The organism is Neisseria sp. 23W00296 (genome assembly GCF_044772855.1).
Lineage (GTDB): Bacteria > Pseudomonadota > Gammaproteobacteria > Burkholderiales > Neisseriaceae > Neisseria.
In genome coordinates, this window is record NZ_CP173024.1 from 780,946 (window position 1) to 835,682 (window position 54,737).

At 59.8% G+C, this 54,737-nt stretch carries 55 protein-coding genes, 1 tRNA gene and 1 pseudogene (1 of these 57 running past the window's edge); 21 read left to right on the forward strand and 36 right to left on the reverse strand.

Features of this window, described 5'->3' with window-relative positions; translation table 11 throughout:
- The 4 genes from ACG2K1_RS03985 to ACG2K1_RS04000 all read left to right on the forward strand — a co-directional run.
- Positions 1 to 240, forward strand: the 3' portion of a protein-coding gene (locus ACG2K1_RS03985; RefSeq protein ID WP_009425919.1) for an MliC family protein. 123 nt of this gene lie to the left of the window's left edge; the window shows 240 of its 363 coding nt (coding positions 124–363); the start codon falls outside the window, past its left edge; its stop codon occupies positions 238 to 240.
- Positions 241 to 549: 309 nt separating this feature from the next.
- Positions 550 to 1,041 carry a CoA biosynthesis protein CoaBC gene (locus ACG2K1_RS03990; RefSeq protein ID WP_395429456.1) on the forward strand — a complete coding sequence of 164 codons (492 nt, stop codon included), beginning with the start codon at positions 550 to 552 and terminating at the stop codon, positions 1,039 to 1,041.
- Between the two features lie 24 nt (positions 1,042 to 1,065).
- Complete coding sequence (locus tag ACG2K1_RS03995) at positions 1,066 to 2,280, forward strand: endoribonuclease L-PSP (RefSeq protein ID WP_395429455.1); 1,215 nt, start codon at positions 1,066 to 1,068, stop codon at positions 2,278 to 2,280.
- A 312-nt stretch (positions 2,281 to 2,592) separates the two neighbouring features.
- The gene (locus tag ACG2K1_RS04000; protein WP_395429454.1) at positions 2,593 to 3,090 is read left to right on the forward strand and encodes a hypothetical protein; all 498 of its coding nucleotides are present in this window, start codon (positions 2,593 to 2,595) and stop codon (positions 3,088 to 3,090) included.
- Between the two features lie 311 nt (positions 3,091 to 3,401).
- Here ACG2K1_RS04000 and ACG2K1_RS04005 read toward each other — a convergent pair whose 3' ends face one another.
- The 3 genes and pseudogenes from ACG2K1_RS04005 to ACG2K1_RS04015 all read right to left on the reverse strand — a co-directional run.
- The gene (locus tag ACG2K1_RS04005; protein ID WP_395429453.1) at positions 3,402 to 3,788 is read right to left on the reverse strand and encodes a hypothetical protein; all 387 of its coding nucleotides are present in this window, start codon (positions 3,786 to 3,788) and stop codon (positions 3,402 to 3,404) included.
- An 11-nt stretch (positions 3,789 to 3,799) separates the two neighbouring features.
- Positions 3,800 to 4,444, reverse strand: a complete 645-nt coding sequence (locus ACG2K1_RS04010; RefSeq protein WP_402838814.1) for an IS630 family transposase — start codon at positions 4,442 to 4,444, stop codon at positions 3,800 to 3,802.
- Positions 4,359 to 4,646 (reverse strand): annotated as a pseudogene (locus tag ACG2K1_RS04015) (IS630 transposase-related protein); the annotation flags it as partial. The gene ACG2K1_RS04010 and the pseudogene ACG2K1_RS04015, both read right to left, overlap by 86 nt.
- Positions 4,647 to 4,959: 313 nt before the next feature.
- Here ACG2K1_RS04015 and ACG2K1_RS04020 point away from each other — a divergent pair.
- The 6 genes from ACG2K1_RS04020 to ACG2K1_RS04045 all read left to right on the forward strand — a co-directional run bounded on the left by ACG2K1_RS04020 (position 4,960) and on the right by ACG2K1_RS04045 (position 12,595).
- Entirely contained in the window at positions 4,960 to 6,552 is a 1,593-nt protein-coding gene (locus tag ACG2K1_RS04020) for a peptide chain release factor 3 (RefSeq protein ID WP_395429355.1), read from the forward strand.
- Positions 6,553 to 6,678: 126 nt separating this feature from the next.
- Positions 6,679 to 7,647 carry a PhoH family protein gene (locus tag ACG2K1_RS04025; RefSeq protein WP_036495877.1) on the forward strand — a complete coding sequence of 323 codons (969 nt, stop codon included), beginning with the start codon at positions 6,679 to 6,681 and terminating at the stop codon, positions 7,645 to 7,647.
- A 69-nt stretch (positions 7,648 to 7,716) separates the two neighbouring features.
- Complete coding sequence (locus ACG2K1_RS04030) at positions 7,717 to 8,178, forward strand: macro domain-containing protein (protein ID WP_009425777.1); 462 nt, start codon at positions 7,717 to 7,719, stop codon at positions 8,176 to 8,178.
- A 248-nt stretch (positions 8,179 to 8,426) separates the two neighbouring features.
- Positions 8,427 to 9,641: a pyridoxal phosphate-dependent aminotransferase gene (locus tag ACG2K1_RS04035; protein WP_395429356.1), complete on the forward strand. Its 1,215-nt coding sequence runs from the start codon at positions 8,427 to 8,429 to the stop codon at positions 9,639 to 9,641.
- A 136-nt stretch (positions 9,642 to 9,777) separates the two neighbouring features.
- Positions 9,778 to 11,937, forward strand: a complete 2,160-nt coding sequence (locus ACG2K1_RS04040; RefSeq protein WP_395429357.1) for a heavy metal translocating P-type ATPase — start codon at positions 9,778 to 9,780, stop codon at positions 11,935 to 11,937.
- Positions 11,938 to 11,974: 37 nt separating this feature from the next.
- Positions 11,975 to 12,595, forward strand: a complete 621-nt coding sequence (locus ACG2K1_RS04045) for a DUF2238 domain-containing protein (protein WP_036495849.1) — start codon at positions 11,975 to 11,977, stop codon at positions 12,593 to 12,595.
- 110 nt (positions 12,596 to 12,705) lie between these two features.
- Here ACG2K1_RS04045 and ACG2K1_RS04050 read toward each other — a convergent pair whose 3' ends face one another.
- The 12 genes from ACG2K1_RS04050 to rbfA all read right to left on the reverse strand — a co-directional run bounded on the left by ACG2K1_RS04050 (position 12,706) and on the right by rbfA (position 20,466).
- Positions 12,706 to 13,092 carry an META domain-containing protein gene (locus ACG2K1_RS04050; protein ID WP_009425782.1) on the reverse strand — a complete coding sequence of 129 codons (387 nt, stop codon included), beginning with the start codon at positions 13,090 to 13,092 and terminating at the stop codon, positions 12,706 to 12,708.
- Between the two features lie 61 nt (positions 13,093 to 13,153).
- A complete protein-coding gene (locus ACG2K1_RS04055) occupies positions 13,154 to 13,489 on the reverse strand; it encodes a DUF4298 domain-containing protein (RefSeq protein WP_009425783.1) in 336 nt (111 codons plus the stop codon).
- 165 nt (positions 13,490 to 13,654) lie between these two features.
- Positions 13,655 to 14,830 (reverse strand): radical SAM family heme chaperone HemW, encoded by a 1,176-nt coding sequence (gene hemW, locus ACG2K1_RS04060; RefSeq protein ID WP_009425784.1) that lies wholly within the window; start codon positions 14,828 to 14,830, stop codon positions 13,655 to 13,657.
- Complete coding sequence (gene traF / locus ACG2K1_RS04065) at positions 14,827 to 15,189, reverse strand: conjugal transfer protein TraF (protein ID WP_395429358.1); 363 nt, start codon at positions 15,187 to 15,189, stop codon at positions 14,827 to 14,829. The genes hemW and traF overlap by 4 nt, the downstream gene beginning before the upstream one ends.
- Before the next feature lie 57 nt (positions 15,190 to 15,246).
- Complete coding sequence (rdgB, locus tag ACG2K1_RS04070; RefSeq protein ID WP_009425786.1) at positions 15,247 to 15,840, reverse strand: RdgB/HAM1 family non-canonical purine NTP pyrophosphatase; 594 nt, start codon at positions 15,838 to 15,840, stop codon at positions 15,247 to 15,249.
- Complete coding sequence (locus tag ACG2K1_RS04075) at positions 15,833 to 16,093, reverse strand: NGO_0222 family membrane protein (RefSeq protein WP_009425787.1); 261 nt, start codon at positions 16,091 to 16,093, stop codon at positions 15,833 to 15,835. The genes rdgB and ACG2K1_RS04075 overlap by 8 nt, the downstream gene beginning before the upstream one ends.
- A gap of 233 nt (positions 16,094 to 16,326) precedes the next feature.
- Positions 16,327 to 16,794, reverse strand: coding sequence for a low molecular weight protein-tyrosine-phosphatase (locus tag ACG2K1_RS04080; RefSeq protein ID WP_395429359.1), 468 nt, complete (start codon positions 16,792 to 16,794; stop codon positions 16,327 to 16,329).
- The gene (locus tag ACG2K1_RS04085) at positions 16,791 to 17,894 is read right to left on the reverse strand and encodes a conjugal transfer protein (RefSeq protein ID WP_395429360.1); all 1,104 of its coding nucleotides are present in this window, start codon (positions 17,892 to 17,894) and stop codon (positions 16,791 to 16,793) included. The genes ACG2K1_RS04080 and ACG2K1_RS04085 overlap by 4 nt, the downstream gene beginning before the upstream one ends.
- Positions 17,895 to 18,013: 119 nt before the next feature.
- Positions 18,014 to 18,280, reverse strand: coding sequence for a 30S ribosomal protein S15 (gene rpsO, locus ACG2K1_RS04090; protein ID WP_009425790.1), 267 nt, complete (start codon positions 18,278 to 18,280; stop codon positions 18,014 to 18,016).
- A gap of 195 nt (positions 18,281 to 18,475) precedes the next feature.
- Complete coding sequence (truB, locus tag ACG2K1_RS04095; RefSeq protein WP_009425792.1) at positions 18,476 to 19,393, reverse strand: tRNA pseudouridine(55) synthase TruB; 918 nt, start codon at positions 19,391 to 19,393, stop codon at positions 18,476 to 18,478.
- Between the two features lie 169 nt (positions 19,394 to 19,562).
- On the reverse strand, positions 19,563 to 20,093 hold the full coding sequence (locus tag ACG2K1_RS04100; protein WP_009425793.1) for a hypothetical protein: 531 nt from the start codon (positions 20,091 to 20,093) through the stop codon (positions 19,563 to 19,565).
- A 1-nt stretch (position 20,094) separates the two neighbouring features.
- Positions 20,095 to 20,466 carry a 30S ribosome-binding factor RbfA gene (gene rbfA / locus ACG2K1_RS04105; RefSeq protein ID WP_009425794.1) on the reverse strand — a complete coding sequence of 124 codons (372 nt, stop codon included), beginning with the start codon at positions 20,464 to 20,466 and terminating at the stop codon, positions 20,095 to 20,097.
- A 100-nt stretch (positions 20,467 to 20,566) separates the two neighbouring features.
- On the opposite strand from rbfA, the gene ACG2K1_RS04110 reads away from it, so the two are divergent.
- The 4 genes from ACG2K1_RS04110 (at position 20,567) to ACG2K1_RS04125 (ending at position 22,744) form a co-directional block, all read left to right on the forward strand.
- Positions 20,567 to 21,436 (forward strand): lipid A biosynthesis lauroyl acyltransferase, encoded by an 870-nt coding sequence (locus ACG2K1_RS04110; protein WP_009425795.1) that lies wholly within the window; start codon positions 20,567 to 20,569, stop codon positions 21,434 to 21,436.
- A 106-nt stretch (positions 21,437 to 21,542) separates the two neighbouring features.
- Positions 21,543 to 22,298, forward strand: a complete 756-nt coding sequence (tpiA, locus tag ACG2K1_RS04115; RefSeq protein ID WP_009425796.1) for a triose-phosphate isomerase — start codon at positions 21,543 to 21,545, stop codon at positions 22,296 to 22,298.
- Between the two features lie 4 nt (positions 22,299 to 22,302).
- Entirely contained in the window at positions 22,303 to 22,647 is a 345-nt protein-coding gene (gene secG, locus ACG2K1_RS04120; RefSeq protein ID WP_009425797.1) for a preprotein translocase subunit SecG, read from the forward strand.
- Positions 22,648 to 22,658: 11 nt separating this feature from the next.
- A tRNA-Leu gene (locus ACG2K1_RS04125) sits at positions 22,659 to 22,744 on the forward strand.
- Positions 22,745 to 22,918: 174 nt separating this feature from the next.
- On the opposite strand, the gene queC is transcribed toward ACG2K1_RS04125, so the two are convergent.
- Entirely contained in the window at positions 22,919 to 23,575 is a 657-nt protein-coding gene (queC, locus tag ACG2K1_RS04130; RefSeq protein WP_395429361.1) for a 7-cyano-7-deazaguanine synthase QueC, read from the reverse strand.
- A 109-nt stretch (positions 23,576 to 23,684) separates the two neighbouring features.
- Here queC and ACG2K1_RS04135 point away from each other — a divergent pair, with 109 nt between their 5' ends.
- The gene (locus tag ACG2K1_RS04135; RefSeq protein ID WP_009425799.1) at positions 23,685 to 23,861 is read left to right on the forward strand and encodes a hypothetical protein; all 177 of its coding nucleotides are present in this window, start codon (positions 23,685 to 23,687) and stop codon (positions 23,859 to 23,861) included.
- Positions 23,862 to 23,969: 108 nt separating this feature from the next.
- Here the strand turns inward: ACG2K1_RS04135 and ACG2K1_RS04140 are convergent, their stop codons facing one another.
- The 4 genes from ACG2K1_RS04140 to ACG2K1_RS04155 all read right to left on the reverse strand — a co-directional run bounded on the left by ACG2K1_RS04140 (position 23,970) and on the right by ACG2K1_RS04155 (position 27,546).
- Positions 23,970 to 25,418, reverse strand: coding sequence for an NAD-dependent succinate-semialdehyde dehydrogenase (locus ACG2K1_RS04140; protein WP_395429362.1), 1,449 nt, complete (start codon positions 25,416 to 25,418; stop codon positions 23,970 to 23,972).
- 48 nt (positions 25,419 to 25,466) lie between these two features.
- Positions 25,467 to 25,937, reverse strand: coding sequence for a hemerythrin domain-containing protein (locus tag ACG2K1_RS04145; RefSeq protein ID WP_395429363.1), 471 nt, complete (start codon positions 25,935 to 25,937; stop codon positions 25,467 to 25,469).
- Positions 25,938 to 26,219: 282 nt separating this feature from the next.
- The gene (xerD, locus tag ACG2K1_RS04150; protein WP_094030935.1) at positions 26,220 to 27,095 is read right to left on the reverse strand and encodes a site-specific tyrosine recombinase XerD; all 876 of its coding nucleotides are present in this window, start codon (positions 27,093 to 27,095) and stop codon (positions 26,220 to 26,222) included.
- A gap of 4 nt (positions 27,096 to 27,099) precedes the next feature.
- Positions 27,100 to 27,546: a peroxiredoxin gene (locus ACG2K1_RS04155; RefSeq protein WP_009425804.1), complete on the reverse strand. Its 447-nt coding sequence runs from the start codon at positions 27,544 to 27,546 to the stop codon at positions 27,100 to 27,102.
- Positions 27,547 to 27,883: 337 nt separating this feature from the next.
- On the opposite strand from ACG2K1_RS04155, the gene clpB reads away from it, so the two are divergent.
- Entirely contained in the window at positions 27,884 to 30,466 is a 2,583-nt protein-coding gene (clpB, locus tag ACG2K1_RS04160) for an ATP-dependent chaperone ClpB (protein ID WP_395429364.1), read from the forward strand.
- A gap of 247 nt (positions 30,467 to 30,713) precedes the next feature.
- On the opposite strand, the gene argF is transcribed toward clpB, so the two are convergent.
- The 13 genes from argF to ACG2K1_RS04225 form a co-directional block, all read right to left on the reverse strand.
- Positions 30,714 to 31,709 (reverse strand): ornithine carbamoyltransferase, encoded by a 996-nt coding sequence (argF, locus tag ACG2K1_RS04165; RefSeq protein WP_009425807.1) that lies wholly within the window; start codon positions 31,707 to 31,709, stop codon positions 30,714 to 30,716.
- Positions 31,710 to 31,939: 230 nt separating this feature from the next.
- Positions 31,940 to 33,316 (reverse strand): hypothetical protein, encoded by a 1,377-nt coding sequence (locus tag ACG2K1_RS04170; protein WP_395429365.1) that lies wholly within the window; start codon positions 33,314 to 33,316, stop codon positions 31,940 to 31,942.
- Between the two features lie 216 nt (positions 33,317 to 33,532).
- A complete protein-coding gene (locus ACG2K1_RS04175; protein ID WP_036495879.1) occupies positions 33,533 to 35,743 on the reverse strand; it encodes a TonB-dependent siderophore receptor in 2,211 nt (736 codons plus the stop codon).
- A 207-nt stretch (positions 35,744 to 35,950) separates the two neighbouring features.
- Positions 35,951 to 36,637 (reverse strand): ABC transporter ATP-binding protein, encoded by a 687-nt coding sequence (locus ACG2K1_RS04180; RefSeq protein ID WP_395429366.1) that lies wholly within the window; start codon positions 36,635 to 36,637, stop codon positions 35,951 to 35,953.
- Positions 36,630 to 37,307, reverse strand: coding sequence for a molybdate ABC transporter permease subunit (gene modB / locus ACG2K1_RS04185; protein ID WP_395429367.1), 678 nt, complete (start codon positions 37,305 to 37,307; stop codon positions 36,630 to 36,632). The genes ACG2K1_RS04180 and modB overlap by 8 nt, the downstream gene beginning before the upstream one ends.
- A gap of 236 nt (positions 37,308 to 37,543) precedes the next feature.
- Complete coding sequence (locus tag ACG2K1_RS04190; protein WP_395429391.1) at positions 37,544 to 38,608, reverse strand: hypothetical protein; 1,065 nt, start codon at positions 38,606 to 38,608, stop codon at positions 37,544 to 37,546.
- Positions 38,503 to 40,320: a M16 family metallopeptidase gene (locus ACG2K1_RS04195; RefSeq protein WP_395429368.1), complete on the reverse strand. Its 1,818-nt coding sequence runs from the start codon at positions 40,318 to 40,320 to the stop codon at positions 38,503 to 38,505. Before ACG2K1_RS04195 ends, ACG2K1_RS04190 begins: the two co-directional genes overlap by 106 nt.
- Before the next feature lie 214 nt (positions 40,321 to 40,534).
- A complete protein-coding gene (locus ACG2K1_RS04200; RefSeq protein WP_395429369.1) occupies positions 40,535 to 42,364 on the reverse strand; it encodes a hypothetical protein in 1,830 nt (609 codons plus the stop codon).
- On the reverse strand, positions 42,364 to 43,074 hold the full coding sequence (locus tag ACG2K1_RS04205; protein WP_009425816.1) for a TonB-dependent receptor plug domain-containing protein: 711 nt from the start codon (positions 43,072 to 43,074) through the stop codon (positions 42,364 to 42,366). The genes ACG2K1_RS04200 and ACG2K1_RS04205 overlap by 1 nt, the downstream gene beginning before the upstream one ends.
- A 311-nt stretch (positions 43,075 to 43,385) precedes the next feature.
- Positions 43,386 to 44,123, reverse strand: a complete 738-nt coding sequence (locus ACG2K1_RS04210; RefSeq protein ID WP_009425818.1) for a toxin-antitoxin system YwqK family antitoxin — start codon at positions 44,121 to 44,123, stop codon at positions 43,386 to 43,388.
- A 3-nt stretch (positions 44,124 to 44,126) separates the two neighbouring features.
- Positions 44,127 to 45,482, reverse strand: coding sequence for an aldehyde dehydrogenase family protein (locus ACG2K1_RS04215; protein ID WP_395429370.1), 1,356 nt, complete (start codon positions 45,480 to 45,482; stop codon positions 44,127 to 44,129).
- Between the two features lie 274 nt (positions 45,483 to 45,756).
- On the reverse strand, positions 45,757 to 46,317 hold the full coding sequence (locus tag ACG2K1_RS04220; protein WP_395429371.1) for an XAC2610-related protein: 561 nt from the start codon (positions 46,315 to 46,317) through the stop codon (positions 45,757 to 45,759).
- A 72-nt stretch (positions 46,318 to 46,389) separates the two neighbouring features.
- Positions 46,390 to 46,944 (reverse strand): XAC2610-related protein, encoded by a 555-nt coding sequence (locus ACG2K1_RS04225; RefSeq protein WP_395429372.1) that lies wholly within the window; start codon positions 46,942 to 46,944, stop codon positions 46,390 to 46,392.
- Positions 46,945 to 47,166: 222 nt separating this feature from the next.
- On the opposite strand from ACG2K1_RS04225, the gene cysT reads away from it, so the two are divergent.
- The 3 genes from cysT to ACG2K1_RS04240 are packed head-to-tail and all read left to right on the forward strand — an operon-like array spanning position 47,167 to position 49,909.
- Entirely contained in the window at positions 47,167 to 47,994 is an 828-nt protein-coding gene (gene cysT / locus ACG2K1_RS04230) for a sulfate ABC transporter permease subunit CysT (protein ID WP_395429373.1), read from the forward strand.
- Complete coding sequence (gene cysW / locus ACG2K1_RS04235; protein ID WP_395429374.1) at positions 47,991 to 48,842, forward strand: sulfate ABC transporter permease subunit CysW; 852 nt, start codon at positions 47,991 to 47,993, stop codon at positions 48,840 to 48,842. The genes cysT and cysW overlap by 4 nt, the downstream gene beginning before the upstream one ends.
- Positions 48,839 to 49,909 carry a sulfate/molybdate ABC transporter ATP-binding protein gene (locus tag ACG2K1_RS04240; protein ID WP_395429375.1) on the forward strand — a complete coding sequence of 357 codons (1,071 nt, stop codon included), beginning with the start codon at positions 48,839 to 48,841 and terminating at the stop codon, positions 49,907 to 49,909. The genes cysW and ACG2K1_RS04240 overlap by 4 nt, the downstream gene beginning before the upstream one ends.
- A gap of 356 nt (positions 49,910 to 50,265) precedes the next feature.
- On the opposite strand, the gene ACG2K1_RS04245 is transcribed toward ACG2K1_RS04240, so the two are convergent.
- The gene (locus ACG2K1_RS04245; RefSeq protein WP_395429376.1) at positions 50,266 to 51,222 is read right to left on the reverse strand and encodes a hypothetical protein; all 957 of its coding nucleotides are present in this window, start codon (positions 51,220 to 51,222) and stop codon (positions 50,266 to 50,268) included.
- Positions 51,223 to 51,388: 166 nt separating this feature from the next.
- Between ACG2K1_RS04245 and ACG2K1_RS04250 the strand changes: the two genes are divergently transcribed.
- Both ACG2K1_RS04250 and ACG2K1_RS04255 read left to right on the forward strand, forming a co-directional pair.
- Positions 51,389 to 52,696 carry a peptidoglycan DD-metalloendopeptidase family protein gene (locus ACG2K1_RS04250; protein ID WP_395429377.1) on the forward strand — a complete coding sequence of 436 codons (1,308 nt, stop codon included), beginning with the start codon at positions 51,389 to 51,391 and terminating at the stop codon, positions 52,694 to 52,696.
- A 25-nt stretch (positions 52,697 to 52,721) separates the two neighbouring features.
- A complete protein-coding gene (locus tag ACG2K1_RS04255) occupies positions 52,722 to 53,174 on the forward strand; it encodes a hypothetical protein (RefSeq protein WP_094030939.1) in 453 nt (150 codons plus the stop codon).
- Here ACG2K1_RS04255 and murA read toward each other — a convergent pair.
- Positions 53,171 to 54,424, reverse strand: a complete 1,254-nt coding sequence (gene murA, locus ACG2K1_RS04260) for a UDP-N-acetylglucosamine 1-carboxyvinyltransferase (protein ID WP_395429378.1) — start codon at positions 54,422 to 54,424, stop codon at positions 53,171 to 53,173. The two genes, ACG2K1_RS04255 and murA, sit on opposite strands and share 4 nt — an antisense overlap.
- A gap of 55 nt (positions 54,425 to 54,479) precedes the next feature.
- Positions 54,480 to 54,728, reverse strand: coding sequence for a BolA family protein (locus ACG2K1_RS04265; protein WP_009425831.1), 249 nt, complete (start codon positions 54,726 to 54,728; stop codon positions 54,480 to 54,482).
- Positions 54,729 to 54,737 lie beyond the last annotated feature (9 nt).

Here is a 54,737-nt window from a genome sequence, read left to right on the forward strand (position 1 = left end):
TTCAGCTGCGAAAACGGCCTCTCCGTACAGGTACGCAGCCTGAGCAACAGCCAAATCGAATTGCGCCTCGACGACAAACAGGCCGTCCTTAATTCCGCCGTCGCCGCCTCGGGCGAACGCTACACCGCCACCGAAGGTCTGTTCGGCAAAGGCGCGGAATGGCATCAGAAAGGCGGCGAAGCCTACTTCGAATTCACCGATCCCTACGGCAACAAAGTCAACACCACCTGCCGCTCGTAACGGCACATTTTCAGACGGCCTGACAGACAAAAAGGCAGTCTGAAAACAAACAAAAGCCCGGTTTTGCAGAAAACCGGGCTTTTTTTATTGCGGCAGAAAAAGGCCGTCTGAAAGCACGGTTTCGGCGTGGTTAAACCACCGTCTGCCCGTTTTATTTCGTTGAAACCATGCTTTCAGACGGCCTTATTCCTTTTTGCCGATTGCTTATGCCTTTCAAAAGAAAAAGAATATTCCGAAAAATTCTTAGCCGCCCGTTTGGCAGGGAACTATGATGGCCGCCGTTGCAAACCAAAAAAAGGAAGAAACCCCATGCCCCACGCCACAAACATCCTCTTCACCGTATCCGACAGCACGCCGCTCTCAGAACTTTACCGCCGCCTGAGCCAAGGCATCGACATTATCGAAGCGCATACCGCCTTTGCCCACAAGCGGGCTCTGCCGACAGTGCGCCAGGCCATCAGCCATCTGCGCCGTTTCGTTGCCGGCGAATTGGGCACCGACGAAGGCGCGAAGCTGTGGTTTAAAAAACTCACCAAGCTCGCCGAAGAAGTGGGCGACATGACGCCCGCGCAGTCTGCCTACATCCTCGCCGCCGCCGAAGTGGCGCACGCCGCCTCGCATATGGGGCATGTGAACATGGCGCTCAGCCGCGGCGGCCGCACCCGCGCCGATGCCGAATATGTGAAGCTGCAAACCGCCTACGTTAATTTTGCCTTCAAGGGCGTCGATGAATTTCTGGTGCTGGCCGACAGCAGCCTGAAACCGAATTTTGCTTTTAACGATGAAGCCGTGGCAGCCTGAACGCCGCCGCACAAGGAGAATCCCATGAGTGCCTTACCGCTGGAAACCCCCTTTGAAGCCGAAACCGAGCGCTTCACCCCTTATTCCTATGCCGCCATCGTGCCGCAACGGGGCGAAACTTACGCAGAGCAGGCCGCCGACATCGCCGAACAAATCCGCCGCCAGTTCAAAGGCAGCGGCCGCAAAATCGTGCGCCAAACCGTTTTTCTGCGCGATGCCGATCGTTTGGACGAAACCGCCGCGCTGTTTGCCGACGCTTTCGGCGAGAGCCTGCCGCTGACCGCCTACGTTGCCCAAGCGCCCGCCGACGGCAGCCTGCTCACCACCGAGATCGCCGCCGTTTCCGTGGCCGATGCCCAAGTGCGCCGCATCAGCCCGCAGCTCACCACCGTATCCCACAACGGCATCACCTTCGTCCACACCCACGCCGACGCCTTCCAAAACGGCCGCGCCCCGCGCGAAAATTCTTATGCCGACACCCGCGCCGTGCTCGAAGAAAACCTTGCCCTGCTCAAACAAGGCGGCGCCCGTCTCGACCAAGTATTCCGCACCTGGTTCTACATGGGCAGCATCGTCGCCCCCGACAGCCGCGCGCCCGACGGCATCCAGCGCTACAAAGAACTCAACCGCGCCCGCACCGACGTCTTCGGCGACACCCGTTTCCTTGAAAGCAGCCTGAAAATCCAACCCGCTTTCGACGTTTACCCCGCCTCCACCGGCATCGGCATGGGCGGCGAAGACATCGCCTTGGGCACCACCGCCATCCTGACCGAGCGCCGCGACGTTTACACTCTGCCGCTGGAAAACCCGCGCCAAACCCCCGCTTTCGACTACGCCCGCCACTACAGCCCCGAAAGCCCCAAATTCGCCCGCGCCATGGCCGTTATCTACGACGACACCGCCGACGTTTACATCTCCGGCACCGCCTCCATCACCGCCTCCGAAACCCAGCACATCGGCAACACCGCCAAGCAGACCGAAGAAACCCTGCTCAACATCGCCACCCTGATCAGCGCCGACAACTTCGCCGCCTCCGGCTTCCCCGGCTACGGCGCCACCTTGGGCGAACTCGCCTCCGTGCGCGCCTACGTCAAACACGCCGCCGACTATCAAACCGTCCGCGCCGTGTGCGAGCGCCAACTCCCCGGCGTACCCGTGGTTTACACCATCGGCGACGTCTGCCGCGACGATTTGCTGGTCGAACTCGAAGCCGTCGCCCACATCCGCAAGGCCGTCTGAAAAAGCAGCCTGAAAAAGCCAAAGACAGCCTGAAAAGGCTTTCAGGCTGCCTGATGGCTTAAAACAGTATCTGCCACAGGCAAAACACCGGCAGCCGTTTGCACCCTCTCCCGCTTGCGGGGGAGGGCCGGGGTGGGGGCGCTTGGCATTGCAGCCATATCTGCTACCGCATTTCTGCGAAATGCCACCCCCTCCCCAACCCTCCCCCGCGCAAGCGCAGGGGAGGGAGAAAACGGCAGCCGCTTGTCCCGCGAAACGCCGCCGACGTTTTCAGGCTGTCTTCGCCCCATTACCAAAAAAGGAACCCGAAACATGACCCGCCTTTACGACATCCCCGACTACACCCTCGACGAACTCTATGACTACTACAACCGCGTGATCGACCACGCCGAAAGTCTCAAGCCCGCCATCCACCCGCGCACCCGCTTCCAAGTCGAAAACGCCCTGGCCGACTACCGCAAATTCGGCACCGGCGAATTGGACATCGACTTGGGCACCAAACGCTGGTTCCGCGTCATGTCCCACCTGGTCGAAGAAGTCGGCGATCTCGACGAAGGCCAAACCGCCTACATCCTCGCCCTCGCCGAAATCGGCCACGCCGCCGCCCACCTCGGCCACCTCAACACCGCCCTCAGCCGCGGCGGCCGCACCGAAGCCGACGTCAAATACGAAGCCCTCAACCGCGCCTACGTCGGCTTCGGCTTCAAATGCGCCGAAACCTATCTGGATTTGGTACCGCCGCCGTCGGCCGACTCCGCCGCAGCGGCGGCAGGCAGAACATTCGGCGTAAGGGCGCTTGGGGCCGTCTGAAAGCGGGGTACGAACGAAACCGAAACCTTTTCAGACGGCCTTTTCCTGAGGTCGTCTGAAAGGCAGACTGGAAAGGGATTTGGCAGTAGGTTGGGCATTTATGCCCGACATTGCAGGCGGTGGGTTGTCGGGCATAAATGCCCGACCTACGCGGCTTCGGTTTCAGGCTGCCTTTGATGCCGTCTGAAAGAATGGAATCGGGCGTTTCAGGCTGCCTGAAACGGTGTGCGCGGCAGAGCTACACGCCCTACCTATGCGGACTACGCTCGCTTACTTTGGATTTGACAGCCCAGTCTGCATTGTTTTTCATTTTATGAATTAGGTTGAAACCTATCGCTTTCAATATATTTGCTTACAGGAATGTTGATTTTAATCCCGCAATCATCAATTAAATAACTTATTATTCCCCAAAAATTTGTTTCTTCCGCCGCTGGTTTGTCAAATAAACTTATTTTTTCAACTAATGAAGAAGATACCTCTCTGATCATTTCTAAAAAAATTTCCCTATTTGCCTTTAATAAAAATATTCCTGACATAAAAAGCGAATAAGATTTTAGAAAGTAAGGTAATGAGTTGTTTGTATATATAAAATCACTATCGGAAAAATGTTTTTCTTTATTTTGAAACAATACGACACACCCTTTTTCATCTGTCAGGAAATACCCGGCCCAACATTTTCCAAATAAAGAATAATCCAAGTTATTTATAGTCAAACAAAACAAAAAATATCCAACAAAGCCTGCTCAAAAGACAAACAGCCGGACATCACTTTTCTCAGATGCCGTTTGATATTCGCCCACACCTTTTCTATCGGGTTCAACTCAGGCGAATATGGCGGCAGCGGCAGAATGATATGTCCTGCCCTCTGCGCCATTTCACGCAGTACCGCCATCCTGTGAAAACGGGCGTTATCCATAATAATGACCGAAGGCTCTTTAAGTTCCTTCAACAGAAACTGCCCAAACCACGCTTCAAACAAGCTGCTGTCCATTGTGCCTTTGTAAACCATCGGCGCAATCAGTTTCCCATCCGCACGGGCGGCAACCAATGACATTCTTTCATAGCGCTTGCCGGAAATCCGCGCTTTGACAATCTGTCCCCTCAAGGCATAGGCATACGGGCGGTAATAGAAAGTATCAAAACCCGTTTCATCCAAGTAAACCTTTGGCATTTCCGAATATTGTTCCAGCTGTTTTCGGTAGGCGGTTACTTTTTGGAGGTCTTGTTCTTTGTAGACGGTTGTCTTTTTTACGCGTGATCTTGAGTGTTTTGAGCAGGTAGCCGACATTGGATGCGGTGCAGCCCAAGTGCTGTGCTGTTTCGTATTGATAGGCATCGGGATGTTCTGCCACATAGCGGCGCAGTTCTTCTTTGTCGATACGTTCCGAATTGCCGCCTTTGGTGCGGTGTTGCAGCGAACCTGTTTCCTTTTTGAGGGCAATCCATTGGTAAAGGGTTCGGTTGGTAATGCGGAAGGTGCGTGCGGTTTGGCTGATGTTGCCGTGCTGTTCGTAGTGGTCTAATGCTTTTTGACGGAAATCGATGGAGTAAGCCATAAAACGGGAACGGGTAAGGTGTGGAGTTAAGGGAGAGAATTATATACTTTTTGTTTTGGTTAACTATAAATCCCGTTCAAACCGCAAACCTCCACCCAGCCCTCCCGCAAGCAAAAGAGGGAACAGGTTTCAGACGGCCTCAACAGCGGCTTCAAGCCGTCAGAGGCCGTCTGAACGCCTCCGACTCTTCTCACTCCCTACACCCGCCCCGTTTTCCGTTGAAGCGCCTCTGTTTTTTCCGTACAATCCGCGCCTTTCCAACACCCCGTCAGGCCGTCTGAAAGCGGCCTGATATTTTTGATTTTAAAGAACCATGTCCGAAATCCTCGATCAAGTCCGCCGCCGCCGCACCTTTGCCATCATTTCCCACCCCGACGCGGGTAAAACCACGCTGACCGAAAAGCTCTTGCTGTTTTCGGGCGCCATCCAAAGCGCGGGCACGGTAAAAGGCAAGAAAACCGGCAAATTCGCCACGTCCGACTGGATGGAAATCGAGAAGCAGCGCGGCATTTCCGTGGCGTCGTCGGTGATGCAGTTTGACTACAAAGACCACACTGTCAACCTGTTGGACACGCCCGGCCACCAAGACTTCTCGGAAGACACCTACCGCGTGCTCACTGCCGTGGACAGCGCGCTGATGGTGATCGACGCCGCCAAAGGCGTGGAAGCGCAGACCATCAAACTGCTCAACGTCTGCCGCCTGCGCAACACGCCCATCGTTACCTTTATGAACAAATACGACCGCGAAGTGCGCGATTCGCTGGAATTGCTCGACGAAGTGGAAAACATTCTGAAAATCCGTTGTGCGCCCGTAACTTGGCCGATCGGCATGGGCAAAAACTTCAAGGGCGTGTACCACATTCTCAACGACGAAGTGTATCTGTTTGACGCGGGCGGCGAGCGTCTGCCGCACGAGTTTGACGTGATTAAAGGCATCGACAATCCCGAGCTGGCACAGCGTTTTCCGCTGGAAATCCAGCAGCTGCGCGATGAAATCGAGCTGGTGCAGGCGGCATCGAACGAGTTTGATTTGGATGAATTTTTGGCGGGCGAACTCACGCCCGTGTTCTTCGGTTCGGCGATTAACAACTTCGGTATTCAGGAAATCCTCAATTCATTGATTGACTGGGCGCCCGCGCCGAAACCGCGCGATGCGACCGTGCGCATGGTCGAGCCGGACGAGCCGAAATTTTCCGGATTTATCTTTAAAATCCAAGCCAATATGGATCCGAAACACCGCGACCGCATCGCCTTTTTGCGCGTCTGCTCGGGCAAATTCGAGCGCGGCATGAAGATGAAGCATCTGCGTATCAACCGCGACATCGCCGCCAGCAGCGTGGTAACGTTTATGTCGCACGACCGCGAGCTGGTGGAAGAAGCCTACGCGGGCGACATCATCGGTATTCCCAACCACGGCAATATCCAAATCGGCGACAGTTTTTCCGAAGGCGAAGTGCTGGCATTTACCGGCATTCCGTTTTTCGCGCCCGAACTGTTCCGCAGCGTGCGCATCAAAAACCCGCTGAAAATCAAACAACTGCAAAAAGGCTTGCAGCAGCTGGGCGAAGAAGGCGCGGTGCAGGTGTTCAAGCCGATGAGCGGCGCGGATTTGATTTTGGGCGCGGTCGGCGTGTTGCAGTTTGAAGTCGTAACCTCGCGGCTGGCGAACGAATACGGCGTGGAAGCGGTGTTTGACAACGCGTCCATCTGGTCGGCGCGCTGGGTGTCGTGCGACGACAAGAAAAAGCTCGCCGAGTTTGAAAAAGCCAACGCCGGCAACCTTGCCATCGACGCAGGCGGCAATCTTGCCTACCTCGCCCCCAACCGCGTAAACCTGAACCTAACGCAGGAACGCTGGCCGGACATCGTGTTCCACGAAACGCGCGAGCATTCGGTGAAGCTGTAAAGCGCTGCGCCGACACAGAGGCCGTCTGAAAACCCTGTTTTGACAGGTTTCAGACGGCCTTTGCTTGATTTCTGCGGCCAAACGGCCCATATTGCGCCCGTCTTTACTTTTCACGCCAAGCAAGCCATGAGCCACACCGTCCGCCTGACATTCGACGACATCGACAACACCGTCCTGCAACGCCTCGCCGGCCCCTTCGACGCCAACCTTGCCGCGCTGGGCAAGGCTTTGGACATCCAAATCACCCGCCGCTTCGCCGACTTCACCTTTATCGGCGGCCTCGCCCATGCCGGACGCCGCGCCCTCGTCGCCCTTGCCGACACCGCCGAAATCCGCGACCTCGAAGACAACGACATCAGCCTGGCCGCCGTCGAAGCCAAAACCGCCGACGCCGCCCACGAAGAAAAAAACGACGGCAAACAGTATTACCTGCAAACCAAGCGCGGCAGCATCGGCGGGCGCACGCCGCGGCAAAACGGCTACATCCGCGCCCTTCTGAACCACGACATCGTCTTCGGCCTCGGCCCGGCGGGCACGGGCAAAACCTATCTCGCCGTGGCCGCTGCCGCCGACGCGATGGAAAAACACCAAATCGAGCGCATCATCCTCGTGCGCCCCGCCGTCGAAGCGGGCGAAAAACTCGGTTTCCTGCCCGGCGACCTCACGCAGAAAGTCGACCCCTATCTGCGCCCGCTCTACGACGCCCTTTACGATTTGATGGGCTTCGACCGCGTCACCAAGCTCTTGGAAAAAGGCCTGATTGAAATCGCCCCGCTGGCCTATATGCGCGGCCGCACCCTCAACAGCGCCTACGTCATTCTCGACGAAGCGCAGAACACCACGCCCGAGCAGATGAAGATGTTCCTCACCCGCATCGGCTTCGGCACGAAAGCGGTCATCACCGGCGACACCAGTCAGATCGACCTGCCGAAAAATATCAAATCCGGCCTGAAAGACGCGCGCGAAAAACTGCGCGGCATTGAAGGGCTGTATTTCCACACCTTCACCAGCGAAGACGTTGTCCGCCACCCGCTCGTGCAGAAAATCGTCGAAGCCTACGAAGCGGCCGACGAGCGCGGACAAGAGGCCGTCTGAAAAGCCCGAAGGCCGTCTGAAAGCCTTTCAGACGGCCTCCGATGCCAAGTCTGCAAAAGGAAACCCGCCGTGAACACCATACAAGGCGATTTGATCGCCCTCGCGTTGGCCGGACGCTTCGACCTTATCGTCCACGGCTGCAACTGCCGCCACGCGATGGACGCGGGTATCGCCAAACAAATCAAGGCCGCCTTTCCCGAAGCCTACGCCGCCGACCTCGCCACGCCCAAAAGCGCGGGCAAACTCGGCACCATCAGCACCGCCGCCGTCGAACGCGGCGGCGTGCGTTTCATCATCGCCAACGCCTACACCCAAGACCACTGGCAGGGCGCGGGCGTGCTGGCCGACTATGCCGCCATCCGCGCCGCCTTCGCCGAAATCGCACGCCGCTATCCCGACAAGCGCATCGCCTACCCGAAAATCGGCGCCGGACTGGCCAAAGGCGACTGGCAGGCCATCGCCGCCATCATTGACGAAGAGTTGGCAGGCTGCGGCCACACCCTCGTCGAATATGCTCCTAGGGGCTGTTGACATTTGGTTTGCGAAGCGGATTTTGCGCCATAAAACAGCATCTGCCGCGTTGCAAATCCTCACAAGGTGTCCAACCTTGCTGCGGTTTGCGCCTTGCATCTGCCGCTTTCTGACGCAAAATCCGCTTCGCAAACCAATTGTCAACAGCCCCTAAGACCGTCTGCAACGTTTTCAGACGGCCTTTGCCCCCAAGCCGCAAACAGAGTACATTTACGCCTGTTTACCCTCTCTTAACGGAACACGCCATCATGGACAAATTCACCAAATCCGCCAAACTCGACCACGTCTGCTACGACATCCGCGGCCCCGTGCACAAAAAAGCCCTCCAACTCGAAGAAGACGGCCACCAAATCCTCAAACTCAACATCGGCAACCCCGCCCCCTTCGGCTTTGAAGCGCCCGACGAAATCCTTGTCGACGTTATCCGCAACCTGCCCACCTCGCAGGGCTATTGCGACTCCAAAGGGCTTTATTCCGCCCGCAAAGCCATCGTCCACTATTACCAGACCAAGGGCCTGCGTGACGTCACCGTCGACGACGTCTACATCGGCAACGGCGTGTCCGAACTCATCACCATGTCCATGCAGGCGCTGTTGAACGACGGCGACGAAATCCTCATCCCCGCACCCGACTATCCCTTGTGGACGGCCGCCGCCACCCTCGCCGGCGGCACCGTGCGCCATTACCTGTGCGACGAAGAGCGCGACTGGTTTCCCAACCTCGCCGACATCGAAGCCAAAATCAACGCCCGCACCAAAGCCATCGTTATCATCAACCCCAACAACCCCACCGGCGCGGTGTACAGCAAAGAAATCCTGCTCGAAATCGCCGAACTCGCCCGCCGCCACGGCCTGATTATCTTCGCCGACGAAATCTACGACAAAATCCTCTACGACGGTGCCGAACACCACCACATCGCCGCCCTGGCGCCCGATTTGCTCACCGTCACCTTCAACGGCCTCTCCAAATCCTACCGCGTGGCCGGATTCCGCCAGGGCTGGATGCTGCTCAACGGCCCCAAGCAGCACGCCAAAGGCTACATCGAAGGGCTGGACATGCTCGCCTCCATGCGCCTGTGCGCCACCACCCCCATGCAGCACGCCATTCAGACGGCCTTGGGCGGCTACCAGAGCATTAACGAGCTGATTCTGCCCGGCGGCCGCCTGCTCGAACAGCGCGACAAAGCCTGGGAAATGGTGACGCAGATACCCGGCATCAGCTGCATCAAACCGCAGGGCGCGCTGTATATGTTCCCGAAAATCGACACCGAAATGTACGGCATCACCGACGACATGAAATTCGTCTACGACTTTCTCGTGCAGGAAAAAGTGCTGCTGGTACACGGCACGGGCTTCAACTGGATCAAACCCGACCACTTCCGCATTGTCACCCTGCCGCACGTCTACCAAATCGAAGAAGCGATGGAGCGGCTGGCGCGTTTCCTGAAACACTACCGGCAGTAAACGCGCCAAACGTTCCGAGGCCGTCTGAAAGCGGCAAACGCCTTTTCAGACGGCCTCCTGCTTCTCGCTCCGCTACTCTATACAGGCCGTCTGAAAACAGGCCGTCTGAAACGCCAAAACCAAGGAAGAACCCACCATGCAACAAAAAGCCCGTTTCCAAATCGAAGGCATGAACTGCCAGGCCTGTGCTTCGCGCATTGAAAAGGTATTGAACAAAAAAGACTTTGTCGAATCGGCAGGCGTGAATTTTGCCGGCGAAGAGGCGCAGGTGGTGTTTGACGACAGCCGCGTGTCCGCCGCCGAGATTGCCGCGATTATCGATAAGGCGGGTTTCCGTGCGGTGGAAAAAACCGAGGCGGTCATGCCGCAGGATGTGCCGGTACGTATCGGCTGGCGGCTGGCTTTGCTGCTGGCGGTGAATATCCCGTTTCTCATCGGCATGGCGGGCATGATGGCGGGGCGGCATGATTGGATGCTGCCGCCTGTGTGGCAGTTTGCGCTGGCCAGCGTGGTGCAGCTTTGGCTGGCCGTGCCGTTTTACAAAAGCGCGTGGGCGAGCATACGCGGCGGGCTGGCGAATATGGATGTGTTGGTAACCATTGGCACGCTGTCGATTTACCTTTACTCGGCCTATATGCTGTTTTTCGGTGCACACGCAGCACACGGCGCGCATGTGTATTTTGAAGCGGGCGTGATGGTGGTGGGCTTTGTGTCGCTGGGCAAATTTTTGGAGCAGCGCACGAAAAAATCCAGCCTCAACAGCCTGGGTTTGCTTATCAAACTCACGCCCGCGCAGGTCAGCGTGATGCGCGGCGGCGCGTGGGTTGCGCTGCCGGCCGACCAAATCGCCGTCGGCGACCTGATACGCGCCAACCACGGCGAGCGCATCGCCGCAGACGGCATCGTCGAGAGCGGCAGCGGCTGGGCAGACGAGAGCCATCTCACCGGCGAATCGCGCCCCGAAGTCAAACAGGCGGGCAGCAAAGTGTTGGCCGGTGCGCTGATGAGCGACGGCAGCATCACCTACCGCGCCGCCAAACTCGGCAGCGCCACGCTGTTGGGCGACATGATGAACGCGCTCTCCGAAGCGCAGGGCAGCAAAGCACCAATTGCACGCGTGGCCGATAAAGCGGCGGCGGTGTTTGTGCCCGCCGTGGCGGGCGTGTCTCTGCTGACTTTTGTTTTGAACTGGGTTTTCAGCGGCGATTGGACGATTGCCCTGATGCGCGCCGTGGCCGTGCTCGTGATTGCCTGCCCGTGCGCGCTCGGCCTCGCCACGCCAGCCGCGATTATGGTGGGCATGGGCAAAGCGGCGCGGCACGGCATCTGGTTTAAAGACGCGGCCGCGATGGAAACCGCCGCCCGCGTCGATACCGTGGTGCTCGACAAAACGGGCACGCTCACCGAAGGCCGCCCGCGCGTGGCAGCCGTATGGCTGGCCGACGCAGACAGCGTTGACGAAAACGGCCTCTACCGCCTCGCCGCCGCCATCGAACAAAACGCCGCCCATCCGCTTGCCGCCGCCATCGTAGCCGCCGCACGCAAACGCGGCATCGACATTCCGCCGTCTGAAAACGCGCACACCGCCGTCGGCGCAGGCATCAGCGCGTATGTTGACGGCGCAGAAGTCAAAGCAGGCCAAGCCGGTTTTGCAGGCGTCGAACTGCCCGACTCCCTCTTTTCAGACGGCCTATGGCGCAGCGCAAGCATTGTCGCCGTATCAGTTGGCGGCAAACCCGCAGGCGCGTTTGCACTCTCCGACACGCTCAAAGCCGATGCCGCCGAAGCCGTAGGCCGTCTGAAAGCGCGCGGCATCCGCGTGCTCGTACTCAGCGGCGACAAGCAGGCCGCTGTTGACGACATCGCGGCGCAACTGGGCATCGCCGAAGCACGCGGCGGCATGACCCCGCGCGGCAAAGCCGCCGAAATCGAACGGCTCAAAGCCGAAGGCCGCACCGTGGCGATGGTGGGCGACGGCATCAACGATGCCCCCGCGCTGGCCGCCGCCCATGTCAGCTTCGCCGTGAAAGGCGGCGCGGACATCGCCGAACACAGCGCATCGGCCACGCTGATGCAGCACTCGGTCAACCGCCTCGCCGACGCGCTTTTCATCTCGCAGGCCACGCTGAAAAACATCCGGCAAAACCTGTTTTTCGCCTTTTTCTACAACACCTTGGGCATCCCGCTGGCCGCGCTGGGCTACCTCAGCCCCGTGATTGCGGGCGCAGCGATGGCCGCCAGCTCGATTTCCGTACTCGGCAACGCGCTGCGTTTGAAAAAAGTGAAGATTGGTTGAAAAGGGCATGAGGCCGTCTGAAAACAGAAAGAAACCCATGTCTAAACCGCAAAACCTGTTCCCCCTGATACTCGCTCTTGCGCTGGCCGCGCTGATGGTGTGGTCGGGCATTGCCCCGCTCGACCGCGCCGTGTGGTATGCCGAGATTATTCCTGTGTCGGCCGTGTTTTTCGCGCTGGTGCTGACGCACCGCCGCTTCCGTTTCAGCAACGCGGCGTATTTGCTGATGAGCCTGTGGCTGTTTATGCACACCGTCGGCGCGCACTATACCTTTGCCGCCGTACCCTTCGACGCCGCCAACCGCCTGCTTGCGCCGCTGTTGGGCGAGGGGCGCAACCATTTCGACCGCGTCAGCCACTACATCATCGGCTTCTACGCCTTTGCAATGGCCGAATGGCTGCTGCGCCGCCGCCTTGCGGGCTTGCCGCTGGCGTTGTTTTTCTCGCTGTTTTTTATCATGAGCATGGCGGCGGCCTATGAAATCATCGAATGGCAGTATGCCGTTATCGAAGGCGGGCAGGCGGGCATCGAAGTGCTCGGCTCGCAGGGCGATATTTGGGACGCACAAAAAGACATGCTGGCCGACACGCTCGGGGCGCTGACTTCGCTGGTGCTGTTTTTGCTGCTGCGGCCGGACAGGCGGGCAGAGGCCGTCTGAAACCGAAAACAAGGCGGCAGCGGAGTGCAACCCCGTTTCCCGCCTGCATCACAATCTACACGGAAACAAAAAAGCCTGCGGTGCTGCCGCAGGCTTTTTTTCGTTTGCGTTTATTCGCTTTCGCGTTCGGCGCGCAGCAGCACCTTGCCGCGTCTGCCCGTGAGCGTAAGCGTGTTGCCTTTGACGCGGTAGGCCGCGCCGCGTTCGAGGATTTGCGCGATGGCCGCTTCGTGTGCCATCGCGTCGCCTTCGCAGGCTTTCAGGGTGGAGGCGGCGGCTTGGGCTTTCAGACGGCCTTTTGTGACGCGGTAGGCGGCGTTGAGGGTGTTGCAGCCGGCGCTTGCGTGCAGGCGGTGTTCGGCGGCATCGAACTCGATAAAGGCGCCGTCTGTGGGTTTGCCTGCGGCTTCGAGTATCTGCCAGCGGCCGTCGGGCTGTGCGGCCGATGCGGCGGCGGCAGAGAGGGCGAGCAGGGCGGCGAGGGCGGTTTTTTTCATGATGCTTCCTTTGCAGTTGGTGGAAAAAAGGGTTTCAGACGGCCTGTGGCGTGTCGGGCATTCAGGCGCGGTTGTCGGGGTCGAGGGCGGCTGTGGCCAGGCGCAGCCACTGCCAGGCGATGCGGTAATGGTCGCCGAAGGCGTTAAAGAGCGCGTCTTCGCTCAATACGCTGTATTCGCCCTGCGTGTGCAGCGAGACGGGCAGGCCGTCTGAAACCGCGTTGCAGTAGGGCATGTATTCGGTTGCGTAAAAACGGTCGAGTTCGGCCATGATGTCTGCCGCCTGCCGCCATTGCGCCTGCGCATCTTCCAGCGCGGGCAGCAGATCGAGCCAGCGGCGGTAGAGGGCTTGGATTTCATCGATGCGCCGCTGCGCCTGTTCGGGGGTGATGTTCATGTTTTTTCCTTTCTCGTATTTTTATATAGTGAGCCAAAATAAAAAAGATACAAGGCAGCGAGCCGAAGACATTACAAGTAGTACGGCAAGGCGAGCTAACGCCGTATATTTTTTATTTGGGCTCACTATAGTGAAGCAAAATAAAAAAACTACGGCGTTGCTGCTTCACAAAAAGCATTGCAGCAAATCGTTGAGAAACAGCCTGCCTTGCGCGGTGGGACGGAACACGGTGGGGTCGTTTTCGAGCAGGCCTTTGCGGCGGGCGGTTTCGATTTGCGCCATGATGCGGGCGGAGCTGATGCCGGTGCGCTCCTGCAACAGGGCGGCGGGTACGCCTTCGGCGAGGCGCAGGGCGTTCATCATGAATTCGAAGGGCAAATCGTCGGCGGACACGGTTTTGCGTTCGATGCCGTCTGAAGGGTTGCGCTGCATGGCGGCGAGGTAGTCGTTGGGGTGGCGGCGGCGCACGGTGCGCTCGATGCGGTCGGGAAACGAGATTTTGCCGTGCGCGCCCGCACCGATGCCGATGTAGTCGCCAAACTGCCAATAGTTCAGGTTGTGGCGGCACTGCATTTGCGGGCGGGCGAAGGCGGAGGTTTCGTAGTGGAGGAAACCCGCGCCGCCGAGCGCGCCGTGTACCGCGTCTTCGATGTCGAGCGCGGCTTCGTCTTGCGGCAGGCCTCTGGGCGGCGTATGGCCGAAGGGCGTGTTCGGCTCCATCGTTAAGTGATACGCGCTGATGTGGCCTGCGCCGGTGGCGATGGCTGTGTTGACGTCGTTTAAGGCCGTCTGAACGGTTTGTCCGGGCAGGGCGTACATTAAGTCGATGTTGACTTTTTCAAACAGTTTCAAAGCGGTATCGATGGCGCGCAGGGCTTCGCCGCCGTTGTGTACGCGCCCGAGCCGCCCGAGCATGGTGTCGTTGAAACTCTGCACGCCGATGGAAAGCCGCGTGATGCCCGCGTCTTTGAAGCCTTTGAATTTTTCGATTTCAAACGTGCCCGGGTTGGCTTCGAGCGTGATTTCCGCTTCGGGCTGCAAACGAAGCAGCGAGCGCAAGCCGCTCAACAGGCGGTCGATGGAGGCCGCCTGAAACAGGCTGGGCGTGCCGCCGCCGAAAAATATGGTTTCCACCGGCCGCCCCCAGATATTGGGCAATTCGGTCTGCAAATCGGCCAAGAGCGCGTCGATATAGGCTTCTTCGGGCAGGCCGTTTTTCAGGCTGTGGGAATTGAAGTCGCAATACGGGCATTTTTTGATGCACCACGGGATATGGATGTAGAGCGACAGGGGCGGCAGGGCGGCGAGATGGCCGGGTTTTTGGAAGGTGATTTGGGTCATGACGATAAAAAATCTTCGATGTCTTGTTCGGACAATTTGGAGTTACAGACGGCCGAAACGCCGTCTGAAACGATTTTTACCAGCGCGGGTACGGTTTTGATGCCGTGTTGCGCGCGGAAAGCCGCCCATGCGGCTTTGTCGCTGCTGTCGGCGAAGCGCACGGCTGCGCCGGTTTTTTCGGCGGCGGCTTTGAGTTTCGGCGCGAAGAGGCGGCAATAGGAACAGCTTGCTTTGGCGAGGAAAACCACGGCGGTGTGTTGGTGCGCGGTGATGTGCGCCAGCTCTTCGGGCGTGACGGGGGGAAAGGCGGCGGTGTGTCCGGCAAAGGCGGCCAAGTCGGAGGCGGTGGGTTTGGGCATGGTTTTGGGGGCGCGAGGCCGTCTGAAAGTTTGTTGGGTTTCAGACGGCCTTTGGCTTTATAAAGCGGCGATTTTGGTGAGCAGTTCGCGCAATGCTTGGGCGCGGTGACTTTCGGCGTTTTTGGTTTCGGGGGCGAGTTCGGCGGCGGTGAGGCCGTGTTCGGGCAGGTGGAAATGCGGGTCGTAGCCGAAGCCGTTGCTGCCTTTGGCTTCGGTCTGCCATTGTCCGCGCCAGATGCCTTCGGCGATAACGGGCTGCGGATCATCGGGGTGGCGAACGAAAACGAGTACGCAGACGTAGTAGCAGCTTTTGTCGGCTTTGTCTGCCAGTTCGGCGGAGAGTTTGGCGTTGTTGGCGGCATCGGATTTGGGGTTTTCGCCGGCGTATCGGGCGGACTGTACGCCGGGTGCGCCGCCGAGGACGTTGGCGCAGATGCCGCTGTCGTCGGCGAGGGCAGGCAGGCCGCTGTGGCGCGAGGCGTGGCGGGCCTTGGCGAGGGCGTTTTCGACAAAGGTGTGGTAGGGCTCGGGGCATTCGGGCGTGTCAAACTGCGATTGCGGCAGGATTTGGATGTTGTGCGCGGCAAAGAGGCGGGAAAATTCTTTGAGTTTGCCGGCGTTGCCGCTGGCGAGGACGATTTTTTCAAGCATGGCGGTCTCGGTTTTCTTGGGTTTGAACGGTGTTTTCAGACGGCCTCTGCGCCGCTTGGGCGCGGGCGTGTTCGCGGATGAAGAGGGCGAGGGAAGTGATTTGGCCGAAGGCGGCGGCAAAGGCGAAGAGGAAGCAGGCGACGGCAAACTGGCGGCTGTGTTGCGACAGCAGCCAGCCGCCCGCGCCGATAAGGGCGATAAAGAAAAGGGTGAAGGAAAGGGTGAGCAGCAGGAAGGCGCGGCGTTTGGTCATGGCGTGGTCGGGTCGGCAAAAGGCGGCATTATAGCCGATGCGGCGCGGCGGGTTTGAGGCCGTCTGAAAAGCATGTTCCCTGTTTTCAGACGGCCTTATGTCTGTTCACGCTTTCCCCGTATTTCTGTTTGCGCGGCAACAGGAAAGGCCGTCTGAAAGCCTAGGTTTCGGCTTTCAGACGGCCTGAATGTTTCCGCCGCCGTGTCTGCGCGTGCGGATGCGGCGGCGCTTGTTTACAAACCTTTATCCGCTGCGATTTTGTCCAGTAGGGCGGCGCAGCCTGCTTCGGCGAGAGCGTAGGTTTCGTCGAAATCGCTGGTGTACCAGGGGTCGGGAACGTGGCTGTAACCCGATTCGGGGATGAGGTCGGTGAGTTTGAACAGTTTGTCGGGATGGCGACCGAAGAGGCGTTCGAGTTCGGCGAGGTTGGCGTCGTCCATGGCGACGATGTAGTCGTAATGCTGTTTGTCGGCGGCTTCGATTTTGCGGCTGGTAAAGCCGCCTGTGTCGATGCCGTGCCGCTGCAAAACGGTTTTTGTGCCGCGGTGCATGTCTTCGCCGTCGTGAAAACCCGACGTGCCCGCGCTGGCTGCGCGGATTTTGTCGGACAGGCCGCGTTCGGCGGCGAGGCGGCGCAAAACATATTCGGCCATCGGCGAGCGGCAGATGTTGCCCAGGCAGACGAAGAGGACGCGGGTCATGACGCGCTGCCGTCGCCGTAAAGCGGGTTGTGGCCGGAGAGGCGCAGGGCTTGGGGATAGGTGGGCAGCTCTTCGTTTTCGCCTATGGGTTCGTGCAGCAGGCGGATGTTTTCCACTTGGCATTCGGCGAGTAGGTCGAGGAAGTTTTGCTGGACGATTTCGATTTTGTCCATCGGCGAGAGCGGCCAGGAGAAGGTTTGCGGCTGGATTTCAAACTGGCTTTCGGTGGCGTTGAAGCCGAAGACGAGGCGGCCGCCTTCCTGCGCGGCCATGACGACGCCGACGCGCGGGCTCTGCATGCGGATGGAGCGGATGGAGTTGGCGGCGAACACGTCCAAGGCCATGCGCAGGCGCATATGGCTGGCGTCGGTGAGGGCGGCGGTGGGGCTGTCGGGCGAGAGGGGATTGGCGAAAAGGGTGACGCCGGGGGTTTTCAGGGCTTCGAGCCACACCTGCATCAGCGGCAGGGCGGCTTCCTGCAGGTTTTTGCCCAGCGATTCGGCCAGCTCGCGGCCGCCGTAGCCGAGGGCGAAGGCGACGCTGACGGACTGGCCTTCGGCCAGCGGCAGTTTTTCGGTTTGCGGCAGGGCGGCGGCAAATCCGGCGGCGGCTTCGGCGTTTTGCTTGGCTTTGAACCATTGTCCGGCATTGATTTCGGCCATCTGCCCGGCGGTAAGCAGGCGCGGTAGCCAGGTGGCGCGGGCGAAGGGGCGGGTGTGCGGGTAGTTGCCCAGGCAGGCGGAGAGTTCGAGCGCAGGGGCGGCGGCGGGTAGGGCAGCTTCTTTTTTGCAGCCGGCAACGAGCACGACGGGCAGGGCAAACCATTGCACTTCGTCGTCGGTTTTGGCCTGCAAGACGTCGTTGAGCGCGGCCATGATTTGGCGGTAGGCGGTTTCGCTGGGGGTCATGCTCATGGCGACGGACAGGTTGAGATAGAAGTTCTGCGAGAGCATGCCGTAAATCTGTGCGCGCAGGGCTTCGGCGGCCAGTTTCGCCTGTGCGCCGCTGCCTGCGGCCTGCACGGCGTGCATCAGTAGCTCGCGTTTGACGGCTTCGGCGGGATAGGGGCGGGTGTCGGGCAGGTAGCGGCGGTCGGTCATGGTTTTGTCCTTTGGTGTGCTGTGCAAAATGCGGCGGATTATAGCGGAATGGAAGAGCGTAGGGCGGCAGAAAGGCCGTCTGAAAGGTTTTCAGACGGCCTCTGTTTGCAAAACGCGGATTATTTGCGCAGACCCAGACGGGTAATCAGCTCGCGGTAGGTATCGGGTTTGGTGCGGCGCAGGTAGGCCAGGAGGCGGCGGCGTGCGCTGACCATTTTCAACAGGCCGCGGCGGCTGTGGTGGTCTTTCGGGTTGGCTTTGAAGTGCGGGGTGAGGTCGTTGATGCGGAAGGTCAGCAGGGCAACCTGTACTTCGGACGAACCGGTATCGCCTTCTTTGCGTTGGAAATCTTTGACGATTTGCGCTTTTTGTTCGATGGACAACATGTGGAAATACTCCAAAAAATAAAGCCTTGCGGCAGACAAGTCCTGACAGCCGAAACCGTGCGGACTCCGAAAAAACCCGCCCTGCGTCGGGCGGAGCGCGGATTATACGGCAACCGCAGGCCGCCTGCACGTTTTTTTGTCCGTTTGTCAGAGGCCGTCTGAAAGACGGGTTTCAGACGGCCTCCCGCATTCGGCTTACTCTGTCTGCGCCGTATTCATCAGCCGCAGGGCTTTCAGACGGCCTATGTCTTTTTGGTAAACGGCCAGGCCGATGAAGCGGCTGCCCGCATCGTAAATACGGTAGGGCGGCTCGGCGGATACGTCGTCTGAAAACTGCGGACGCTGGCCGCAGCGCAGCATATTGACGGCGGTGTCGTTCAACACCAGTTCGGGCAGGTGCCGTACCAATACGTCGCAGGGCAAAAGCAGCGCGTCGCGCTCCGTTTCGTCGAGTGCGGCGATGTCGTCGAGCGTGTGGCTTTGGGCGATGGTGAAACCGGCGGTTTCAGTGCGGCGCAGGTCGGTGAGGTGGGCGAAAGTGCCGAGCTGTTTGGCGATGTCTTCGGCGAGGGTGCGGATGTAAGTGCCCTTGCTGCAACGCACGTTAATAATAGCTTCGGGTGCGGCAAACCGGGTTACGTCAATCGCGTAAACCGTGATGTCGCGGGCTTTGCGTTCGATCACGATGCCTTTGCGCGCGTATTCGTAAAGCGGTTTGCCCTCGTGTTTGAGCGCGGAAAACATCGGCGGCACTTGGCGGATATCGCCTGTCAGCGCGGCGCAGGCCGTCTGAAATTCGGCTTGGCTGATGTCGGGGCGGCCGGTGGCGACGATTTCGCCTTCGGCATCGCCCGTACTGCTGGCTTGGCCGAGTTTGAGCGTGGCGGTGTAGGCTTTGTCGGCATCGAGCAGGTATTGGGCAAACTTGGCTGCTTCGCCGAAGCACACGGGCAACAGGCCGGTGGCCAGCGGGTCGAGTACGCCGGTGTGGCCGGCTTTTTCGGCGCGGTAGAGGCGGCGGGCTTTTTGCAGCGCGGTGTTGCTGGAAAGGCCGGCGGGCTTGTCGAGCAGGAGCACGCCGTTTACGGGGCGTTTGGCGGGTTTGGTGTTCATGGTTCGAGCGATGGGGGAGGGAGGGCGGGATTCGGCGGGAGTAGTGTTTTTCAGAGGCTTGTCCGATTGGTCTTGTCGCTATGTTTGAGGCCGTCTGAAAACCGGTTTTTTGTTGAAACGGGGTGTCGGCTTCGTTGAAACTGCGCTTTTCAGACGGTCTCTGCGGTATTCAGGGCAGGCAGCGTTTGGGCTTTTTGCTGTAACACTCGGCCGAGCCTATGCCTATGCTCCAATAATTGCGGCCTTTGGGCAGCTCGTGGGCGAGCAGTTCGGCTTCGTGCGGGTATTCGGCCATCATTTGCAGGATTTCTTCTTCGTAGGTTTCGCGCCAGATGGCGGTGTTGATGGCGCAGAAACGGTAGGAGTAGGGCGCATCGCCTGTGATTTTGCCGCCGCCGTTGTGCCGTTCCAGCAGGGCGTAAAGTTCGTCTGCGTGCAGGGCGAAGGGGTCTTGCCCGTAGATTTCGACGCTGTTGCCGCTTTGCAGGAAAGGGCCTTCGGGGATGTCGAAAAAGTCGACGATGCCCTGCGGGTCGAAGTAGACGTGGCAGTCGAGCAGGTCGTAATAGAGGGCGTGGTCGTTTTGCTGGCAGGGTTCGCCGAGCAGGGAGACGGCGTCGTCTTTACGGCAGCCGAAATCGAGGCGGCCGCGTCCGACGACTTCCAGCCCTTCGAGCGGGCGCAGGATAAGGTGTGCCATGTCAGTCTTCCACGGGTTTTTCGGCGGCAACCTGTTCGATCAGGTGGGAAATGCTCATGCCGCGCTCGATGGAGTTGTCGTATTTGAAGTGCAATTCGGGGATTTTGAACAGCTTGATGCGTTTGGCCAGCTCGCTGCGCAGGTGGCCTTTGGCGTGTTCGAGAGCTTCTTCGGTGATGTCGCGGGTGCTGTCGTCAAGGACGGTGTAGTAGACGGTGGCGTGGCTGTAATCGCGGGTGACGTCTACTTCGTTGATGGTGATGAAACCGGCGCGCGGGTCTTTCAGGCCGGTGCGCACAAGTTCGGCCAGCTCGCGCATGATTTGTTCTTTGACGCGGTCTTGGCGGGCATAGCCCCTGCGGGTTTTGTTCATTCGTTTTCCTTAATCTTTCGGCGTTTTCAGGCGGGGCGCATTATAGCCCAATTGCCGTATAATGCCCGCCTTCCGTTTGTCAGGCCGTCTGAAAACCCGCATGAAAATTCTGTTTGCCCTGCTTTATCTGATCCAGCTTCTGCCCTTTGCCGCAATTCAGGCAACCGGCAGGGTTTTGGGGCGGGCGGCCTATTATTTGGTCGCGCCGCGCCGCCGTATCGGCCGCATCAACTTGGAAAAGTGTTTCCCCGAATGGGATGCGGCAAAACGCGAAGCGGTGTTGAAGGCGCATTTTGCGGAGATGGGCAAGCTGCTGGCGGAATACGGTTTGTATTGGTACGGGAATGCAGGCCGTCTGAAAAAGCTGGTGCGCTACCGCGGCAAACATTATTTGGACGACGCGCTCGCGGCGGGCGAAAAAGTGATTTTGCTTTATCCGCATTTTACGGCTTTCGAGCTGGCGGTGTACGCGCTCAATCAGGACGTGCCGCTGATCAGCATGTATTCGCACCAGAAAAACCCGACGCTCGACGCGCAAATCCTCAAAGGCCGCCACCGCTACGACAACGTGTTCCTCATCGGCCGCACCGAGGGTTTGCGCGCCATCATCAAGCAGTTGAAAAAAAGCGACGCGCCCTTTCTTTATCTGCCCGACCAGGATTTCGGCCGCAAGGATTCCGTGTTCGTCAGATTTTTCGGCATTCAGACGGCCACCATCGCCGGCCTGAGCCGCATCGCCGCGCTCACAGGCGCGAAAGTCATTCCCGCCATCCCCACGCGTCAGGCCGACGGCACGGTGGAACTGCGTTTCTACCCGGCCTGGGAAAACTTCCCGACCAACAGCCCCGAAGCTGACGCGCAGCGCATGAACGACTTTATCGAAGCACGCGTGCGCGAACAGCCCGAACAGTATTACTGGCTGCACAAGCGGTTCAAAACGCGGCCGGAAGGCGAAGCGGAGTTTTATTGAGGGAAAGGCGCAGGAATGATGTTTCTGAAAACCGTTTCAGACGGCCTCTGCCGAGTAAATAAATTCGGGTACAATCGCGCCCGCCCGAAATCAGGAGATTTGTAATATGTGGAACAAAAAATGGGTGGTCGGCAACTGGAAAATGAACGGCCGCCTGCAAAACAACGACATGCTGCTGCACGGGCTGCGCAATCTGCCGCCGCAGCAAAACGTGTGCATCGGCATCGCCCCGCCCGCCGTTTATCTGCAACAGGTTCGCCAGGCTTTGCAGTCCGTCACCAACAACTCCGTGCGCACCTGCGCCCAAGACGTCAGCCGCTTTCCCGGCAACGGCGCCTACACCGGCGAAGTGTCCGCCGAAATGCTCAAAGACATCGGCGTCAACATTGTCTTAATCGGCCACTCCGAGCGCAGCCTCTATTTCAACGAAAAAAACGACACCCAGCGCCTGAAAATCGAAAACGTCCTCGCCGCGGGGCTGACGCCGCTTTTGTGCGTCGGCGAAAGCCTCAAAGAGCGTGAAGACAGCCGCGAAAAAGAAGCCGTTATCTACCAACTTTCCGTCTTAAAAGGCCTCAACACCCGCAATTTCGCCATCGCATACGAACCCGTGTGGGCAATCGGCACGGGAAAAGTCGCGAATAAAGAACAAATTGCGCAAATGCACGCTTTTATTTACAACGAAGTGTTGTCATTGTGCGGCAGCGATGCTATAGTTCGCGTTCTTTACGGCGGCAGCGTCAACGAAAAAAACGCCGCCGAAATATTCGGCGTGCCGCATGTCGACGGCGCATTGGTAGGCGGGGCATCACTTTCCTACGAATCATTCGCCGCCATTATCCAAGCAGCCGAACAAGCCTGAAATTATGGAAGCATTCAAAACCCTGATTATGATTTTAAACGGCTTTGCCGGTCTCACTGTTATCCTGCTCGTTCTGATGCAGCATGGCAAAGGTGCAGACGCCGGAGCTTCTTTTTCGGGAGGCAGCGGCAGCGCACAAGGCGTATTCGGCTCTGCCGGCAGCAGCAACTTTCTCAGCCGAAGCACCGCCATCGCCGCAACCGTATTTTTTGCTACCTGTTTGGCAATGACTTACATATACAGTCATTCAGGTAAGCAGCAGATCGATTTCAGCAACGTGCAGCAAAGCACGCCTGCAAAAACACAACCGGCAGTACCTGCGGGTAATGCCGGCGAAACAAAAAAATAATTTTCTTTCCAGCCGACATGGTGAAATTGGTAGACACGCTATCTTGAGGGGGTAGTGATCCTAGATCGTGCGAGTTCAAGTCTCGCTGTCGGCACCAACATAAAAAACAGCCCGATTTTTCGGGCTGTTTTTTTATGTCTAACATTGTCTTTCGTGATACGTTGGTTCTTTTTTGCTTCGGTTGCGCGGCAGTTGTTTGCCTGCCGCCGCTTGCCCGCAGCCTTCAAAATCCTTTCTGTGAAGCAGTCTGTCGTTTTGGCTTTTGTCCGGTTCAGGTTTCTTTCTCTGCCAGATATTCCGCCAGCCCGCGTTCGCGCAAAACACAGCTTGGGCATTGGTGGCATCCGCCGATGATGCCGTTGTAGCAGGTGTGGGTGTGTTCGCGGATATAGTCGAGGCGGCCGAGGCGGTCGGCCAATGCCCACGTTTGCGCTTTGGTGAGGTACATCAGCGGCGTGTGGATTTGGAAGTCGTAATCCATCGCCAGATTGAGGGTGACGTTCATGGATTTGACGAATACGTCGCGGCAGTCGGGATAGCCGGAAAAATCGGTTTCGCACACGCCTGCGATGATGTGGCGTATGCCCTGCCCTTTGGCGTAAATCGCGGCGTAGAGCAGAAAGAGCGCGTTGCGGCCGTCGACGAATGTATTGGGTACGCCGCTTTCGGCCGTCTGAATTTCGGCGGTGTCGTCCATCAGCGCGTTGTGCGTAATCTGCTGCATCAGGTTCAAATCGAGTACGGTTTGTTTTACGTCCAAATCCCGCGCGATCCATTGTGCGCGTTCGAGTTCGACGGCGTGGCGCTGGCCGTATTTGAAAGTGATGGTTTCAACGTTTTCACGGCCGTAGGTGTCGATGGCTTGAAAAAGGCAGGTGGCGGAATCTTGTCCGCCGGAGAAAATCACGAGGGCTTTTTTCGGGTTCATGGAAACGGTGTCGGTGTTGGGAAGCGGCGGATTATAGCGGGTTTGGCGGCGGGAGCTTATCGGCGTAGAATGCGCGGTTGGTTTGACACACAATCAAAAGAGGAAAAATATGTTTTGGGCGATTATGTCGGCGTGCTCCATTGTGGTGGCCGTGTTGGTGGTATGGGTGAACGCGAGTGCTTTCGGCATGGAAGAGAAGGATCACAAGGAGTTGTCGGATTACGAAAAACGGCTCGGCTTGGGGCCTGCTCCGGCAGTGAAAAAAGAAGGGGAGCAGGGCGAATAGGCTTTGCACAGGTTTGAGGCCGTCTGAAAAACTGTTTTGGTAGTTTTTCAGACGGCCTCATGATTTTGGCTGCGCCGAAGCTGTGCTTTCAGACGGCCTCACAGGTTTTCAAACCGCTTCTATGCCGCCCGCAACGATGTATTTCATTTCCAGATATTCGTCCAAACCGTAGCGCGAGCCTTCGCGGCCGATGCCCGACTGTTTCACGCCGCCGAAGGGGGCGGCGGCGTTGGAGAGCATGCCGGTGTTGGCGGCGACCATGCCGTATTCGAGGGCTTCGGACACGCGCACGAGGCGGGCGGCGTCGCGGGTGTAGACATAGGCGGCCAGGCCGTATTCGGTGTCGTTGGCCAGGCGCACGGCTTCTTCTTCGTGCTCGAAACGGAACAGCGGGGCGAGGGGGCCGAAGATTTCTTCGCGCGACACGGCCATGCCGGGCGCGGCGTCGGCGATAACGGCGGGCGGGAAGAAGAGGCCGTCTGAAAGGCCGCCGCACAGGAGTTTTCCGCCTTTTGCCGTGGCGTCGTCGAGCAGGCGGCGGACATTGGCGGCGGCAGCTTCGTCGATCAGGGGGCCGATGTCGGTATCCGGCCGCATACCGTCGCCGGTTTTCAGACGGCCTGCGGCGGCGGCGAATTTGGCGGCGAACTCGTCGTAGACGCCGCTTTGGATGTAGAAGCGGTTGGCGCAGACGCAGGTTTGTCCGGCGTTGCGGAATTTGGCGGCGATTGCACCCTGCACGGCGGCGTCGATGTCGGCGTCGTCAAAGACGATGAAGGGGGCGTTGCCGCCGAGTTCGAGCGATACTTTTTTGACGGTGGCGGCGCACTGTGCCATCAGTTTGCGGCCGGTTTCGGTCGAACCGGTGAAGCTGAATTTGCGTACGCGCGCATCGCCCGTCAGCACGCCGCCGATGGCGCGGGAATCGCCGGTGATGACGTTGAACACGCCTGCGGGTATGCCCGCGCGTTGCGCCAATTCGGCCAGGGCGAGGGCGGAGAGCGGGGTTTGCGAGGCGGGGCGGACGATGAAGGTGCAGCCTGTGGCCAGGGCGGGCGCGGCTTTGCGGGCGATCATGGCGTTGGGGAAGTTCCACGGGGTAATCGCGGCACACACGCCGACGGGCTGGCGGATAACGGTGATGCGCTGGCCTGCGTTGAGGGCGGGGATGGTGTCGCCGTACACGCGCTTGGCTTCTTCGGCATACCATTCGACATAGGATGCACCGTAGGCGGTTTCGCCTTTGGCTTCGGAGAGCGGCTTGCCCTGTTCGGCGGTGAGGATGGCGGCGAGGGCGTCTTGGTGTTCGGTCATTAAGTCGAACCAGCGGCGCAGGATGCGGCTGCGTTCGGCGGCGGGGCGTGCCGCCCAGTCTTTTTGCGCGGCTTGGGCGGCGGCAACGGCCACCAGGGCTTCGGCTGCGCCCATGTCGGGCACGGCGGCGATGGTTGCGCCGTTGGCGGGGTTGGTGACGGCAATGGTGCGGCCGTTGTCGGCGTCGCGCCATTGTCCGTTTATCAGGCATTGGGTTTTCAGCAGGGCATCGGCGGCGGACATGGTTTTCCTTTCTCGTTTGGTAGGCTGCTTTCAGACGGCCTTTTGGGTTTATGCGGCGAGGGTGCGGGCGAAGAGGATGTTGTCTTCCAGTTCGATGTGGTCGGCCAAGTCGTCGGCAAACTGTTTGGCGAGGGCGAAAAGCTGCCGCCATTCTTCGGAGGCGTTTTCGGGTGGGGTGAAGTTGCCGGTGACGGCGGCGAGTTGGCCGATGGCGCCCTGGTGGTCGCCGTGTTCGTGCATCATCATGCGGATGGGCATGGCCGCACCGCTGCCCGCGCCGTTTTCGATCATGGGGAAGAGGATGCGCTCTTCTTTCATCATGTGGCTGAGCAGCTCGTTTTGGATGGCCTGCACGAGGGGGACGAAGTCTTCGGGGAAGTCGGGGTTGCTTTCGGCAAGCTGTTCGCCCTGTTCGATCATGTCGGCAAGCTGGCTGCGGTGGGTTTCGTGGTAGCGGGGGACGATGTGGGCGGTGATGTCGTTAAGCGGGGCGCTCTGCCAGGCGGTGAGGTCGGTCATGGTCGGTGTCCTTGTGGTTTTGCCGCTTGTGGCGCGGCTTGGTTGGAAAGTTGCGGATTATAGGAATGTTTGCAGACGGGGGCAAATGAGGCCGTCTGAAAAGAGGAGTATGGATTTCAGACGGCCTTTTGCTGCTTTGAGGCCGTTCCCGCCTGTTCGGGAATGACGTTTTTGAAAATGCAGTAACGGGCTTTTCAGACGGCCTTTTTGCACTTTGAGGCCGTCTGAAAAGGGAAATATGGTTTTGGCTACAACAAAGCTGCGCTTTCAGACGGCCTCTTGCTATGAAGAACGCGGGTGGTGTTCGTCGACGATGGTTTTCAGACGTTCGGCGGCGACATGGGTGTAGATTTCGGTGGTGGTGATGTCGGCGTGGCCGAGCAGCTGCTGCACGACGCGCAAATCGGCGCCGTGGTTAACGAGGTGGGTGGCGAAGGCGTGGCGCAGGCCGTGCGGGCTGAGGTGGCTGATGCCGGCGGCGGCGGCGTGTTTTTCGACGATCATCCAGGCAAGCTGGCGGCTGATGCCGACGCGTTTCTGGCTGACGAAGATTTCGTCGCGGCGGGCGTCTTTTAACAGTTGTGGGCGGGCTTCGGCCAGATAGCGTTCGAGCCAGTAAACGGCTTCTTCGCCCATGGGGACGATGCGCTGTTTGCCGCCTTTACCGAGGGTGGAGACGAGGCCGCGTTGCAGGTCGGCTTCGTTTAGCGTCAGGCGGACGGCTTCGCTGACGCGCAATCCGGTGGCGTAGATGAGTTCGAGCAGGGCTTTGTCGCGCAGGCCGTGGGGTGTGCCGGTGTCGGGGGCGGCGAGTAGGGCGTCGATTTGCGCTTCGCCGATCAGGGGCGGCAGGGTTTTTTCGCGCTTGGGTGAGGTGAGGTGTTCGCCGGGGTCGGCGTTCAGACGGCCTGTTTCGAGCAGGCGGCCGTAAAGGCGTTTGCAGGCGGACAGGGCGCGGGCTTGCGAGCGCGGGCTTTCGTCGGGATGGTAGACGGCGGCGGCAAGGTCGCTGCTTTGTGCGGAAAACCAGTCCAAGCCCTGCTCCGCCAGCCGCGCGGACACTTTGGCGAGGTCGCGGCGGTAGGCGTCGAGGGTGTTTTGGCTCAGCCGTTCTTGCAGCCAGAGGTGGTCGAGCAGCTCTTCGACGGGGTTGGCCATGGTTTCAGACGGCCTCTTTGTCTTGCAGGGCGGCGAGCACTTCGGCGGCGTGTCCTGCGGCTTTGACTTTGCGCCATTCGTGTGCGATGTCGCCGTTTTTGTCGAGTACGAAGGTGCTGCGTTCGATGCCGTAGGACTCTTTGCCGTAGAGCTTTTTCAGTTTGATCACGTCAAACAGGCGGCAGACGGTTTCGTCGGCATCGCTCAACAGCTCGAAGGCAAAGCCTTGTTTGGCGCAGAAGTTTTGGTGCGATTTGACGCCGTCGCGCGAGATGCCGGCGACGGTGTAGCCCAGCGCGGCAAATTCGCTCAGGCGGGCGTTGAATTCCAGCCCTTCGGTGGTGCAGCCGGGGGTGCTGTCTTTGGGATAGAAATAGAGGATAAGCGGCAGATGGTCGGCGGCGCGGAAGTCTTGGCCGGAGGAGGAGGGGAGGGTGAAGTCGTATTTCATGATGTCGTGTTGTCTTGCGGAAAAAGCGCGATGGTAGGCCGTCTGAAAGCGGCGGGCAAGTTTTTAGAACCTGTTCAAAGTCTCTGATACGGCCGCTGCCGGCGCATCTTGACCGCACGGCTGCGTTGCAAAACTTGACAATAGTCCCGCTATTGCCTGCGTTTTGCGCCTTGCCGTGCAGCCAATCTGCACCGACAGACGTCTCGCACAGAGATTCCGAACAGGTTCTCAGATAACCTACTTATCCACAGTTTACCTATCTTAACGCTTGACTTATCCACAGCGCGCCCTATATAGCTTGCGACGACAATATCATTCCGCATACAGGAGACCTTAAATGAGATTCGACAAATTAACCGCCAAATTCCAACAGGCTTTGCAGGAAGGCCAAAGCCTCGCACTGGCCGCCGACAGCAGCTATCTGGAAGCGGGTTTTGTGCTCAAAGCCCTGCTCGACGATGCAAACAGCGGCGCGGCCGCGCTCTTGGCGCATGCGGGCGTGAACGTGCCGCAGGTGAAACAAAAACTGGCCGCCCATCTGAACGGCCTGCCCAAAGTGTCCGGCCAGGGCGGCGACATCATGCCCAGCCGCGAGTTGCAGGCAGTGTTGAATTTAATGGACAAAGCCGCCGTCAAACGCGGCGATGCCTACATTGCCAGCGAATTATTCCTGCTCGCGCTGGTGCAGCAAAACGACGCCACCGGCAAAATCTTGAAAGAAGCCGGTGCGACCGAACAAAACATCAATGCCGCGATTGACGCGGTACGCGGAGGACAAAACGTGAACGATGCCAATGCCGAAGACCAACGCGATGCGTTGAAAAAATACACCCTCGATTTAACCCAGCGCGCCCGCGACGGCAAGCTCGACCCCGTTATCGGCCGCGACGACGAAATCCGCCGCGCGATTCAGGTCTTGCAGCGCCGCACCAAAAACAATCCCGTACTCATCGGCGAGCCGGGCGTGGGCAAAACCGCGATTGTGGAAGGCTTGGCGCAGCGCATTGTCAATGGCGAAGTGCCCGAATCGCTGCGCAACAAACGCCTCTTGGTGCTGGATTTGGCTGCGCTGATTGCCGGTGCGAAATACCGTGGCGAATTTGAAGAGCGCCTCAAAGCGGTGTTGAACGATTTGGCGAAAGACGACGGCAACACCCTGATTTTCATCGACGAAATCCATACTTTGGTCGGCGCGGGCAAAACCGACGGCGCGATGGATGCGGGCAATATGTTGAAACCGGCTTTGGCGCGCGGCGAACTGCACTGCATCGGCGCGACCACCTTGGACGAATACCGCCAATACATCGAAAAAGACGCGGCACTCGAACGCCGCTTCCAAAAAGTGTTGGTGGGCGAACCCAGCGTGGAAGACACCATCGCCATCCTGCGCGGTTTGCAGGAGCGCTACGAAATCCACCACGGCATCGACATCACCGACCCCGCCATTGTTGCCGCCGCAGAATTGAGCGACCGCTACATTACCGACCGCTTCCTGCCCGACAAAGCAATTGATCTGATTGACGAAGCCGCCAGCCGCATCAAAATGGAGCTCGATTCCAAACCCGAGCAGATGGACAAACTCGACCGCCGCATCATCCAGCTCAAAATGGAGCGGATGCACGTGGAAAAAGAAAGCGACGACGCCAGCAAAAAACGTTTGGAACTCATCGACGAAGAAATCGACGGCCTGCAAAAAGAATACGCCGATTTGGACGAAATCTGGAAAGCGGAAAAAGCCGCGTCCAGCAGCACCGCCGACATCAAAAAACAGATCGACGAAATCAAGTTCAAAATCGAGCAGGCCAAACGCCAAGGCGATTTCGCCCGTGCGTCCGAACTCGAATACGGCGAGTTGCCGAAATTGGGCGCACAGTTGCAAGCGGCGGAAAGCAACCCCGACGGCAAAAAACAAAACAAACTTTTCCGCACCGAAGTGGGCGCGGATGAAGTGGCCGAAATCGTCTCCCGCATGACCGGCATTCCCGTGGCCAAAATGATGGAAGGCGAGCGTGACAAGCTTTTGAAAATGGAAGAAGTATTGCACCGACGCGTAGTCGGTCAAGACGAAGCCGTGCGCGCCGTGTCCGATGCCATCCGCCGCAGCCGCTCCGGTTTGGCCGACCCGAACAAACCCTACGGCAGCTTCCTGTTTTTAGGCCCGACAGGCGTGGGCAAAACCGAGTTGTGCAAAGCGCTGGCAGGCTTTTTGTTCGACAGCGAAGACCATCTTATCCGCATCGATATGTCGGAATACATGGAAAAACACGCCGTCGCCCGCCTCATCGGCGCGCCGCCCGGATATGTGGGCTACGAAGAAGGCGGCTACCTCACCGAACAGGTACGCCGCAAGCCTTACAGCGTGATCCTGCTCGACGAAGTGGAAAAAGCCCATCCCGACGTGTTCAACATCCTCTTGCAGGTGCTCGACGACGGCCGCCTCACCGACGGGCAAGGCCGCACGGTGGACTTCAAAAACACCGTGATTGTGATGACTTCCAACATCGGCAGCCAGCACATCCAGCAGATGGGCACGCAGGATTACGAAGCGGTGAAAGAAGTGGTGATGGAAGACGTAAAAGAGCATTTCCGCCCCGAAATGATCAACCGCATCGACGAAGTGGTGGTCTTCCACGGCTTGAACCAGGCCAATATCCGCAGCATCGCCAAAATCCAGCTCAAAGGCTTGGAAAAACGCCTGGCCGCGCAAAACCTGCGTCTGAATGTGGACGATGCCGCGCTCGACTTAATCGCCCAAGCGGGTTTCGATCCCGTGTACGGCGCGCGCCCGCTCAAACGCGCGATTCAGTCGGAAATCGAAAACCCGCTCGCCCGCGCCCTGCTCGAAGGCCGCTATCCGCCCGAAAGCACGATTTACGTTCAGGCTGACGGCGGCGAACTGAAGTTTGCCCGCGCAAGCTGATTGGAGCTTGAACAGGCTGCATGAGCAGGTAAAAGGCCGTCTGAAAACCCGATTTGGGGTTTTCAGACGGCCTTTTTATCAGGAAACACAAAATATTACGCAAAGAATGGACACGCCCGGCCTCATATCCGATAAGGCCGTCTGAAAAGGCTGAGGCCGTCTGAAAGAGTTGAGGCCGTCTGAAAGAGTTAAGGCCGTCTGAAACCCCGAATCGGGTTTTTCAGACGGCCTTTTACCTGCCGCAGCCTTATTTGTCGAGCAGCGCCACCAGCACGGCCTTGATGGTGTGCATACGGTTTTCCGCCTGGTCGAAAACGATGCTGGCCGGGCTTTCAAACACTTCTTCCGTCACTTCCACGCCGTCGAGGCCGAAGGTTTCGTAGATCCATTCGCCGACTTTGGTGTCGCGGTTGTGGAAGGCGGGCAGGCAGTGCATGAATTTCACCTGCGGGTTGCCCGAGGCGGCCATCAGTTCGGAGGTGACGCGGTAGCCGCGCAGCAGGTCTATGCGCTCCTGCCACATTTCTTTCGGCTCGCCCATGCTCACCCACACGTCGGTGTGGACGAAATCGGTGCCGGCAACGGCTTCTTGCGGGTCTTCCGTCAGCAGCAGGCGCGCGCCGCTTTGCGCGGCCAAGTCCTGTGCGGCGGCGATGATGTTTTCAGACGGACACAGGGCTTTCGGTGCGCCGATGCGGACGTCCATGCCCATCAGCGCGCCGCAGAGCAGCAGGGAATTGCCCATGTTGTAGCGCGCGTCGCCGACATAGGCATAGGCCGTTTCCCGCAGGGGTTTGGCGGAATGTTCGCGCATGGTGAGCAGGTCGGCAAGGATTTGCGTGGGGTGGAATTCGTCGGTGAGGCCGTTGAACACGGGCACGCCCGCGTAGCGCGCCAGCTCTTCGGCGACGTTTTGGCCGTAGCCGCGGTATTCGATGCCGTCGAACATGCGGCCGAGGACGCGGGCGGTGTCGCGGATGCTTTCTTTGTGGCCGATCTGGCTGCCGCCCGGTTCGAGATAGGTGACGCCCGCGCCCTGGTCGCGTGCCGCCACTTCAAAGGCGCAGCGGGTGCGGGTGGAGGTTTTTTCAAAAATCAGGGCGATGTTTTTGCCGCGCAGCCGCTGTTCTTCGCGTCCGGCTTTTTTGGCGGCTTTCAGTTCGGCGGCCAAGTCCAGCAGGGCGTGGATTTCGTCGGCCGTGTAGTCGGTGAGTTTGAGAAAGTGCTGCTGTTGCAGTTTCATATTGTCTCCTTTTGGTGGTTTTGGCTGCGCTTTCAGACGGCCTCAGGCCATAAAAGGCCGTCTGAAAGCCCGGGGCTGTTGGCATTTGGTATTGCGGCGGCTTTTTCGCCGTAAAACGGCATCTGCCGCGTTGGAAACACTCGCCAATGGCGGTATTGGCTCGCGTTTTCGCCTTGCATCTGCCGCTTTCCGACAAAAAATCCGCTTCGCAAACCAATTGTCAACAGCCCCTATTTGATGGCAACGGGAATGTCTTCCGCCGCGATGCCGTTTGTGCGTTTCTCGTAGCGCTCGAAGCCGATGCTCTGCGTGTCTTCCTGCCAGACAAGTTTGCGCGACGGGGTGGAATGCGCGGCCAGCGTTTCGGCCAGCGCGGCGCGGCGGCGTTCGGCAGGCAGGCGGTGGAGGGCGAGGGCGGCTTGGAAGGCGCGTTGCTGCATGGCGGTGTCCTGCATGCGGCGGGCGTAGGTCGAAAAGTCGGGCGTGCCGATGTCGGCGAGGACGCAGCCCTGCGCGTCGGCCAGACACGCCCATTTTTCTTTGATGCCGCCGTGTGTCGGCGCAGGCCATGCCAATGCCCGATCCTGCGCCAAAATATCGGCGGCAGCGGGGCGGCAGGCGGGCGCGTAGTAGTCCGAGCTGCGGGCGGCGGCGTGCGCGGCGTTGAGCGTCGGCACCATCATCAGGTTTTTCAAAAAGGCGCCGTGTCCGCCGTCGTCGGCCAAATCGGTTTCAGCCAGATTGGCTGCGGCGGACAGGGAAGCCGACATCGGCGATTTTTCCATTAGGCGGTAAAGATTGGCGAGGGAGCGGAATTCGTCGCGCACGGCGGGGCAGATACTCTGCTCCTGCGCGTCGAGCACGGCGAACACGCCGCCGCATTCCTGCGGCAGACGGTTTGCCCAATCGGGCTGTTCTGCCAGCATGGCGGCAGCCAGGCCGGTGTTTTGGCGGATCAGGGCAGCGCCTATCATCGGGAACAGCAGGCCGGGGCGGCCTGTGAGCAGGGCGCGGCCGGTGCGGATGCCGCGGCAGGTTTGGGCGAGTGCTTCGCCGTTGCGGCCTTGCGTCCAGTCGAGGGCGGCGGCGGGCGCGGTGTAAAAGAGGTGCTGCATCGGCGGCAGGGGGAGTGTGCTCAAATTGTCTTCGTCGTTCGGCCAGCCGCGTTGGGCGAAAGTGTCGTAGTCGGACAGGCGGCCGATGTTGCCGATCAGGGCGGCGTATTTGCGCACGGCTTCGCGGCATTGCGCCGTGTTCTCGCGCACGGCGGCCAGGCATTCGCGGCCGCTGTTGCCGCATTTGAGTTCGCCGTTTTCGGGTTGGGGCAGGGCGCGGCCGGACAGGGCGGGGACGGCTTCGTGTTTCTGCACCGCCGCGCCGTGTTCTTTCATCAGGGCGGTGCGTTCGGCGTCGTTTTCGGTTTGGTAGGCCAGCAGCCACAGGGCGTCGATGCCGTTTTTCCCCTGCGTTTCGGGCGCTGCCGCAAGCAGAGCCAAATCCGCCTGCGCGGCGGCGGTTTCCTGTCGGATGAGGTGCTGTGGCACGGCATACAGCAGGACGGCGGCGGCAACGGTCAGAAGCAGCAGGGAAAAGAAGAGTTTTTTCATCGTCAAAGGCCGTCTGAAAACGAAAATGGACAGGCGGCATTGTAGCGCAGAACGCGGCCTTTACCGTTTTTTTCATTTCGCGGCGTGAGACCGTTCCGCCGACGCGGGAGTGGCGTTTCCGAAAGGGTTGCGGGCAGGCCGCTGTATAGGAAAAGGCCGTCTGAAAATCCGTTTTCGGGTTTTCAGACGGCCTCTTGCGCTCTGCGGACGGAGCTCTTAGAACTCCAATTCGGCTTTCAGCCAGTAGGTGCGCGGCATGCCGACGACGGCGAAGCTGCGGTCGAAGCGGCCTCGCTGGATTTGCCAGTAGTTTTTGTTGAACAGGTTTTCCACTGCCGTGCCGACGGTGAGTGTGTTGCCGCCGAATTTGGTTTTATAGCGCGCGCCGACGTCAACCAGTGTGTAGGAGGGCAGTTGGTATTTCCGTTCTGCATCCTGATACGACTTGCCGTAGTGCTGGACGTTGGCGTTGAGCGTCAGCCCCTTGGCAAACGGCGTATCCCATTCCACGCCTGCTTTGGCGATGAATTTGGGGCTGGTTACCTGATGGCCGCGCGCGACAAGCATGTCGTCCCATTTGGGAAAATCGATCAGGTCGGAGCGGATGAAGCTCATGCCGATACTCGGGCGCAGGGTTTTGTTCAGCAGATTGGCATAGGCATTCAGTTCCAAGCCGCGATAGCGTTCTTTGCCTTGTTCCTGGCCGGCCATTGCCAAGCCTGCGGCTTTGAGACGGGCATAGTCGGTGTTGCGTGTGGTGTTGCCGCGCCAGTAGCCCGGGCGGGTGATTTGGTAGATGTTCGCAGAGGTGACGATGTCGCCCCAGTTTTTGCGCACGCCCAGTTCGATTTGTTTGCTGACGCGGGGTTTGGAAGCATTGCCCTCTTCGTCCACTTCGCCGGGTTCGAGGTCTTCCATGTAGTTGCCGTACACCACGAAATCCGGCGAGGGCACCCACGAGGCGGCCAGCATCGGGCCGAAGCGTTTTTTGCTGTTTTTGTCGCCTGTGCGGTAGTCGTTCTGTTTCACCCACTGGTAGCGTCCGCCGAGGGTGAGGCGGATGGTGTTGTTGTTGAAGCCCAAAGTGTCGGAAACGGCGATACTCGGGGTGGTCTGCTTCATATCGACGGTTTGGCGGGTGGCGGATGAGATGCGCGGGGTGAGGCCGGAGAAATCGGGCGCGTAAATTGTATGGCCGCGCAATGGGTCGCCGTAGTTGAGCGGGCCGCTTTTGTGGTCGCGCGAACGGGAAACATAGTCGAACGAGGCTGCCCAGTTGTGTACGACGGGGCCGGTGTCGAATTCGCCGCGTGCTTTGAGCGTGCCGCTGGTGGTGCGCGAGCGGATGTCCCACGGTGTGGCGGCGGCTGCGGAGTATTGGCCTGTGGCCGGGTTGACCATCCGAAGCTGGGTGAAGCCGCCTTCGTATTTCGATTCCATATAGCCGATACCGCCGGAGAGCTGCATGTTCCAGTCGGTGTCGTACTCGAAGGTGGCCATGTTGGTAACGGTGCGGGTGGTCTGCTCCTGCCAGCTCGGCACCAGATTGATTTTGCCGTCGGGTGCTTTGGGGAAGGCGAAGCCGTAGTTTTGTATGTCTTGGAAGCGTGCGCGGCTGCCTTCGGTGTTGCGGTGGTTGTACATAAAGTCGTAGGCCACGCGCAGTTTTTCGCCGCGATAGTCGGCGTTCAGGCCGAATTCCTGGTTGTCTTCCTTATAGCCGTGGCGCGGGGTGTTGCCGTGGCGGTATTTGCCGGCAAAGCGTACGCCCCATTCTTTATTCGCGCCGAAACGCTGTCCGAAATCAAATGAAGCCTGCGGGCGGCTTTTGCCGAACCAGCCCAAGCCGATTTTGCGGTTGCCCTCGTCGGACGCTTTTTTGGTTTCGATGTTGACGGAAGAACCGGTCGCGCCCTCGGGATCCATGCCGGTGGTGGAGCTGGACGCGCCTTTAATCAGTTGCGCGGAGGCCACGTTGGCGGTGGGAGTATGCCAGTAGGAATAGAGGCCGGGCAGGCCGTTGATGCTGAACTGTTTGGCGTCAAGCTGCAAACCGCGCACATACAGCCCTTGCAGCGTGTTGCTTTCGCCGCCGAACTGCATCACTGATGCGTCGGTTTTGGCAATGGTGTCCACCAGCGTGCGGGAGGCATTGTTTTCCAATACTTTTTCATCGTAGTTGACAACGGTAATCGGCGCGGTAAACGCATTGGCGCGGCCGAGCAGACCCAAATTCACGCGGTCGCGCAAATCGCCGTCGCTGGCGATGGAGTAGGACTTGGCGGCACGGACTCGCTTGGCATCGGCGCGCACGGTCACTTCTTGCAAACCGCCCGATTCCTGTTCCTGCACCGCATTGTCGTCGGCACAGGCCAAAGCCGCCGCCACCATCAGCGGCAAAACGGCTAATCTCTGATTTGTTTTCATATTTTGTCTTTCTTGGTTGATACGGCAGAATAAAATGATAGCGGCGCGCATTATCTTTCAGACGGCCTTAACTTAAAACAAAGCATGGGCTTACTTACAAAGCTTAACCGGAATTGTTGCGGATTTGGTCTGGGGCTTGCCGACAGAGAATGAAAAGGCCGTCTGAAAATTTTTCAGACGGCCTTTTCGGCTTTCGGTTTCTTCAAATCATGGCAAAACCCCGTGCCGCAAATATCCGTTGTCGATAACGGCGGTTTCGTCGGCGAGAGCTTCGGCGTCTTCGGGGTCGTGGGTGATGAGCAGCAGGGGGATGCCGAGTTTGCGCTGGAGGGCGGCCATGTTGTCGCGCATTTGGGCGCGCAGGCGGGTGTCGAGGGCGGAGAAGGGTTCGTCGAGCAGGAGCCAGTCGGGGCGCACGGCGCAGGTGCGGGCGAGTGCGGTGCGCTGGCGCTGGCCGCCGGAGATTTGGCGCGGGTAGTGGTCGGCGATGGCGGCAAGTTGCATTTTTTCCAGCCACGGGGCGGCTTCGGCGCGGGCGCGGCGGCGGCTTGGGGTGCGCAGGCCGCGGTGCAGGCCGAAGGCGATGTTTTGGGCGACGGTAAGGTGCGGAAACAGGGCGTAGTCTTGAAACAACAGCCCGGCGCTGCGCTCTTGCGGCGGCAGCCACAGGTTTTGCGCGGTGTCGCCGTAGCTTTGGCCGCCGATGCGTACATGGCCGCTTTGCGGGCGCAACAGGCCGGCCAAAAGCTGGAGCGTGAGGCTTTTGCCCGAGCCGGAGGGGCCGAGGATGGCGAGGCGGCGGGCGGCGGTTTGGCAGGATACGTCGAGAGTGAAGGTGTGGCTGCCGTGGTTTAAGGTCGTCTGAAAGGCGAAATCGAAAGTGAGGTCAGCCATTTTTTTTGTCTCCGTTCAAACGGGTTACGCTCCACAATACGGCAATGCAGACGGCGGAAATCAGCAAAACAAGGCGGTTGGCCAAGTCGTCGTTGCCCGCCTGCACAGCTTCATAGACGGCGATGGACAGGGTTTGGGTTTGGCCGGGGATGCTGCCGGCAATCATCAGTGTGGCGCCAAATTCGCCCAGCGCGCGGGCAAAGGTGAGTAAGAGGCCGGAAAGGATGCCGCGCCAAGCCAGCGGCAGGGTAACGCGCATAAACACGGCGCGCTCCGACAATCCGAGCACGCGGGCGGCCTGTTCGAGCTGCAGGCTGACTTCTTCAAAAGCGGCGCGGGCGGGCTTGAGCACCAGCGGAAAGGTAACGGCCATCGCGGCGACCACTGCGCCCTGCCAGGTGAATATCAGGCTGAAGCCGAAATGCTGTTGCAGCCATTGGCCGAGCGTGCCGTTGCGGCCGAACAGCACCAGCAGGTAGTAGCCCATCACGGTGGGCGGCAGCACCATCGGCAGCGTGAGCACAGTGTCGAGAAAATTGCGGCCGATAAAGCGTTTGCGCGCGAGTATCCAGCTTACGGCGATGCCGAGCACCAGATTCAGCAGCGTGGCAAAACCGGCGACTTTGAGCGAGAGAAACAGTGCGGGGAAGGTGTCTTGGAATGAGGACATGGTTGGAGTGCGGTTAGTTTGGATTGTTCAGACTGCTTTGCAGGCCGTCTGAAACCTTATTCCCTCTCCCACTTGCGGGGAAGGGCTAGGGTGGGGGCTTGCGCCGCTGCGGCAACTTTTACAGGACTTCGGCGTAAAAGCAGTTCTGCGAACTGCCCCCCCTCCCCAACCCTCCCCCGCGCTTGAGGCGCAGGAGAGGGAGCCAAAAACGCGGCGGGGCTGCGGTTTCAGACGGCCTATCTCCCCTGCTCTTTCGGATCAACCACCAATACGCGGCAGTTTTCAGGCTGCCACATCAGGCGGGCGCTGCGGCGCAGGTTTTCGGCGGTGAAGCTGCCGGCCAGTTTGTCCATGCTGCGCAGGTAGCGGACGTCGCCGTAGTGCTGCTCGCTGAGGATGAGGCGGTTGATGTAGGTGTCGGGACTTTGCAGGCGGCGGGTTTCTTGTTCGGCAAAGCGTTGTTTGAGCGCGGCGGCCTGCGCGTCGCTGATGCTGTCGGGGAAAGCCTGCAGGGTGGTTTCGGCCAGCCGCCACAAATCGTCGGCGCGCTCGGGGCTGCTGCTGAAACGCAGTTCGCTTTCGACGCGGCCGCTGTCGCCGTTGAGCGTGGAAGTGAATTTGAGGCTGTACACGCCCAGCGCTTTGTCGCGCAACTCGGTTTTCAGACGGCCTGCGGCCAAGTCTTGCAGCATGGCAATGTGGGCGGCGGTTTCAGGCTGCCAGGTGCTTTCGGCAAACGACCAGGCGGATACGTCGCTGCGGGCTTCGCCGCCGATGGCGCGGTGTTCGGCGGCGGCGCCTGATAGCGGCTGACGGGATTGTGCGGGCGCGGCGGCGCGGCGCGGGATGTCGGCGAGATAGCGGCGCACCAGCGGCTTGAGTTCGGCGGCGGGGCGGTCGGTGAGGATATAGTGGGTGGCGGGAGCGGCGGCACTGCGCTGCCATTGGTCGAGCAACAGGTTTTCATCGACAGCTTCAAGCTCTGCCTGATTGGGCAATTCAAACGCGGCGCGGCCGTAGCGCAGGCGGGTGGCGGCTTCGGCAGCGGCGGTGCGCTCGGACGCAGCCCGCATCGGAATTTGGCGAATCATCGCCATCACCGAGTCGCGGAAATCTGCGCCCACCTGCGGCGTGGTGTGGTAGGCGCGGTAAAGCTGCAACAGACGGGCGGCTTCGCCGTGCGGCGCGCTGCCTTCTAGCGGGCAGAGGCCGTCTGAAAATTGTGGCTGAGGGCGATTTTGTGCTGCTGCTTCCAGCGGTTGAGACCCGCGTTGTCCCAGCCCTGCGGGGCAGACTGCCACACCACCTGCGCGGCCAGCTGCGCCTGCCAGGGGTTTAGGCCGCCGCTGAGATAACCGGCGCCGCTGATGCTGCGAAAATGGATTTTGCCGCCCGCCGAGGGGTGTTGCAGCACCAGCACTTTGTCGCCGTTGCCCAGCGTCCAGCGGGTGAGTTGCAAATCGGCTTCGCGGCTTTCGCGGCTTTCGCGGCTGATTTCGCCCTGCCCGCCCGCATCGGCAAACTGCCCTGTGGATGCGGCGGCTTTGGCCGCGAGTTTGGGCAGCGGCGCGGTTTTCAGACGGCCTGCTTCGGCGGCGATGTTCTCCGCAGCGGGCAGCGCCAGCGGCGTCAGGCCGGGGGCTTGCAGCTGCACCAGTTTGTCGCCGGCGTTGAGCCAGCGTTCGATGCGGCGGCTGATGTCCTGCGGCGTAAGCGTGTTCAACACGGGGGCGACGATGGCGGCGCTTTGCGCGCTCGTGCGCACGGGTTTGCCGGCAAACGCGGCTTCGCTCACGCTTTGCAGCGCATCGCCAAACGGCTCGGGCAAGGTGGTTTTGCGCCGCTGTTCGGCCAGCGTTTTTTCCAGCGTGCGGCGGTAGGCGGCAAACTCCGCCTGCGTTACCGGCTCGCGCAGGATTTGTTCGCGCAGTTTCAACAATTGGCTGATGCCCTCGGCGTGGCCGTCGGGCGCAACGGCGGCAAACAGGCCGACGGCGGTGGTGTGGCGGCCGATGTCGGCCTTGCGCAGCGACACATTCGATACGGCTTTGGGCAGGGCGCTTTGCTGGGCGCGCAGGCGGTCGGTAAGGATGCGGGCGGCAAAGCGGTCGATTAAGCGCTCGCGCGTGCCTTGCGAGCTTTGATGGTTGCGGCTGGCGGCATCGCCGAGGCGGAACACCAGCGCGGCCTGGCTGCCGCCACTGTCTTTGTCTTGCAACTGGCCCACGTGCCAGCCGCTTTGCAGCTCAGGCTCGTAATAACGGCCGCCACGGTCGGACAGCGGCGCGGCTTTCAGGCTGCCGAAATAGCGTTCGGCCAACTTGGCGGCTTCGGCCGGCTTGATGTCGCCGGAAATCATCAGCTGCATATTGTTGGGCACATACCAGCGGCGGTGGAAATCCTGCAACACCGCCACCGGCGTGTTCATGATGCTCCCGCTCGTGCCGATGATGGCGTAACGCGCCTGACGGCTGCCGCTGCGGATAAGGTCGGTGCGCTTGCGGTTCATGCGCTCGGCCACGCCCTGCCCGTTGCGCCATTCGGCCATGACGACCTGCTGCTCTTTTTGCCAGTCGGCGGCGGAAAAATCGTGCGGCGACACCATTGCCGCCAGCGCGGCCAAAGTTTCTTCCAAAGATTCGCGCCCTTTGGGCGGGCTGAACATATACAGCGTGCGCTCGTAGTTGGTTACGGCATTAAAGTGCGCGCCGCGTTTGAAACCGCGTGCGGCCAGCGTGTCGCCCACGCCGTCGGGAAAGCCGGGCGCGCTGCGGAACACCATATGTTCGACCATATGCACCACGCCGATTTCGCTGGTGCCGTTTTCATCGCTCGCTCCCGCTTCCATCTGCAAACGCACATCAATGCGGCCGGGTTCGGAGGGCACGGTTAAAACATGGTAGCGCAGGCCGTTTTTCAGGCTGCCGCTGTGGTAGGTGTTGGCGGCAAGGGCAAAGGGGGCGGCGGCAATAACGATGGCGGCCGCCAATATTCGGGGAGAAAACGGGTTCATAAGGATAAGGTTTCGTTGCGGCCGGCCTGCGGCGCGGGAAAGGTGAAAACGGATTCAGACGGCCTCGGTATTTGTTGAAGGCCGTCTGAAAAAAGGCGGATTATCGGGTTCGGTCGGACAAGCGTCAAACACACGCACATGGGTTTAACGCGCCGCGACAGGGTTTCAGACGGCCTAAGCTCAAGGCCGTCTGAAAGGGAAACGGGGTAAAGCGTTACCAGTTGTAGCTTACGCCCAGCCAGTAGTTGCGCCCCATTTTGTAGGTGCGGCTGCTGCCCCTGCTGCTGAATGTAACGCGGTCGAGCACGTTGTTGACATCGAGGGTAACTTCCAATGCCTGCGTGCCGCGAATGGGCTGTTTGTAGGCGAAACGCCAGTCGAGCACGACATCGCGCGAGATGCGGCCGTCGTCGTGCAAAACGGGGGCTTGGCCGGTGTAGCTGCCGCAAAGCGCGCGGTTGGAAGGACTCGAACAGTCGACAGAGCCGCTGGTGTAGCGGAAATTGCGGCTGCCGGTGACGCGCAACACCTGATCCCAATTCAGGCGGATTTTCGGGAAATAGGTGTTGAGCGATGCCACGGCCGACCACGGCGTGTTGAAATCAGACGGCGGCGTTTCGCCCTCGGGCAGCAGCGTACCGTTGTAAACGTAGCGTTCGGTATTCAGCTCGTCGTAGGTGTTGCCGTTGTTGGTTTTGCTTTTGGATACGTTGAAACCGATGCTCCAGTTGATTTCGGCGTAGTGGGATTTGTAGGGCTTGAGCGGGGATACGGCCAGCGTGAAGGTGTCGTTTTTGCTCCAGCCTTCGTTAGTCAGGGCGTAAGTGTTGGGCGCGACTTTGGTGCGGGTAAACTGGTCTTTGCCGTTGCGGTGTACCCATTTGAGCGTCCACAGCGAGCCGAACATTTTTTGCGAAACGCCTAAGTCGATTTCGTCGCTATATGGGGTTTTGACTTTGGCATCGGTATAGCGCACCAGCGTGCCGTATTCGTCTTTATCGCTGCTCCATGCGCCGGGCGTATTGCCGCTGAGTCTGCGCGTAGCGCCCAAACGTCCCGAAATGCCTTCGCGCAGTTTGTAGGCCAGCATCGAAGCGGAATAATAGCGGTTGGCGCCGCCGAAAATACGGGTTTGAGTATTGCCGAACACATCATACGAAGCGGCAAAACGCGGGGCAAGGTTGTTGTTTTTCAGATAGGAATTACGGTCGAAACGCAGTCCGGCGTTTACGCTCAGGCGTTTCCAGAAGATATTATCCTGAAGATACAGGCTGTAGGTGCTGTCGTTGACTTTGACATTGCGGGCGGGATAAATCTTCCGGTTGTTGGCATACTGCTCGCCGTCGATACATTCGGGATCGCCGTTGCAGGCAACGTTTGCGGCTGCGGCGTATTGGTAAACATAGGCATTTTGATCGCGCTTATATTTGGCATCGGCAAAATCTGCCTGCCAGCCAAAGCCGATACGGTGCCGCCATGCGCCGGTGAAAAACTGCTTCAGGCTGTAATCCTGTTTCAGGGTCAGGGTGCTTTTTTCGGTGGAATATTCACCGTAGCCGCCGGTATGCGCCCAAGCGTTGCCGGATGTATTGACCTTGGACGCGGAAATCCAATCTATGCTGCGGGTGGTACGGTAAGAGCGGTAAACATTCGAGCCGTATTCGATTTCGTTGGCCGTTTTGCGGTAGGCAATCTGCGATTCCATATTCAGACGGCCTAAATCCTTATCCCATGCCAAATCAAAGCGCACGCCGCCGCCGGTATTGGAATATTTGCCGTCTTTCACGCTGGGCAGCAGGAATTTGGACTTGTGCGGCGAATACATCGCCGTGGCTTTCCATGTGCTGCCGTCGTCGGCGCGGTAGCTGCCGCGCAAAAGCCAGGTTTCCGCGCTGCGCTCCTGCTTGCTGGTAAAGGGGCCGGTGATGGTGTTGGTAGCGGCATTCCAGTGGTTCAGCGTGCGGTGCATAAAGGGAATGTCGGACTCGGTGCGATTGTAGGAAAACAATACCGCCGCTTTGTCGTTTACCGGCTGGTTGAGCATCAGGCCGTATTGGCGTTTGGTGTATTTGGGCTGGGCGGTGAGCCTGCGTAAAACTCGTCTTCCTTGCCGTCTTGAATGTGAAAACGCGCCCACGAGTCGCGCGTGGTGCGGAAAAAGACTTTGCCGCTGCTTTTTTGCGTATTGGGGTCTTTGAGTCGGGCGTTCACCAGGCCGCCGGTGAAATTGCCGTATTTGGCCGAGACGTTGCTGTCGAACACTTCCAGCGTTTTCACCAGGCTGCTGTCCACCCAAAACGACTGTGTACTGCCGGCAGGCAAATCGTAAGGATTCTGGCCGCCGACTTTGGTATCGGAATCGTATTGGTTGCCCGGGTCGGTGTTGTCGTTGTTGGAAACGCCGTCGATGGTGAAATTATTGTTGTAAAACTTTTCGCCGTGGAAAGATACTTCGTCGGGACGGATTTCGCCGCCCGATGTGGAATTGCCGGAATTGTTGGAAAAACGCACGTTGGGATTGGTACGCAAAAGCTCGGTGAGGTTGCCGTTGGTGCTCGGGCGGCGGGCGATTTCACTCTCGCGGATGCGCTGCGTGCCCATGCGGTTGGCGTAGGTTTCGCCGCGTACGACGACGGTATCGAGGTTTTCCGACACTTCGGCCTGTTGCGCGGCGGGCGGGGTTTCGTCGGCGGAGAAGGCGGGCAGGGCTGTGAAGGCCGACAGTACGGCCAGCATGACGGTGTTGGGTTTCATGGTGTTTGCCTTGGTATGTTTGGAAGCGGGATTTTTTTGCAAAAACAAGGGCGGACGTCGCCGCGGAAGGCGCGATTTTACAGAAAATGAAAATTGGTATTAAAAAATTTACCGATGCGGACGTTTTTTTGCCGTTTTTTGTCGCAGGGATAAATCGTGATTGAAAAATAATCAATGAAAACAGATTATTGAAAAACAAATACCGTCTCATTTTGGCAATGGCGGATTCCGAATGCGGCTTGAAAAAGGCCGTCTGAAAGCCCGATTCGGGTTTTCAGACGGCCTTTAAACGGCTTTTTGCGGCTTGCCGCTCAATAACGGTCGGTTTCCAAGCCGTTTTCGTCCCAGGAGGTGCGGCTGACGAGTTCGTCGTCCTGATAGACGGATTCGGATTTTTTTGCGCCGTTTTCATACCATTCGAGCATGATGCCGCTGCGTTTTTTGCCGGCGAAGTTCAGTTCGGCGGTGAGGCGGCCTTTGGCGTCCCACGACACCATTTCGACGGGCTCGTCGTCTTTCATCAGCACTTCGCTTTTCGGGCTGCCGTCGGGATACCACTGCTTCCATTTGCCGTTGGCTTTGTCGGCGTGGAATTCGATTTCGCTTTCTTTGCGGCCGTTTTGGTAGTAGCGCGCGCCGACGCCTTCGGTTTTGCCGTTTTTATAGGGCATGACGGCGGATTTGCTGCCGTTGTTGTACCAGTTGGTCCATACGCCGTCGGGTTTGCCGTTTTGGTAGGGGGCGTCCATTTTTTTGCGGCCGTTGAAGTGCCAGAGGGTGAGCGCGCCGCTGTCGAGCAGGGGGACGAACTGTTTGATTTGCGACAGGGGGGCTTGGTAGGGGTCGGAATATTTTTTGCGCGAGGGATAGTAGAAATCCTGCACTTTGGCATGTTTGCCCTGCACGGTGTATTCGCGCACATAGGCGACGGCGGCGGTTTTTTCCGTGGGGCGTCCCTGCTGGTTGAAGTAGACGGTTTGCGGTGCCGCCCATGCGGGGGCGGCGGCAAGGAGGAGGGCGGCTGAGGTAAGGATGTTTTTCTTGTTCATGGTTTATTTCTGCCAGTAGGTTTTGACGTTGACAAATTCGTAGAGGCCGAACTCGGAGAGTTCGCGGCCGTAGCCTGAGGCTTTCACGCCGCCGAAGGGCAGGCGCAGGTCGCTGCTGGTGTGGCGGTTGATGTAGACGGCGCCGGTGTGCAGCGATGCGGCCAGGCGGCGGGCGGCGTCTTCGTCGGCGGTGTAGATGCTGGCGCCCAGGCCGTAGGGGCTGTTGTCGGCCAGCTCGGCGGCGTGGGCGGTGTTGCGGGCGCGGACGACGGCAACGGCGGGGCCGAACACTTCTTCCTGCCACATGCGGCTGTGCGGCGGTACATTATCGAGCACGGTGGCGGGGTAGAAAAAGCCGCTGCCTGCAGGGATGTGTCCGCCGCATAAAAGTTCCGCGCCCTGCGCCACGGTGTCCCGCACTTGGGCGTGGACTTTGTCGCGCAGGTCGCTGCGGTGCATGGGGGCGAGGGTGGTGGCGGGGTCGAGCGGATCGCCGGTTTTCAGTTTGGCGCACTCGGCAAGGAACAGGCGCAGGAAGGGTTCGGCGATTTCGTCGGCGAGGATGATGCGTTTGGCGGCGTTGCACGATTGTCCCGCGTCGCGGAAACGCGAGTAGCAGGCGTCGCGGGCGGCCTGCGCCAGGTCGGCGTCGGGCAAAACGATAAAGGCGTTGCTGCCGCCCAGTTCGAGCACGCTTTTTTTCAGACGGCCTGCGGCAATGGCGGCGAGGCGGCGGCCGGTGTCGGCCGAGCCGGTAAAGGCGAAGGCGTCGCAGGCGGCAATGGCTTGTTCTACATCGGCATGGCTGAGCCAGGCGGGCATCAGGGGGAGGCCGTCTGAAAGGCCGTCTGAAACCAAGTCGAACAGGGCGGCGCTGACGCGGGCGACGCTGGGGGCGGGTTTGACGGCGCAGGCGTTGCCGGCGCAGAGGGCGGGCACGGCAAAGCGCAGTATCTGCCAGACGGGGTAGTTCCACGGCATCACGGCAAAGACCACGCCCAGCGGCTCGAAGCGCACTTCGCTGACGGCAGCCTGCGTCGGTACGGCTTTGGCGGCGAGCAGCTCGGGGGCGGTGCGGGCGTAGTAGCGCACGAGTTCGACGGATTTGGCCAGTTCGGCTTCGCATTCGCGCAGGCAGCGGCCGACTTCTTCGCAAATCATGCGGGCGAGGCGGCCGCTTTCTGCTTCGAGCCTGCCGCCGAAGGCTTCGAGGGCGGCGGAGCGTTCGGTGGCGGAAAGGGCGGCGAAGGCGCTTTGGCGCGTTTTCAGGGCGGATAAGGCCGTCTGAAATTCTTGTGCGCTTTGCGCGGGACGCTCGTAAAGCGTTTCGCCGCTGAGGATGTGGGTGCTGCGGAACAAGGGGTTCTCCGTTGTGCGGTGGTGTGTCCGGTGTTTTTCAGACGGCCTTCGTTGTCCGGCAACAGGCCGCCTGAAAGGCGGTTTGCTTATTTGCGGCGGGCTTTGCCGTGCTAGGGTGTGTTGACATTCAGCTTGCAGGACGGTTTTTGAGTAAAAAATGCCCGAATGCAAGGAAAAAAACGCAGCAAGGTTGGACACCTTGCGAGGATTTTTGACGCGGCAGGCGGGTATTTTTTGACAAAAACACCGCCGCAAGGCTGATTGTCAACACACCCTAGTGCGCTTTGGTGTCTTTCAGGCGCAGCATTTCCCAGCCGCCGTTTTTCCAGCAGTAGTCGTCCTGGCTGTAGTCCATGATGCTGCTTTTGTATTCGACGCGCACGCAGCCTTTGCGGATAACTTTGACATCGCCGTCGTAGGCGAAGCCTTTGCCGTCGGGGACGGGTTTAAACTGCCGCGTGGCGGGGTCGAACAGATACAGCTCGTCGGCGGTGTTGCCGTAGGCGCCGCTGATCGGCACGGCGATATCGGGATGGCCGTCGCCGTTGTAGTCGGTGCTGACATCGGCCAGCTTGCCGGCTACGTCTGCCAGTTTGAGACCGCCGACGGAAGACGGAACGACGCTTTCGGAGGTGATTTGCACTTTGCCGGTTTGTTTGTCGGTGATTTTCAGCCGGTAGCCGTTTTCGGGCAGGATTTGCGCTTCGACGGTAAAGGGAAAGCTGTCCGGCGTGGCGACGGCGTGGGTTTCGACAACAGTGTCGTCGGTAGGCGCGTCGGCGGCGAAAGACGGAAGGGCGGCGGCTAAGAGCAGGGTGGGGATGAAATGTTTCATAGTGTCCTTTCGCGATGGGCTTTCAGACGGCCTTTTACCATCCGGCAACAGGCCGTCTGAAAAACGGTTGGCTTATTTATGGCGTGCTTTGGCTGCTTTGTGCGCTTTGGCGTTGTTCGGGCGCTGTAATTGCCAGCCGCCGTTTTTCCAGCAGTAGTCGTCCTGCGAGTAATCCCTGGCGCTGTTTTTGTAATCGATGCGCACGCAGCCTTTGCGGATGATTTCGACGCTGCCGGTGTGGGCAAAGTCTTTGCCCTCGGGCACGGGCTCGAACTGCCGTGTGGCGGGGTTGAAGAGGTACAGATCGTCGGCGGGCAGGGTGTAGCCGCCGATTACGCGTACAGCGATGTCGGGATGGCCGTCGCCGTTGTAGTCGCGTATGGTTGCCAGATCGCCGGCGTTGCCTTCGATAAAGCCGGAAAAGACGGTGATGTCTTCGATGGTTTGCACTTTGCCGGTTTTTTTATCGGTGATTTTTACCTGATAGCTGTCTTCGGAAAGGATTTGGGTTTCAACGGCGAAAGGAAAGCCTTTGGGTGCGGGGACGGCGCGGGTTTGGACGGCGGGTGCGGCGGCGAAAGATTGCGCGGCGGCGGCCAAGAGCAGGGCGGGGATGAGGCGTTTCATGCTTGTTCTTTCGGAAAAATATAGGCAGGGCGCTTTTCAGACGGCCGTCTGAAAGCACGGCTGCAGTCAAACGGAAAAACGCGATGATACGCGCTTTGTCCTTTGTCATGAAGCGCGGCGGAATATAACCTTTGCGTCTTAGCATACAACCAGCCGTTCCTTGGTTTTTCAGACGGCCTCCGATAGAGTGCGCGGCTGTTTTTGCCTGTCGGGAGCGCCTGTATGCGCCTGCTCAAATCTCCTTCCGTTTTGCCGGGCTTTTCCGTCAGCCTGGGCATCACCGTGCTGTGCCTGTCGCTGCTGGTGGTGCTGCCCTTTGCCATGATGGCGGCGGTGTCGGCGCAGACGGGCTGGCGCGGGCTGTGGCAGACGGTGTCCGAGCCGCGCGTGCTCGCGGCGGTGTGGCTGACGCTGAAAATGTCGTTTCTCGCCATGCTGGCCAATATCGTGTTCGGCACGCTGACGGCGTGGGTGCTGGTGCGTTACGACTTTCCCGGCAGGAAGCTGGCCGACGCGCTGGTCGATCTGCCCTTCGCGCTGCCGACGGCGGTTACCGGTATCGCGCTGGCGACGCTCTACGCGCCCAACGGCTGGCTGGGGCGGTTTTTCCCTTTCAAAATCGCTTTCACGCCGATCGGTATCTGGATTGCGCTGGTGTTTGTCAGCCTGCCGTTTATCGTCCGCGCCGTGCAGCCCGTTTTGGAAGAACTGTCGGGCGAATACGAAGAGGCGGCGGCGACGCTGGGGGCAAACCGCCTTACAGTCTTCCGCCGCGTGCTGCTGCCGGAAATGATGCCCGCGCTTTTGACGGGGGCGGGCATGATGTTTGCGCGGGCGACGGGCGAATACGGCTCGGTGATTTTCATCGCCGGCAACATTCCCATGCAGTCGGAAATCCTGCCGCTGATTATCACCGGCCGTTTGGAACAGTATGACGTGCAGGGCGCGTCGGCCGTCGCCCTCTTTATGCTGCTGATTTCTTTTGCCATCCTGATGGCGTTGAACGCGGCGCAATGGGCGCTGGGACGGCGTGCGGGGGCAAAAGCATGAAAACCAATCCGAACATCGCCGAACCGCGCCTGCTGCGCCTGCTGCTGACCGCCGCCGCGCTGCTGTTTCTGCTGCTGATGCTGGTCGTGCCGCTGGCGGCGGTGTTTGCCGAAGCACTCAAAGGCGGCTGGCGGCTCTATCTGGCCGCGCTCACCGACGCCGAAGCGCGTTCCGCCATCCGTCTGACCCTGCTGACGGCGGCCGTAGTCGTGCCCGTCAACGCCGTGCTCGGCATCGCCGCCGCCTGGCTGCTCACCCGCTTCGATTTTCGCGGCAAACAGTTTCTCACCACCCTGCTCGACCTGCCGTTTTCCGTATCGCCCGTTGTCGCCGGGCTGATGTTCGTCCTCCTTTTCGGCGCGCACACCGCCTTCGGCGGCTGGCTCGAAGCGCGCGGCATCCAAATCATCTTCGCTGTGCCCGGCATCGTGCTGGCCACCCTGTTCGTCACCTTCCCCTTCGTCGCCCGCGAACTGATCCCGCTGATGCAGGCGCAGGGCGACAGCGAAGAGCAGGCCGCCCTGATTCTGGGCGCGAACGCCCGGCAGATGTTTTGGCGCGTCACCCTGCCCAACATCAAATGGGCGCTGCTTTACGGCCTCATCCTCACCAACGCCCGCGCCATGGGCGAGTTCGGCGCGGTGAGCGTCGTCTCCGGCCACATACGCGGCGAAACCAACACCATCCCGCTTTTGGTCGAAATCCTTTACAACGAATACAACTTCACCGCCGCCTTCTCCCTCTCGAGCGTACTCGCCCTGCTGGCCGTCGCCACCCTGGCCGTGCAAAACCTCATCGTCAGGATACAGGCGCGCAAACTGGCGGCCGCGCAAAGGAGCGAAGCATGAGCATCACCATCGAAAACCTCGACAAACACTTCGGCGCCTTCCACGCCCTGAAAAACATCTCCCTCACCGCGCCGACGGGCAAACTCACCTCCCTGCTCGGCCCCTCCGGCTGCGGTAAAACCACCCTTCTGCGCATCATCGCCGGACTCGAAAACGCCGACGGCGGCAAAATCCTCTTCGACGGCCAAGACGTCACCGCCAAACACGTGCGCGAACGCAAAGTCGGCTTCGTCTTCCAGCACTACGCCCTGTTCCGCCACATGAACGTCTTCGACAACGTCGCCTTCGGCCTCACCGTCAAACCCCGCGCCGAACGGCCGTCAAAAGAGCAAATCCGCGCCAAAGTCGAAGCACTCCTGAGCCTCGTCCGCCTCGGCCATCTCGCCAAAGCCTATCCCCACCAACTCTCCGGCGGCCAACGCCAGCGCATCGCCCTCGCCCGCGCCCTCGCCGTCGAACCCAAACTCCTCCTGCTCGACGAACCCTTCGGCGCGCTCGATGCCAAAGTGCGCAAAGAACTGCGCACCTGGCTGCGCGACATCCACCACGAACTGGGCATCACCAGCATCCTCGTCACCCACGACCAGGAAGAAGCCCTCGAAGTGTCCGACCAAATCGTCGTCATGAACCACGGCCGCATCGAACAGACCGGCAGCGCCGACGACATCTACCTGCGCCCCGCCAACGCCTTCGTCACCGGCTTTCTCGGCCACACCGAAGCCTTCGAAGGCCTCATCGAAAAAGGCGCGTGGCACTACGGAAACTATGCCCGGCCGCTCGACACACAACGCCGCTGGCAGGAGCAGACCGCCACCGCCTACATCCGCCCGCACGAATGGCAGATAAACGAAACCCGCCCCATGCTCGCTGCCGCCCTCGTCCACATCCGCCACAGCGGCGCCCTCGCCCACCTTACCCTGCGCCTCGAAGACGGCCGCCAAATCCAGGCCGACCTCCCCGCCGCCGAAGCCGCCCGCCTGAACCTGCAACCCGGCCAAACCCTCCCCCTCGCCCCGCGCCAAATCTACGTCTTCGGCCAAAGCGAGTTGATCGACTACGCCATCTGACAGGCTGCCCCAAGCAGCCGTGCAAGCGGACAAAGGCTGTCTGAAAGCGCAGCTTCAACGAAGTTAAAACCGAAAATCGGGCTTTCAGACGGCCTTTGTACCGTTTGTCGGATGGAAAACCGAAAGGCCGTTCCCGCCTGCGCGGGAATGACGATTCTGAAACCGAACATCCCGCCGCGAACCCGACTCCCTCTCCTGCGCCCGCGCGGGGGAGGGCAGGGGGTGGCGTTTCGCAGAAACGCTTTTTGCCTGCTGCTGCAACCTGTCGGATATTTATGCGGCCGCCGTCCCTATGCCCGGTAAAAGGCCGTCTGAAACCCGTTTTGCGGCTTTCAGACGGCCTCTCTTCACTATGCTCAGTCCAGCCTGCCGGCAAAGGTTTTTTTCCGTTTCCAGAACGCGCGCCCCGCTTTGGCGGCGACGGTGAGGCTGCCGCCGTGGGTGCCGTCGGCGGTGAGCGTGAGGCTGTTCAGACGGCCGCTTTGCAGGGCGGCGCGGGCGGGGGCGAAGAAGTCCTTTTCCCATGTTTGCAGCAGGCGGCAGTAGCTTTCGTAGTCGGCGGCTTCCTCTGCGCCTTCGAGGAAGATGAGGCCGTCTGAAACGGGCTGCGCCTGCTTCGATAACAGGTTTTCCCATTGCGCCCAATCGCGCGGGGCGGCGGCGGTGTTTTTGCCCAAAGCCCAGCTGTTGTCGGCGGCGGTCAGGCCGTAGGCGGCGCTGCCGACGGAGTCGTTCCACAGCCAGACGCCGTTGACGGGCACGGGGCGGCGGGCGTTGAGCGGGTGGGCGTGCAGCCACATTTGGATTTCGGTTTGCGCGGCCAGCCAGTCGAGCGGGGCGAGGCGTTCGATGCGCTCCACGGCGTCGGCCTGCCCGTCGGCTTCCAAAACGGAGGGTACTTTCTGCCATGCGGGCATTTGCGGCAGGGTGAGCAGCCAGAGGTCGGGGAAGCAGGGATGGAACTGCCAGCCTTGGTCGGCGAAAAACGCGCTCAGTCCTTCACACCATCGGGCGGCTTCGTCCGTGCTGATGCCCAGGATGCGGCCGGAAGCGAGGTGTGCCTGGTTCATGCCCATCTGCTGGCTGACGGGCGCGGCGGGGATGCAGGGCGTTTCGGGCGGCAGGCCGAGCCTGTCGGCAAGCAGGCGGCACAGGCTGCCCCGCCACAGGCAGCGGGCGCGGAACGCGGCGGAGGATGCGGGATCGGGGGTAAAACGGCCGAAGCGCAGGAAGAAATCGAGGGCGCTCGTCGTCGGCAGCGGCAGGTTTTCAGACGGCCTGAGGAAAGAGGGGAGGGCGATGGTGGTGTTCATGGCAAACGGGCGGCGCAAAAGGGGCGCATTTTACGCGCTTTTGCCGCGCGCGGCGTTTTGCAAAAAAACGTTTGTGGTACACTGCGCGCCCCACAAATCATTAAAAAACCGTTCAAATTAAGGGCTTGTCATGCCGCTTTATTAAGAAACGGTTATCCGACGAAGAATGGACAGAGATTTTCTCCGCCGCATCAGGCAACACAAACACACCCGCTACGCCGTGGCGGGTCTTCTGATTTCGGCCGCCGTTTCGGCGGTTTTGTACGGTTTGGCTTCAGACGGCGGCAAAGCGCCCCAGGTACGGCGCATCGTGCAGGAGCTGCCGCCGCCGCAGGGCAGCACACAGGAGAGCAAAAGCAGCTACTGGCTGGAAGAGGCGGTGAAAGAGGGAGACACCCTGCAAACCATGCTGCGCCGCTACGGCCTTTCCGATGCCGACATCGCGGGCGTGCTGGGCAAAGACGCCGCCGAGCGGCAGCTGCGCCGCCTGCATCCGGGGCAGACCGTCAGCGTGCTGATGGACGGTGAAAACCGCCCCGCCGCCATCCAGTTTTTCAACGACGACGACAACGGCGAGAAAAACCTGATCGCGCTGGGCAGAATCAAAGGCAAGTGGCAGGCCTCCACCAGCGAAATCGAGATGAAAACCCTGCCGACGCTGGTGTCCGTTACCGTGCGTACTTCGGCCAAAGGCTCGCTGGCGCAGGCGGGCGTCGGCGTCGAGTTGCGCGAGCTTCTGCGCGACATTTTCAGCGAGCAGTTCGACGTCGACGGCCTGCTCGAAGGCGACCAAATCCGCCTGCTCTACGACACCATGTATTTCCGCGGCCAGGAAATGGCCACCGGCGACATCCTCGGCGTGGAAATCGTCAAAGGCGGCAAAACCTACCGCGCCTACTACTACGACAAAGGCGATCACGGCGGCGGCTATTACAACTACGACGGCGAGCCGCTCAAAACCGAACACGCCGACGGCTTCCTCTACCTGCCGCTGCAAAACTACACCCGCATCTCCTCGCCCTACGGCATCCGCGTCCATCCCATCCTACGCACCGTGAAAATGCACACCGGCATCGACTACGCCGCCCCCACCGGCACGCCCGTTTACGCGCCCGCCGACGGCACGTTGGTGTTCAAAGGCTGGAAGGGCGGCTACGGCCACACCGTCATGCTGCAACACGGCAACGGCGTAGAAACGCTCTACGGCCACCTCAGCGCCTTTTCGCCATCCGCCGGCCGCGTGCGTGCGGGCGAGGTGATCGGCTTTGTCGGCACCTCCGGCCGCTCCACCGGCCCGCACCTGCACTACGAAGCCCGCATCAACGGCCAGCACGTCAACCCCGCCACTGTCGCCCTGCCGACGCCGAAAATGGAAAAAATCAGCATGGGCGCCTTCCTGCGCCAGCGCCAGAAAACCGAAGACATTATGGCCGCCGTGGAAAACCTGCCCGTCACGGCGGCGCAGATTTACTAGGCTGATTGTCAACAGCCCCTAGGGCGTGTTGACAATCAGCCTTGCGGCGGTATTTTTGGTAAAAATCCACGCCTGCCGCGTCAAAAATGCTCGCAAGATGTCCAATCTTGCTGCGCTTTTTTCCTTGCAGGCGCGAATTTTTCCTCAAAAAACCGCTTCGCAAGCTGAATGTCAACACGCCCTAGGCAAGATACGCAAAGGCCGTCTGAAAAGCACATCCCGCTTTCAGACGGCCTTTTCTACTTTTAAACCGACAGCCGCGCAGCTTGTTATAGTGAGTCAAAATAAAAAAGATACAAGGCAGCAAGCCGCAGGCAGTACAGGTAGTACGACAAGGCGCAGCAACGCCGTAGATTTTCTATTTTGGTTCACTATATTCGACCAACACTTGCTGAAATATTGTTGTACATATCAAGAAGGCCGTCTGAAAGCAGGATATGCTTTTCAGACGGCCTTTTGCTTGCAGATGGGCGTTTAACCCGAAACCCGCTCGATTTTCGCGCCGACTTGGCCGAGTTTTTTCTCGATGTGCTCGTAGCCGCGATCCAGATGGTAGATGCGCTCGACGATGGTTTCGCCGCCGGCGACCAAGCCTGCAATCACGAGGCTGGCGGAGGCGCGCAGGTCGGTGGCCATCACGGTTGCGCCGGAGAGTTTTTCCACGCCGTTGACAAAGGCGGTGTTGCCTTCGGTGGAGATGTCCGCACCCATGCGGTTGAGTTCGGGTACGTGCATGAAGCGGTTTTCAAAAATGGTTTCGACCACTTTGCCCGAACCTTCGGCCACGGCGTTCATCGCCATAAACTGCGCCTGCATATCGGTGGGGAAACCGGGGTGGACGACGGTGCGGATGTCCACGGCTTTGGGGCGTTGCCGCATATCGATGGCAATCCAGTCATCGCCCGCTTCGATAACTGCGCCTGCTTCGACCAATTTGTCGAGTACGGCTTCCATCGTTTTGGGCGCGGCATTGCGCAACACGACTTTGCCGCCGGTCATCGCCACGGCGCAAAGGAAAGTACCCGCTTCGATGCGGTCGGGTACGACGCTGTGTTCGCAGCCGTGCAGCTCTTTCACGCCTTCAACCGTCATGGTAGATGTACCGATGCCGCTGATTTTCGCGCCCATTTTGACGAGGCATTCGGCCAAATCGACCACTTCCGGCTCGATGGCGCAGTTTTCCAATACGGTTGTGCCCTCGGCCAGCGTGGCCGCCATCAAGAGGTTTTCCGTGCCGCCTACGGTTACCACGTCCATCACCACGCGCGCGCCTTTCAGACGGCCTGTGGCTTTGACGTAGCCGTGTTCGATGGTGATTTGTGCGCCCATGGTTTCCAAGCCTTTGAGATGCTGGTCGACCGGGCGCGAGCCGATGGCGCAGCCGCCGGGCAGGCTCACCTGCGCTTCGCCGAAACGCGCCAGCGTGGGGCCGAGCACCAGAATCGACGCGCGCATGGTTTTGACCAATTCATACGGCGCACAGGTGTTGTTGACCGTGCCGCCGTTGATTTCAAATTCGCGGATGTTGTCGGTCAGCACGCGCGCGCCCATGCCTTGCAGGAGCTTTTGCGTGGTTTTCACGTCGGCCAGCATCGGCACGTTTTTCAGGCGCAGCGTGCCCGAAGTTAAAAGGCCGGCGCACATCAGCGGCAGCGCGGCGTTTTTCGCGCCCGATACGGTGATTTCGCCGTTTAAGGGGCCGTTGGCAGAGATTTTGAGTTTGTCCATGGCAGCAGGCTTTCGTGGGAGGGGAAGGGCGTTGTCGGGAAAACGCGCGGCGGAATCAGCGGCCTTTTTCCGCCCATTCCGCAGGCGTGGCGGCCACGGAAACGGATAGCGCGTGCAGCTCGTTCGACGCCAGCTTGTCGGCCAGGCCGTCTTTAATCAGGCGGTGGCGGGCGAGGCGGGCTTTGCCTTCAAAGGCGGAGGAAACGATAACGGCGAAAAAGTGGTGGCCGTCGCCTTCCACTTCGATGTGTTCGCAGGGAACGACGGCGGCGATGAGTTCTTTGACCTGTTCGGGCATCAGCATGGTGTGTAT

Excerpts from the sequence above, each read along its gene's own strand:
- ACG2K1_RS03990 (WP_395429456.1), top strand. The coding sequence starts at position 550 with ATGCCCCACGCCACAAACATCCTCTTCACCGTATCCGACAGCACGCCG.
- ACG2K1_RS03995 (WP_395429455.1), top strand. The coding sequence starts at position 1,066 with ATGAGTGCCTTACCGCTGGAAACCCCCTTTGAAGCCGAAACCGAGCGC.
- ACG2K1_RS04000 (WP_395429454.1), top strand. The coding sequence starts at position 2,593 with ATGACCCGCCTTTACGACATCCCCGACTACACCCTCGACGAACTCTAT.
- ACG2K1_RS04010 (WP_402838814.1), bottom strand. The coding sequence starts at position 4,444 with ATGTGGCAGAACATCCCGATGCCTATCAATACGAAACAGCACAGCACT.
- ACG2K1_RS04020 (WP_395429355.1), top strand. The coding sequence starts at position 4,960 with ATGTCCGAAATCCTCGATCAAGTCCGCCGCCGCCGCACCTTTGCCATC.
- ACG2K1_RS04025 (WP_036495877.1), top strand. The coding sequence starts at position 6,679 with ATGAGCCACACCGTCCGCCTGACATTCGACGACATCGACAACACCGTC.
- ACG2K1_RS04035 (WP_395429356.1), top strand. The coding sequence starts at position 8,427 with ATGGACAAATTCACCAAATCCGCCAAACTCGACCACGTCTGCTACGAC.
- ACG2K1_RS04040 (WP_395429357.1), top strand. The coding sequence starts at position 9,778 with ATGCAACAAAAAGCCCGTTTCCAAATCGAAGGCATGAACTGCCAGGCC.
- ACG2K1_RS04045 (WP_036495849.1), top strand. The coding sequence starts at position 11,975 with ATGTCTAAACCGCAAAACCTGTTCCCCCTGATACTCGCTCTTGCGCTG.
- ACG2K1_RS04050 (WP_009425782.1), bottom strand. The coding sequence starts at position 13,092 with ATGAAAAAAACCGCCCTCGCCGCCCTGCTCGCCCTCTCTGCCGCCGCC.
- ACG2K1_RS04055 (WP_009425783.1), bottom strand. The coding sequence starts at position 13,489 with ATGAACATCACCCCCGAACAGGCGCAGCGGCGCATCGATGAAATCCAA.
- hemW (WP_009425784.1), bottom strand. The coding sequence starts at position 14,830 with ATGACCCAAATCACCTTCCAAAAACCCGGCCATCTCGCCGCCCTGCCG.
- traF (WP_395429358.1), bottom strand. The coding sequence starts at position 15,189 with ATGCCCAAACCCACCGCCTCCGACTTGGCCGCCTTTGCCGGACACACC.
- rdgB (WP_009425786.1), bottom strand. The coding sequence starts at position 15,840 with ATGCTTGAAAAAATCGTCCTCGCCAGCGGCAACGCCGGCAAACTCAAA.
- ACG2K1_RS04075 (WP_009425787.1), bottom strand. The coding sequence starts at position 16,093 with ATGACCAAACGCCGCGCCTTCCTGCTGCTCACCCTTTCCTTCACCCTT.
- ACG2K1_RS04080 (WP_395429359.1), bottom strand. The coding sequence starts at position 16,794 with ATGACCCGCGTCCTCTTCGTCTGCCTGGGCAACATCTGCCGCTCGCCG.
- ACG2K1_RS04085 (WP_395429360.1), bottom strand. The coding sequence starts at position 17,894 with ATGACCGACCGCCGCTACCTGCCCGACACCCGCCCCTATCCCGCCGAA.
- rpsO (WP_009425790.1), bottom strand. The coding sequence starts at position 18,280 with ATGTTGTCCATCGAACAAAAAGCGCAAATCGTCAAAGATTTCCAACGC.
- truB (WP_009425792.1), bottom strand. The coding sequence starts at position 19,393 with ATGAACACCAAACCCGCCAAACGCCCCGTAAACGGCGTGCTCCTGCTC.
- ACG2K1_RS04100 (WP_009425793.1), bottom strand. The coding sequence starts at position 20,093 with ATGGCACACCTTATCCTGCGCCCGCTCGAAGGGCTGGAAGTCGTCGGA.
- rbfA (WP_009425794.1), bottom strand. The coding sequence starts at position 20,466 with ATGAACAAAACCCGCAGGGGCTATGCCCGCCAAGACCGCGTCAAAGAA.
- ACG2K1_RS04110 (WP_009425795.1), top strand. The coding sequence starts at position 20,567 with ATGAAAATTCTGTTTGCCCTGCTTTATCTGATCCAGCTTCTGCCCTTT.
- tpiA (WP_009425796.1), top strand. The coding sequence starts at position 21,543 with ATGTGGAACAAAAAATGGGTGGTCGGCAACTGGAAAATGAACGGCCGC.
- secG (WP_009425797.1), top strand. The coding sequence starts at position 22,303 with ATGGAAGCATTCAAAACCCTGATTATGATTTTAAACGGCTTTGCCGGT.
- queC (WP_395429361.1), bottom strand. The coding sequence starts at position 23,575 with ATGAACCCGAAAAAAGCCCTCGTGATTTTCTCCGGCGGACAAGATTCC.
- ACG2K1_RS04135 (WP_009425799.1), top strand. The coding sequence starts at position 23,685 with ATGTTTTGGGCGATTATGTCGGCGTGCTCCATTGTGGTGGCCGTGTTG.
- ACG2K1_RS04140 (WP_395429362.1), bottom strand. The coding sequence starts at position 25,418 with ATGTCCGCCGCCGATGCCCTGCTGAAAACCCAATGCCTGATAAACGGA.
- ACG2K1_RS04145 (WP_395429363.1), bottom strand. The coding sequence starts at position 25,937 with ATGACCGACCTCACCGCCTGGCAGAGCGCCCCGCTTAACGACATCACC.
- xerD (WP_094030935.1), bottom strand. The coding sequence starts at position 27,095 with ATGGCCAACCCCGTCGAAGAGCTGCTCGACCACCTCTGGCTGCAAGAA.
- ACG2K1_RS04155 (WP_009425804.1), bottom strand. The coding sequence starts at position 27,546 with ATGAAATACGACTTCACCCTCCCCTCCTCCTCCGGCCAAGACTTCCGC.
- clpB (WP_395429364.1), top strand. The coding sequence starts at position 27,884 with ATGAGATTCGACAAATTAACCGCCAAATTCCAACAGGCTTTGCAGGAA.
- argF (WP_009425807.1), bottom strand. The coding sequence starts at position 31,709 with ATGAAACTGCAACAGCAGCACTTTCTCAAACTCACCGACTACACGGCC.
- ACG2K1_RS04170 (WP_395429365.1), bottom strand. The coding sequence starts at position 33,316 with ATGAAAAAACTCTTCTTTTCCCTGCTGCTTCTGACCGTTGCCGCCGCC.
- ACG2K1_RS04175 (WP_036495879.1), bottom strand. The coding sequence starts at position 35,743 with ATGAAAACAAATCAGAGATTAGCCGTTTTGCCGCTGATGGTGGCGGCG.
- ACG2K1_RS04180 (WP_395429366.1), bottom strand. The coding sequence starts at position 36,637 with ATGGCTGACCTCACTTTCGATTTCGCCTTTCAGACGACCTTAAACCAC.
- modB (WP_395429367.1), bottom strand. The coding sequence starts at position 37,307 with ATGTCCTCATTCCAAGACACCTTCCCCGCACTGTTTCTCTCGCTCAAA.
- ACG2K1_RS04195 (WP_395429368.1), bottom strand. The coding sequence starts at position 40,320 with ATGAACCCGTTTTCTCCCCGAATATTGGCGGCCGCCATCGTTATTGCC.
- ACG2K1_RS04200 (WP_395429369.1), bottom strand. The coding sequence starts at position 42,364 with ATGCTCAACCAGCCGGTAAACGACAAAGCGGCGGTATTGTTTTCCTAC.
- ACG2K1_RS04205 (WP_009425816.1), bottom strand. The coding sequence starts at position 43,074 with ATGAAACCCAACACCGTCATGCTGGCCGTACTGTCGGCCTTCACAGCC.
- ACG2K1_RS04210 (WP_009425818.1), bottom strand. The coding sequence starts at position 44,123 with ATGAACAAGAAAAACATCCTTACCTCAGCCGCCCTCCTCCTTGCCGCC.
- ACG2K1_RS04220 (WP_395429371.1), bottom strand. The coding sequence starts at position 46,317 with ATGAAACATTTCATCCCCACCCTGCTCTTAGCCGCCGCCCTTCCGTCT.
- ACG2K1_RS04225 (WP_395429372.1), bottom strand. The coding sequence starts at position 46,944 with ATGAAACGCCTCATCCCCGCCCTGCTCTTGGCCGCCGCCGCGCAATCT.
- cysT (WP_395429373.1), top strand. The coding sequence starts at position 47,167 with ATGCGCCTGCTCAAATCTCCTTCCGTTTTGCCGGGCTTTTCCGTCAGC.
- cysW (WP_395429374.1), top strand. The coding sequence starts at position 47,991 with ATGAAAACCAATCCGAACATCGCCGAACCGCGCCTGCTGCGCCTGCTG.
- ACG2K1_RS04240 (WP_395429375.1), top strand. The coding sequence starts at position 48,839 with ATGAGCATCACCATCGAAAACCTCGACAAACACTTCGGCGCCTTCCAC.
- ACG2K1_RS04245 (WP_395429376.1), bottom strand. The coding sequence starts at position 51,222 with ATGAACACCACCATCGCCCTCCCCTCTTTCCTCAGGCCGTCTGAAAAC.
- ACG2K1_RS04250 (WP_395429377.1), top strand. The coding sequence starts at position 51,389 with ATGGACAGAGATTTTCTCCGCCGCATCAGGCAACACAAACACACCCGC.
- murA (WP_395429378.1), bottom strand. The coding sequence starts at position 54,424 with ATGGACAAACTCAAAATCTCTGCCAACGGCCCCTTAAACGGCGAAATC.
- ACG2K1_RS04265 (WP_009425831.1), bottom strand. The coding sequence starts at position 54,728 with ATGCTGATGCCCGAACAGGTCAAAGAACTCATCGCCGCCGTCGTTCCC.